This window comes from Coleofasciculus sp., assembly GCF_046565525.1.
Classification (GTDB): Bacteria; Cyanobacteriota; Cyanobacteriia; order Cyanobacteriales; family Coleofasciculaceae; genus Coleofasciculus.
In genome coordinates this window covers 115344-173014 of sequence record NZ_JBKHUP010000001.1, presented here as the reverse complement: position 1 = coordinate 173014, position 57671 = coordinate 115344, and the positions used below count along the sequence as shown (strand labels likewise).

Annotated in this window: 41 protein-coding genes and 2 pseudogenes (2 of these 43 cut by a window edge); 23 read left to right on the top strand and 20 right to left on the bottom strand. The window is 45.1% G+C overall.

Going from position 1 to position 57671, the window contains the following annotated elements; all coding sequences use genetic code 11:
* Positions 1 to 10, bottom strand: partial view of a hypothetical protein gene (locus tag ACLGGO_RS00730; RefSeq protein WP_446417901.1) — the beginning only. 254 nt of this gene lie to the left of the window's left edge; 10 of the gene's 264 nt are visible here — the first part of the coding sequence; its start codon is at positions 8 to 10; its stop codon lies off the left edge, out of view.
* A 119-nt stretch (positions 11 to 129) separates the two neighbouring features.
* Between ACLGGO_RS00730 and ACLGGO_RS00725 the strand changes: the two genes are divergently transcribed.
* The gene (locus ACLGGO_RS00725) at positions 130 to 798 is read left to right on the top strand and encodes a hypothetical protein (protein ID WP_446417900.1); all 669 of its coding nucleotides are present in this window, start codon (positions 130 to 132) and stop codon (positions 796 to 798) included.
* Between the two features lie 101 nt (positions 799 to 899).
* On the opposite strand, the gene ACLGGO_RS00720 is transcribed toward ACLGGO_RS00725, so the two are convergent.
* The 8 genes from ACLGGO_RS00720 to ACLGGO_RS00685 all read right to left on the bottom strand — a co-directional run bounded on the left by ACLGGO_RS00720 (position 900) and on the right by ACLGGO_RS00685 (position 11660).
* The gene (locus tag ACLGGO_RS00720; RefSeq protein ID WP_446417899.1) at positions 900 to 3644 is read right to left on the bottom strand and encodes a bifunctional acetate--CoA ligase family protein/GNAT family N-acetyltransferase; all 2745 of its coding nucleotides are present in this window, start codon (positions 3642 to 3644) and stop codon (positions 900 to 902) included.
* A 225-nt stretch (positions 3645 to 3869) separates the two neighbouring features.
* Positions 3870 to 4421 carry a hydrogenase maturation protease gene (locus tag ACLGGO_RS00715; RefSeq protein ID WP_446417898.1) on the bottom strand — a complete coding sequence of 184 codons (552 nt, stop codon included), beginning with the start codon at positions 4419 to 4421 and terminating at the stop codon, positions 3870 to 3872.
* 20 nt (positions 4422 to 4441) lie between these two features.
* On the bottom strand, positions 4442 to 5608 hold the full coding sequence (locus ACLGGO_RS00710; protein WP_446355058.1) for a SpoIIE family protein phosphatase: 1167 nt from the start codon (positions 5606 to 5608) through the stop codon (positions 4442 to 4444).
* 94 nt (positions 5609 to 5702) lie between these two features.
* A complete protein-coding gene (locus ACLGGO_RS00705) occupies positions 5703 to 6209 on the bottom strand; it encodes a PAS domain S-box protein (RefSeq protein ID WP_446355060.1) in 507 nt (168 codons plus the stop codon).
* 25 nt (positions 6210 to 6234) lie between these two features.
* Positions 6235 to 6492 carry a (2Fe-2S) ferredoxin domain-containing protein gene (locus ACLGGO_RS00700; RefSeq protein ID WP_446337168.1) on the bottom strand — a complete coding sequence of 86 codons (258 nt, stop codon included), beginning with the start codon at positions 6490 to 6492 and terminating at the stop codon, positions 6235 to 6237.
* A gap of 16 nt (positions 6493 to 6508) precedes the next feature.
* Positions 6509 to 7288, bottom strand: a complete 780-nt coding sequence (pflA, locus tag ACLGGO_RS00695) for a pyruvate formate-lyase-activating protein (RefSeq protein ID WP_446337167.1) — start codon at positions 7286 to 7288, stop codon at positions 6509 to 6511.
* Between the two features lie 244 nt (positions 7289 to 7532).
* A complete protein-coding gene (gene pflB / locus ACLGGO_RS00690; RefSeq protein ID WP_446337166.1) occupies positions 7533 to 9824 on the bottom strand; it encodes a formate C-acetyltransferase in 2292 nt (763 codons plus the stop codon).
* Between the two features lie 447 nt (positions 9825 to 10271).
* A complete protein-coding gene (locus ACLGGO_RS00685; RefSeq protein WP_446417897.1) occupies positions 10272 to 11660 on the bottom strand; it encodes a CHAT domain-containing protein in 1389 nt (462 codons plus the stop codon).
* 247 nt (positions 11661 to 11907) lie between these two features.
* Here ACLGGO_RS00685 and ACLGGO_RS00680 point away from each other — a divergent pair, with 247 nt between their 5' ends.
* Together ACLGGO_RS00680 and ACLGGO_RS00675 are read left to right on the top strand one after the other, a co-directional pair.
* A complete protein-coding gene (locus ACLGGO_RS00680) occupies positions 11908 to 13683 on the top strand; it encodes an SUMF1/EgtB/PvdO family nonheme iron enzyme (RefSeq protein ID WP_446417896.1) in 1776 nt (591 codons plus the stop codon).
* 243 nt (positions 13684 to 13926) lie between these two features.
* The gene (locus tag ACLGGO_RS00675; RefSeq protein WP_446395154.1) at positions 13927 to 14091 is read left to right on the top strand and encodes a hypothetical protein; all 165 of its coding nucleotides are present in this window, start codon (positions 13927 to 13929) and stop codon (positions 14089 to 14091) included.
* 332 nt (positions 14092 to 14423) lie between these two features.
* Here ACLGGO_RS00675 and leuS read toward each other — a convergent pair whose 3' ends face one another.
* From leuS to pds, 10 genes and pseudogenes are all read right to left on the bottom strand, one after another.
* Positions 14424 to 16991: a leucine--tRNA ligase gene (gene leuS, locus ACLGGO_RS00670; RefSeq protein WP_446417895.1), complete on the bottom strand. Its 2568-nt coding sequence runs from the start codon at positions 16989 to 16991 to the stop codon at positions 14424 to 14426.
* 722 nt (positions 16992 to 17713) lie between these two features.
* Entirely contained in the window at positions 17714 to 18739 is a 1026-nt protein-coding gene (gene adhP, locus ACLGGO_RS00665) for an alcohol dehydrogenase AdhP (RefSeq protein ID WP_446417894.1), read from the bottom strand.
* Between the two features lie 221 nt (positions 18740 to 18960).
* Positions 18961 to 20382: a DnaJ domain-containing protein gene (locus ACLGGO_RS00660; RefSeq protein ID WP_446417893.1), complete on the bottom strand. Its 1422-nt coding sequence runs from the start codon at positions 20380 to 20382 to the stop codon at positions 18961 to 18963.
* Between the two features lie 73 nt (positions 20383 to 20455).
* A complete protein-coding gene (locus ACLGGO_RS00655; protein WP_446417892.1) occupies positions 20456 to 22324 on the bottom strand; it encodes a protein kinase domain-containing protein in 1869 nt (622 codons plus the stop codon).
* Between the two features lie 149 nt (positions 22325 to 22473).
* Positions 22474 to 23451 (bottom strand): Rpn family recombination-promoting nuclease/putative transposase, encoded by a 978-nt coding sequence (locus tag ACLGGO_RS00650; protein ID WP_446417891.1) that lies wholly within the window; start codon positions 23449 to 23451, stop codon positions 22474 to 22476.
* Between the two features lie 179 nt (positions 23452 to 23630).
* Entirely contained in the window at positions 23631 to 24968 is a 1338-nt protein-coding gene (locus tag ACLGGO_RS00645; protein ID WP_446417890.1) for a WD40 repeat domain-containing protein, read from the bottom strand.
* A gap of 294 nt (positions 24969 to 25262) precedes the next feature.
* The gene (gene crtB / locus ACLGGO_RS00640) at positions 25263 to 26189 is read right to left on the bottom strand and encodes a 15-cis-phytoene synthase CrtB (RefSeq protein WP_446338527.1); all 927 of its coding nucleotides are present in this window, start codon (positions 26187 to 26189) and stop codon (positions 25263 to 25265) included.
* A 57-nt stretch (positions 26190 to 26246) separates the two neighbouring features.
* Positions 26247 to 26525 carry a hypothetical protein gene (locus ACLGGO_RS00635; protein ID WP_446338526.1) on the bottom strand — a complete coding sequence of 93 codons (279 nt, stop codon included), beginning with the start codon at positions 26523 to 26525 and terminating at the stop codon, positions 26247 to 26249.
* Between the two features lie 21 nt (positions 26526 to 26546).
* A pseudogene (locus tag ACLGGO_RS00630) lies at positions 26547 to 26771 on the bottom strand (RRXRR domain-containing protein); the annotation flags it as partial.
* Positions 26772 to 26966: 195 nt separating this feature from the next.
* Positions 26967 to 28409 carry a 15-cis-phytoene desaturase gene (gene pds / locus ACLGGO_RS00625; RefSeq protein ID WP_446338524.1) on the bottom strand — a complete coding sequence of 481 codons (1443 nt, stop codon included), beginning with the start codon at positions 28407 to 28409 and terminating at the stop codon, positions 26967 to 26969.
* Positions 28410 to 28743: 334 nt separating this feature from the next.
* Here pds and ACLGGO_RS00620 point away from each other — a divergent pair, with 334 nt between their 5' ends.
* From ACLGGO_RS00620 to ACLGGO_RS00610, 3 genes are all read left to right on the top strand, one after another.
* Complete coding sequence (locus ACLGGO_RS00620) at positions 28744 to 30138, top strand: DUF308 domain-containing protein (RefSeq protein WP_446338523.1); 1395 nt, start codon at positions 28744 to 28746, stop codon at positions 30136 to 30138.
* 214 nt (positions 30139 to 30352) lie between these two features.
* Positions 30353 to 32500, top strand: coding sequence for a tetratricopeptide repeat protein (locus ACLGGO_RS00615; protein WP_446417889.1), 2148 nt, complete (start codon positions 30353 to 30355; stop codon positions 32498 to 32500).
* Between the two features lie 191 nt (positions 32501 to 32691).
* Positions 32692 to 33600, top strand: a complete 909-nt coding sequence (locus ACLGGO_RS00610) for an Rpn family recombination-promoting nuclease/putative transposase (protein WP_446417888.1) — start codon at positions 32692 to 32694, stop codon at positions 33598 to 33600.
* Between the two features lie 133 nt (positions 33601 to 33733).
* Here ACLGGO_RS00610 and galT read toward each other — a convergent pair whose 3' ends face one another.
* Complete coding sequence (gene galT / locus ACLGGO_RS00605; protein ID WP_446417887.1) at positions 33734 to 34732, bottom strand: galactose-1-phosphate uridylyltransferase; 999 nt, start codon at positions 34730 to 34732, stop codon at positions 33734 to 33736.
* Positions 34733 to 34913: 181 nt separating this feature from the next.
* Here galT and ACLGGO_RS00600 point away from each other — a divergent pair, with 181 nt between their 5' ends.
* The 17 genes and pseudogenes from ACLGGO_RS00600 to ACLGGO_RS00520 form a co-directional block, all read left to right on the top strand.
* Entirely contained in the window at positions 34914 to 36419 is a 1506-nt protein-coding gene (locus ACLGGO_RS00600; protein ID WP_446417886.1) for a glycosyltransferase, read from the top strand.
* 590 nt (positions 36420 to 37009) lie between these two features.
* Complete coding sequence (locus tag ACLGGO_RS00595) at positions 37010 to 38164, top strand: glycosyltransferase (protein ID WP_446417885.1); 1155 nt, start codon at positions 37010 to 37012, stop codon at positions 38162 to 38164.
* A gap of 168 nt (positions 38165 to 38332) precedes the next feature.
* A pseudogene (gene iscB, locus ACLGGO_RS00590) lies at positions 38333 to 38776 on the top strand (RNA-guided endonuclease IscB); the annotation flags it as partial.
* Positions 38777 to 38827: 51 nt separating this feature from the next.
* Positions 38828 to 38962 (top strand): hypothetical protein, encoded by a 135-nt coding sequence (locus tag ACLGGO_RS00585; RefSeq protein WP_446417884.1) that lies wholly within the window; start codon positions 38828 to 38830, stop codon positions 38960 to 38962.
* 43 nt (positions 38963 to 39005) lie between these two features.
* Entirely contained in the window at positions 39006 to 41207 is a 2202-nt protein-coding gene (locus ACLGGO_RS00580) for a GumC family protein (RefSeq protein ID WP_446417883.1), read from the top strand.
* 424 nt (positions 41208 to 41631) lie between these two features.
* Complete coding sequence (gene hepC, locus ACLGGO_RS00575; RefSeq protein WP_446417882.1) at positions 41632 to 42477, top strand: heterocyst development glycosyltransferase HepC; 846 nt, start codon at positions 41632 to 41634, stop codon at positions 42475 to 42477.
* Positions 42478 to 42607: 130 nt separating this feature from the next.
* Complete coding sequence (gene hepA, locus ACLGGO_RS00570) at positions 42608 to 44458, top strand: heterocyst formation ABC transporter subunit HepA (RefSeq protein WP_446339476.1); 1851 nt, start codon at positions 42608 to 42610, stop codon at positions 44456 to 44458.
* 15 nt (positions 44459 to 44473) lie between these two features.
* Positions 44474 to 45367 (top strand): sulfotransferase family protein, encoded by an 894-nt coding sequence (locus ACLGGO_RS00565; protein ID WP_446417881.1) that lies wholly within the window; start codon positions 44474 to 44476, stop codon positions 45365 to 45367.
* A gap of 38 nt (positions 45368 to 45405) precedes the next feature.
* A complete protein-coding gene (locus ACLGGO_RS00560) occupies positions 45406 to 47379 on the top strand; it encodes a CRTAC1 family protein (protein ID WP_446417880.1) in 1974 nt (657 codons plus the stop codon).
* 19 nt (positions 47380 to 47398) lie between these two features.
* Positions 47399 to 48286, top strand: a complete 888-nt coding sequence (locus tag ACLGGO_RS00555; RefSeq protein ID WP_446417879.1) for a sulfotransferase family protein — start codon at positions 47399 to 47401, stop codon at positions 48284 to 48286.
* 91 nt (positions 48287 to 48377) lie between these two features.
* Positions 48378 to 49202, top strand: a complete 825-nt coding sequence (locus ACLGGO_RS00550; protein WP_446417878.1) for a class I SAM-dependent methyltransferase — start codon at positions 48378 to 48380, stop codon at positions 49200 to 49202.
* A 102-nt stretch (positions 49203 to 49304) separates the two neighbouring features.
* A complete protein-coding gene (locus tag ACLGGO_RS00545; RefSeq protein ID WP_446417877.1) occupies positions 49305 to 52673 on the top strand; it encodes an FG-GAP-like repeat-containing protein in 3369 nt (1122 codons plus the stop codon).
* Positions 52674 to 52705: 32 nt separating this feature from the next.
* Positions 52706 to 53584 (top strand): sulfotransferase, encoded by an 879-nt coding sequence (locus ACLGGO_RS00540; protein WP_446417876.1) that lies wholly within the window; start codon positions 52706 to 52708, stop codon positions 53582 to 53584.
* A 50-nt stretch (positions 53585 to 53634) separates the two neighbouring features.
* A complete protein-coding gene (locus ACLGGO_RS00535; RefSeq protein ID WP_446417875.1) occupies positions 53635 to 54519 on the top strand; it encodes a sulfotransferase in 885 nt (294 codons plus the stop codon).
* Between the two features lie 168 nt (positions 54520 to 54687).
* Positions 54688 to 55812, top strand: coding sequence for a glycosyltransferase family 4 protein (locus ACLGGO_RS00530; protein WP_446417874.1), 1125 nt, complete (start codon positions 54688 to 54690; stop codon positions 55810 to 55812).
* Positions 55813 to 55862: 50 nt separating this feature from the next.
* On the top strand, positions 55863 to 56819 hold the full coding sequence (locus tag ACLGGO_RS00525; protein ID WP_446417873.1) for a glycosyltransferase family 2 protein: 957 nt from the start codon (positions 55863 to 55865) through the stop codon (positions 56817 to 56819).
* A gap of 25 nt (positions 56820 to 56844) precedes the next feature.
* Positions 56845 to 57671, top strand: partial view of an O-antigen ligase domain-containing protein gene (locus ACLGGO_RS00520; RefSeq protein WP_446417872.1) — the 5' portion only. It continues 595 nt past the right edge of the window; only the first 827 of its 1422 coding nucleotides appear in the window; it begins with the start codon at positions 56845 to 56847; its stop codon lies beyond the right edge, outside the window.

The following is a 57671-nucleotide window of genomic DNA, read 5'->3' as shown; positions in this document are numbered from 1 at the left end:
ATGCTTCCATTGTAGAAGGCGAGATTCTAGGCTGACTTTATAACACTTCATATTAAGCGTCTGAGGTTGGAATGAATTAAAATCATGAGTACAGGTACTTAGAGGATGTGTATGATGAGGGAAAAGTTCATGTTAAGTGTAAAAAACTTATTAACCGCTACAGCCGGGGTGACACTACTCAGTTTAGGAACAGTTGAGATAGCACAGGCGGCTGAAATCGATACGACAGCCGGATGGCTAGGTGAAGGATATATATTCGAGAACAGTCGCTATGGACAAGTCTTCACCGTACCAAAGGATAATGTGATCAATTCCTTTAGCTTTTTTCTCAGTTCAGTAGAAAGCCCTCCTACAGAGTTCACAGCCCACCTTGCACCCTGGAATCCCATTACCTTCGAGTCAGCGGTAGACATCTACTCTAGCGATTCTCAGTCAGTAGCCGGTTTGCCGAGATATACAGCTAAACCGTCTGGTTATGCTGAAATTACTTTTAACACTGGAGAAATTTCTCTGCTTGCTGGACAGCAGTACGTAGCTTATTTGAACGTGGAAACTCCGGGTTCGGGAGCCATTGGATATAATTTTGATCAGGATTCTTATTCAGAAGGATACGGTCTTTATTACAGTAAAAACAATGCTTTTTGGTACAACAATGGAGATAATCGGGACTATTCATTCAATGCCGCTTTTTCCACAGATTCCAAAACTGTTCCAGAACCCTCATTAACTATAGGGACAGTAATGATTAGTACTTTTTTGATTGGTAAAAGGTTAAAACGGGGCAAAAATAGAGGCTAGGATGTAATTTTTTTCTGTCTAAATCTTTGTTTTTAATATTTAGAATTTCCAGCCTCCACAAGAGCATTCCCAGGCAGAGCCTGGGAACGAGGGAAACAGAGTTACGATAAATTAATCTCTGCTTTGACTAATTCATTCCCCGCACGGGAGAGACGGAATCCAACTTTTTCCGCCACTTTCTGCATGGGGATATTTTCGGCGAGAATTTCTGCCGTAATCCGGCTGAGTTTCTCATCCCGCCCAATTTGCACAATGCGCCGCAGTAATTCTGTGCCTAATCCTCGGCGCTGATAGGGATCACTAATTAACATGGCGAATTCCGCCTCGTTAATTCCGTGCAGTTTACTCAGTCGCGCCACACCTAAAATTTCATGCTTTCCGGTTTCAGGGTTCTTATAATCCCCAAGCAACGCCATTTCCCGGTCATAGTCGATAAAGCAGATGCGGGTTAAGCGTTCGTGGGCAATCCGCCGACTCAGCTTAATGGCATTGAAATACCGCAAATATACGCTTTCATCCGATAGGGTGGTGTGAAACTTGACAATTAGGGGTTCATCTTCCGGACGGATGGGACGAATCTTCACCGGCGTCTCATCAGTAAGCTTCCAGGGAGAGGTGTATTGGTTGGGATAAGAACGAATCGCGGTTTTGGGGAGTTGATCTTCTTGCATATCCGGTTCGTGCAGCACAACCCGTGCATCTACCGCAATTAATTTGTCAGAAGACGCCAGCAGGGGATTAATGTCAATTTCTTTAATCCAGCGTTGTTCGATGACTAACTGGCTAAATTGCACCAGAATTTGCTCCAATGCGGTCAAATCCACAGGTTGACGTCCCCGCACCCCTTTAAGCGCTTTATAGATTTTCGTTTGTTCCATCATCCGCCGCGCTAAGGTGGTATTCAACGGAGGTAGTGCGATCGCGCTGTCTTTAAAGACCTCCACTAACTGCCCACCCGATCCGAAGACTAAAATCGGTCCAAATTGTGGATCAACACTGCTGCCAATAATCAATTCATAAGCACCATCCAAACGCACCATTTCCTGAACCGTGACGCCCAAGAAATGTTGGGCGCCGACTTTCTCTGTCACGGAGGATTTAATCCCCCGAAACGCCCAGCGTACCGCCTCCGCATCGGTGAGATTCAACTGCACCCCACCCACATCAGTTTTATGGGTAATGGTTTCGGAAAAGAGTTTGAGTACCACGGGATACCCCAGGGAATTTGCCCAGTTCACCGCTTCCTCTTCCGTTTTCGCCACCCCTGTATGCACAATTGGGATATTATAGGCAGCCAGAAGCTGTTTCGATTCCAACTCCGTCAGAATCGTCCGCCCCGCCTTGCGTGCGGTTTCAATCATCTGCTGGGCACAAGCGCGATCGGGTGCGGTTTCTTCGGATGAGGGCAGAATCGGCGTTTCGTAGATCCCACTCAGGTTGTAGCTGTACTGCCACATTAAATTAAATAACCGCGCCGCATCATCGGGGTAGGGATAGGTGGGAATACTGGCACGGTTGAGTAAGGTTTCCCCGGTTTTGGTTTCTGATCCCCCCATCCAACTGGCAAACACGGGTTTCCCGGCTTTCTGGGCATAGGGTTTTAACTGTTCGGCAATTTGGGTGGGATCAGTCATGGCTTGGGGTGTCAGGATCACCAGCAAGCCGTCACTGTTGGGATCGTCAACGGCAATATCTAAGGCTTTGGTATAGCGATCGGGATCAGCATCACCGAGAATATCAATGGGGTTGCCATGACTCCAATGGCGCGGCAAGATTTCGTTGAGGGCAGTTATTGTCCCCTCAGATAGTTCTGCCAGTTCACCGCCAGCGCTAATCAGGGCGTCTGTCGCCAAAACTCCGGGTCCGCCGGCATTGGTAATAATCGTTAAGCGGGGTCCTTTGGGACGACGGGGTTGTTTCGCCCATACCTCTGCCATATCAAACAGTTCAGAGATGGTATTCACACGCACCACCCCACAGCGGCGGAATGCGGCATCAAGGACATCATCGCTACCTGCCAAAGAACCGGTATGGGACGCTGATGCCTTAGCAGCGGCTTCAGTTCGCCCAGTTTTAATCACGATAATCGGCTTAGTTAATGCCACTTCCCGCGCCGCAGAGAGGAAGGATCGGGCATCACCAATGGATTCCATATAAATCACGATGCTATGGGTGTGGGGATCATCTCCGAGATAGTAAATCAGATCCCCCCAACTCACATCAATCATCGAACCAATGGAAATAAAGGCACTAAAGCCCACATTTTCCCAGAAACTCCAATCGAGGACAGCGGTACATAATGCCCCACTCTGACTAATAAACGCCAAATTACCCGGACGCGCCATGGTACTGGCAAAGGTAGCATTTAACCCGGTGCGCGGACTCATTAAACCCAGGCAATTGGGACCAATAATTCGCATCTTGCCCCGGGCGGTTTCCAGGATTTGTTGTTCTAACTCAACTCCCTTTGGACCAATTTCTTTAAATCCTGCCGAAATAATAATCGCGCTTTTGACGCCAACATCAACGCACTCTTGGATCACTCCGGGTACCAGGGGGGCGGGTATGGCAATGATCGCCAGATCCACGCGATCGGGTATTTCTTTAATGCTGGGATAGGCGGGAATCCCTAGGACATTATGCCGTTTGGGATTCACGGGAAAAATGGTTCCCCCGAAGGGATTACTCATTAAGTTCCACAGTAGGGTTCGCCCTACACTTCCCTCTTTATCCGTCGCCCCAATAACTGCAACTGTATCGGGGGCGAAGAAGGAGTGCAGGGGTTGACGTTCGGAACGCAGAATATCATAAGCTGGATCGGTGGTTGGTTTAAGTGGCTTAACCATTGTTTTTTCCTTTCCTTATTAATTAATCTGGGAAAAATTGAAACGGAACGGTTAACGCTGAACACCCAAGGACTCAAGTCTAGGGTTCTCCCTGATAATCTGCCATCTGAGTTGGAGAAGGTGGGGAAGACGTGGTGATTGTGTAGGGGCGGGTTTTACTACTGTCGTTTCTTCCCTCACAAAAGATGGGACTCGCGCCCGCCCAGACTGAGTGCGAGATTTAACTCACAACTCCCTCATCTCCCTCATATCGGCGCAACCTGATGATTCTTGAGTCGGCGACTCCCCTTGTGTTGCCAACAAGCGATGAATATAAATGAGGGCATCGGTAACTCCCTGTTGGGCAATGGGTGAGAGGGTTTCGCCAAACTCGAAGTCAACAGCGGGAATGGTAACCAACCAAGCGGGGGGAGAATGATTATAAAGGGCTTGGGCTAAAGCTAAGAGCGATCGCGGATCACAATGATGCCCGAATGGGACAGAATCAGCCTCCCCCGATCGCAGCGGAAAGACTTGCACCAAGGCTTTCTCAGGCGAGACGGGATAAGCATCGACAAAGATAGCCCCATCCACAGTAGCTAAGGTTTGTGCCAGTTCTGGGGTCAGTTGGTGTAGGGGGAGCGATCGCACCCCAAGCCATCCCCACTCTTGCACCTGCATTGCCACAACTTGACCCACACCGTCATCCCGCCGCAGCGTATTCCCATAGCCAATCACCACCCATGACTGAGGATTTGGATTGGCTTGTCCTAAATCGGTCGTAAGGGTGGCATTCATTCTCATTACCCCAATTGGTGTTAGCAGTATTCTAACTGGACTTCTTTTTTATGGTTTTGCAAATATTTCACTACCTCTTCTACTAAATTTCGGCGGATGGAAATGTTTTTGGGTAACAGCGGATTTTGGTAAAATTCGTTAATTTTCTGTCCCACTAAGAAGAGTACCGAATCCGCCATCAAGATTTCCTTGGCGAGAAGCACCGCCCCATTGCTGTCAGTGGGTAAGCGATCGATATCACATTTACATTTTTTTAAGATTTCTAGGCTTTTCGAGATGGTTAATATCCCTTCGGTTACCAAGTCAATTTGACTTAACTTACCAATCGGCGGCAGATCCGGTCGCATGGTGGCAATATCCATTTCCACCTCTTCGCCCAGATATTTGCCCACAATATTCCCCGTGGTTCCGCCACAGATCACTTTTCTGCCCTCAAAGTTTAATAAACGTTCCACATAAACTTTGTCTTGACGTTGATCTAAAGGCGGACCTGTAAAAATCATTAACTCATTACGCTGTCGTACACAGACGCCCACAAACGTGGCATCATCCCCAATTTTCCCTTGATACAGGCTGTGCGTTTCGCTAATCACTTTGCGGACAATATTACGGGCAGTGTAGGTATCCCGAATATATAAGCTTTCGATGTATTTGGCAATATTTTCCCAGCCCCAGCCAAAATTTAAAACCTCACCCAGCCCCGCATACAAGACGCCATCACTAATCGCACCCAGGAAATCTCCCCGTTCTAAATACCCTTCTGAGATAACAATGTCTTTCTCCATAATTTTCTCCGTGCGCGTTTCAACTGGGACAGGTTTTCCTCTTCTAAAATGAAAAATTGGGGGGTTATCAAAGTTTATAACTTTAAACTTATTGGTTTGATGATTGATACGAATAATCGTAAAAGTGGCGTAAGCAATTTTCCGTACCCTACAAATTGGTAAAGTACCAATTACCGTTTTGATCACCTCAGTTAGGGACAGGTCAGCATTCAACATGGTGATCAAGATTTCCGTCGTCAGTGTTGCCAGAATGTTTGCTTTGACACCACTTCCCAACCCATCGGATAAAACAATTGTGCTCTTATCCTTCGTCTTGATAAACTTAACCTTGTCGCCACACAGTTCCTCTCCCTTTTTATTTAAGCTCAAATCATAGATATCCAGAAAGTTATCACTGCTCATAAGCTATTCTCTAGTGAAACTACTGCTCCCAGACGTAGCATGCTACGTCTCTACAACCCCACCGCAAGACTTATTCAGCGACTCTACTTATCTTCTACCCCATCTCCTGTTCCACCATTTGAATAATTTTCAATAGACTCACCTTCGTCGTTGCCGTCGTTTCTCCCAATATTCCAGCAATTTCTTGTACAACTTTCATTTGATTATCCACCACCTCATTAACCTTCTCCACCGTTTCCCGCTTAACTTTTATCAATTCTCGCTTCCGCTGTAACTCATAACTCATATTCACAAAAATAGCTGCAATTATATTTTCCTCTTTAATCGGAAAAATAACTTCTCTGACATAAAGTTGGTGATTTGCGTACTCTTTTTCCTTCCCCTGAATCACCTCATTATTATCCCAGACCCGTTGAAAATCACTGACATCTGTTAAAATTTGGGAGGCGGACTGACCAACAGCCGCCTCCTGCTCCACCTTAAACATTTTGCAAAAGGCGGGATTGACCAGCTTAATTGTCATATTTTTATCCACGACAATTAAGCCATTGGGATCATACTGCCACAGTAGTTCCCACAAACTTTTATCGTTACTTGCCATATTATTTATTGTTCAAGATGCTGTATCATTGAAGACAAGGCAAAATCTCTTGTTTAAACTTTTGCTCGACATTGTTAGCATTGATATTGACAAAAAATTTATCCTTGAATTTCATCACAATACCAGCGCTACAGGTTTCTAGGCAAAAGGAACCCTTTAATTCAACTTTATCCCCCAAATTGTATGTGCTAATCAACTCCTGAATTTTGGGTAATACTTCATAAACACCCAGTTGATGGCACGCCGAACCCATACATAAATAGAGATTTTCTTTCCCGTCCATATTTTACACCTCAATTTTACTGCACGTTCAGCCCCTGTCTTTGGAAGATTTCCATCACCTGCTGCACCTGTTGGGGCGAGGGCGTTGGCGTGTTTTTGAGCTGATAGTCGTACCCCAACTGCTCCCATTTATATTCTCCCATTTTGTGAAAAGGGAGAACTTCTACTTTTTCCACATTGCCTAAGGTCGAGACAAAGCGGGCTAATCCCTCAATACTCTCTAAGTTATCGGATAAGTTGGGGACTAAGACAAAGCGAATCCAGGTTGGCTTTTTAATCTCACTCAAATACTGGGCAAATGCGAGTGTGGGTTCTAGGGAAACGTTGGTAATCTTAAAATAAATTTTGGGATCAAAGGACTTGATGTCCAACAAGACCAAATCTACATGATCCAGCACAGGTTTGACGAGATCCAAATTGACATAACCGGATGTATCCAGGGCAGTATGAATCCCCAAATCTTGGCAGCGTCGGTAAATTTCGCGGACAAACTCCGGTTGCATCAAGGGTTCACCCCCTGAGATGGTAACACCGCCGCCGGAAAAGCGCATATAAGAACGATACTTTTGTATCTGGGTCATTAGTTCATCAACAGTAACCTCCTGACCTTCACGGATACAGCGGCTATCCGGATTGTGACAATAAAGACAGCGCAGCGGACAGCCTTGGGTAAAAATAACAAAGCGGATACCCGGACCATCGACTGTACCGCAGCTTTCTATGGAATGAATGCGTCCTTTTACTGCGGATTGGGGAGTGGTGATTGGGGATTGAGAAATTGATGATTGCGTTACCATAGTTCGATTTTTGAGTTTTGAGGAAAATAGAGGCGGGTTTAGGAACCTTCTTATGGTTATCGATGATATCGTTTGTGCAAAACCCGCCCTGACTGAAAGTTGAATGGATTAAGGTATGGTCAAACAATAGCGAAGCGTTGCGGCGGGGGGGTGGGGGGGGCGCAACGTCCCCACTGGGGGGTCTGGGGGGCTAGCCCCCCAGAAAAACGGACTTGTCTACCTGATCAGGTAAAAACAACTCCGCCTAAATCCGTTCGTGGAACGTGCGGTTAATCACATCCAGTTGCTGTTCGCGGGTTAATTTAATAAAGTTCACCGCATAACCCGATACCCGAATCGTTAACTGCGGGTATTTTTCCGGATGATCCATCGCATCAAGCAGGGTATCGCGATTGAAGACATTGACATTGATATGATGACCCTCATCATGGAAATACCCATCTAGCATTCCCACCAAGTTATTCACCTTCGCATCATCCGTCTTACCCAATGCTTGCGGCACAATGGAGAACGTATAAGAAATCCCATCTTGGGCATGTTCATAGGGAAGTTTCGCCACTGAAGCTAAAGCTGCGATCGCGCCATTGCTATCACGACCATGCATTGGGTTCGCACCCGGGGCAAAGGGTTCCCCAGCTTTGCGACCATCAGGAGTACTGCCGGTTTTCTTCCCGTAGACCACATTTGAGGTAATCGTGAGAATCGATTGGGTAGGAACAGCACCGCGATAGGTCTTGTTCTTGCGGACTTTATCCATAAACGCTTTCACCAGGTTGGCAGTAATTTCATCCACCTGATCATCGTTATTGCCAAATTTAGGATAATCTCCTTCCACTTCATAGTCTACGGCTAGACCCTGGTCATTGCGAATGACTTTCACCTTGGCATATTTAATCGCCGATAACGCATCGCCAACCACCGACAATCCCGCAATCCCACAAGCCATCGTCCGATAAACATCCCGGTCATGCAGCGCCATTTCCAAACGCTCATAACAATATTTATCGTGCATATAGTGGATCACATTCAGGGTATTGACGTAGAGTTTCGCCAACCACTCCATCATTTGGTCAAATTTCCCCGTCACCTCATCATAATCTAGGTAATCCGAGGTAACTGGTGCTAGTTCTGGACCTACTTGATCGCCAGCTTTTTCATCTTTACCACCATTAATGGCATAGAGTAGGGCTTTAGCCAAGTTGACTCGTGCACCAAAGAACTGCATCTGTTTGCCAATGGGCATTCCCGATACACAGCAGGCAATGCCATAATCATCACCATAGTGCGATCGCATCAGGTCATCGTTCTCGTACTGAATCGAACTGGTTTCCACCGATACCTTGGCGCAGAACCGCTTAAAGTTAATCGGTAACCGTTCTGACCACAGGACGGTCAAATTCGGTTCCGGTGCAGGACCTAGGTTATTGAGAGTATGCAAGAAACGGAAACTCGTCTTCGTCACCAACGGACGACCATCTTCACCCATTCCGCCAATGGCTTCGGTTACCCAAACCGGGTCACCGGAGAACAGTTCATTATAAGCCGGTGCCCGCAGGAAGCGCACCATCCGCAGTTTCATCACGAAATGGTCAATTAATTCCTGTGCCTCGGATTCGTTGAGAGTGCCGTTATTTAAATCATGTTCAACGTAAATATCCAGGAACGTAGACACTCGTCCTAAGGACATCGCGGCACCATTTTGTTCCTTCACCGCACCCAGATAGCCAAAGTATGTCCACTGCACCGCTTCGTGGGCATTTGCCGCCGGACGGCTAATATCATAGCCATAGCTAGCTGCCATTTCTTGCAGTTCTTTTAGCGCCCGGATTTGTTCAGCAATTTCTTCCCGTTGCTGGATAACCGACTCGTCTATCGCATCGAATTCCAGGGAATCTTGCTGCTGTTTTTTATCAGCAATTAAACGAGTGATCCCATACAATGCAACCCGGCGATAGTCGCCAATAATCCGACCCCGACCATAGGCATCTGGTAACCCCGTGATAATACCCGATCGCCGCGCCGTCCGCATTTCCCGGGTGTAGGCATCAAACACCCCATCGTTATGGGTTTTGCGATATTTGGTGAAAATCTCTTCCGTTTGGGGATCAAGTTGATAGCCGTAAGCTTCTAAGGATTTCTTGACAACTCGGATACCACCCAAGGGCATAATTGCCCGTTTCAGAGGTTTATCGGTTTGTACGCCGACAATTTGTTCTAGGTCTTGGTCAATATAACCTGGTGCATGGGCGGTGATACTTGTGGGAACTTTGGTATCGACATCTAAAATACCTTTTTCCCGCTCTTGCTGCATCAAATCGCAGACTTTTTGCCAGAGTATTTTAGTCCGTTCAGTTGCTCCTGCCAGGAAGGAGTCGTCTTGTTTATAGGGGGTATAATTCTTTTGGATAAAATCCCGGACATTAATTTCATTCGTCCATTTACCGGGAGTAAAATCCTGCCATTGTTCGCATAAAACACTGGCTGTCTCTTGCTGTTGCGTAGACGTGTTAGGTGCAAATGTCCCAACTGTATGCATTATTTACCTCGTTTCTTGTGTAAACTTTTCGACTTTAGACGTAGCTCTGATCCTTTATTTTTCGTAAATTTTGGTCAAAACTCTAAGGTATTTGTGTTGCTGCTAAAAAAACCGTAGTGTTTTATTTTTACCTCAGGCTCTTGACTAAATTCATGGATATAGAGGAGGAACAGTAAGGTTTATCCTCACTAAATCTATTCCTTGCGGTTTATTTAGCTTGGACGTTTACCGCTCTCTCTAACTGTCTATCTATATCCTAACTCCATCGATATTAAATCAGCAAATTTTCTAGAAGTCAATCCACTTCTTTACAAAGATTTTTAATTGTCAAGGGTTGGGTGATTTTTATATGAAATGTCGGGGGAATACTACCCCTTAAACTCAGTTTGGTGTTAAAATGGGAGGATATTTTCAAAAATATTCTTTCTGCTCACCAAGGGCTATAGCTTAAGTTGACACGGATAAAGGCTTGGCACCCCTAGTGCGGCGGGCATGGAAATACTTGAGCAGCTTCGTAGGATCGAGTTCGGTAAACTCACTCGCCCCCATTGCCAGAACTTTTAGGGTGGTGATATCTTGGTAACGGGTATCCGTGAGGCTGATACTGGGCATTAAGCCAACACTATACCGTTTAATAATAAAGTCATTGCCGTCATGTAACGCCGCTAGGGGAATATGGCGCAACCCGGCGTCGAGAATAAAGCTTAAGTTTTCGATTTGATTTTCCAGGATGGCACTGGATAGGGTAAAGTCTACTGCACCCCCATCACTGGCGAAAATCGTCCCAGCGGGATCACCGACATTGGGAACATTGGGATTAAGTTGGTTATCGTTTGCACCAGTCGCCACAATTGTAATATTAGTGGGATCAAGGAGTAGCGTGCCATTCACGCCATTGGTAGCACCAACATTCACAACTCCCGAAAATGCCAGATTATTCTTCCCAGATACCTCCACAAAGCCGCCATCCCCAGGATTAACACCGCCACGGGCGCTGATATTGCCATAAAATATAGTGGTATCATCCGCCCAGACAATCACCTCACCGCCATCCCCTGCAATACCTGCATCAGCCCGAATTAGGGAATCATGACTAATGAACGTGTGAGTTGCATTGGGTATCATTCCTTGACCCTGAACATCCCCACCAATTCGCACCTGACCCCCGCCATTCATCCCAGAGGCGTTAATGTCTGCACCGAAGAGTCCAATTTGATCGCCGATTATCGTGATTGATTGATGATTCGTGGTTGGCGCATCAGCAGATACATCCAGGGTTCCAGAGACAATCGTTGTCCCCTGAGTGGGAATTGCAGAATCAGAATCACTTAAAGCAACAGTACCATCGGCTTGAACCGCTAACCCGGTTTCCATTCCCTCCCCTGAACCCGTCAGCAATGCGGCTAAATCCAGGGGAGTAATGGGGAGGAGTTGTCCTGAACTATCAGTGAGGGGTTCAAGTTCCAAACTCAGGACATGTCCAGGTTGACTAATTCTAACTCGATTCTGTCCCGGTATTGACGCGATCGCAATCTGTCCACCGGAGGCTATTAGGTTCCCCGTATTAATCACAGGATTCCCCAGTAAGATTAAATTCCCCTCAGTTACAGCTAAATTTCCAGCGTTGACAATTGCCCCCGGTTGTGATAATTCAAACGTAAAAAGATTGGGTGTACCCATCAAACTCTGGTAATAATTGTCACCCCAAGCATTAAACCAAAGCGTTTCTCCAAACCCAATTCCCGTAGCCGTTGTTGCGGTAAAATCAGCCGGAACATTCAGTTGAGCATTCGCACTGATTTCCCGTTTGAATGACTTGGGTTCCGGTTCCATCATTAGCAGGTGTCACCCCTTCAGTATTGGCGGGTGCTGAATAAAAGACACTCAGCCAAAAAACAGAACTACAAAGCCAGTACAGAGAAAATCGACTCGATTTCATGGTTGGTATAGCACTTGTCTTTCAGCATTGTGGCACAATTTTTGACCTGAAACTGCCACATCTGCATCAGACTGAAAAGCTATAATCTGAATGACGCAACCCTTCGACTTCGCTCAGGGTATCAGGAAGAGGAACCAAGGACGTATGGCATGGACACCGGGACACCCGTTAAAAAAGCGCCCCTTTGTGGTGGATTGTGTCCTGGGAGAGGGCGGATTCGGAATCACCTACAAAGTCCATCATCAGTGCCTCGACCAGGATTTTGTGATTAAAACGCCCAACGCCCGTTTGATAAATGACCCCGATTATCCAAAATATCTGAACCGCTTTATTAAAGAAGGACAGATAGTCGCTAAAATTTGTCATGACCCCCATCCCCATATTGTCCGGGTGACGGATTTGTTTGAAGAGGTGGGGATTCACTGTCTGGTGATGGATTATGTCCCTGGGGAGAGTTTATGGAAATATGTGCAGAACCAAGGCGCGTTGTCAGAAGCCCAAGCGGTGCGATATATTCGCCAGATTGGGGATGCGCTGCGTGTGGTGCATCAAGCGGGATTGGTGCATCGGGATGTGACACCCCTGAATATTATGGTGCGGAATCCGGAAAAAGCGGTATTAATTGATTTTGGCATTGCCAAGGGATTAATCCCCACCACGAGTACAACCACGGATAAAGCTGGGAATCGGGGATTTGCCCCCTATGAACAGATGGTGCGGGGAAGTCGTAAGATTACGGTTGATGTGTATACCTTAGCGGCATCCTTATATTATGCGGTGACAGGTCAACGTCCGATGGATTCCTTTTCTCGCAAGTTAGATGATGCCGAATTAATACCACCGCAACAGCTTATTTCTGGGTTAAGTGATGCCACAAACCAGGCTATTTTATCGGGAATGGCATTAGAAGCCAAAAACCGCCCCCAATCAATCGAAGCGTGGTTGGCGTTATTAACGTTTGAACCGCCAATTATCTTGTCGGTGACATCTCCATCCGTTGAGAGTTCAGCTACTGTTCAGCCGGCAAAAACAGCAAAAACCCTACCCGTGTCGGCATTTAACTTTCAAGTGGTGACGGTAGAGGTTAAACCGGGGGTGTTGGGGAAGGAAAGAAAACTAACGCTGAATCGTCGCCCCCAGCAGGCGTACCATTACATTGAAACCCTTGGCGATGTCCCTCTGGAAATGGTGGCGATTCCGGGTGGTACATTCCAAATGGGTTCGCCAGAGACTGAGGACGAACGCGATAATAACGAAAGTCCTCAGCATTGGGTGACGATTAAACCCTTCTTCCTAGGGAAATACCCCATCACTCAGGCGCAATGGCAAGCCGTGGCTCATTTTCCCAAAGTTGAGCGAGAACTTGAGCCTGATCCTTCTGGCTTTAAAGGAAAAAACCACCCTGTAGAGCGGGTATCATGGTACGATTGTGTGGAGTTTTGTGCGCGATTGTCCCAGTACACAGGTTGGAAATACCGACTGCCTAGTGAGGCGGAATGGGAATATGCCTGTCGTGCTGGAATGACAACGCCGTTTCATTTTGGCGAGACGATTACAACCGATTTAGCTAACTATAACGGTAACTATACTTATGCTGCAGGTTCTAAGGGCAAACGTCGTAGGGAAACTACTCCAGTCGGGAGTTTTCAAGTAGCGAATGCCTTTGGCTTGTACGATATGCATGGAAATGTGTGGGAATGGTGTCTTGACCAGTGGCATGATAGCTATGAAGGTGCGCCGTCAAAGGGTCAAGCTTGGATCATTGATGACAATGAGAATCATTATCGGCTGTTGCGCGGTGGTTCGTGGCTCAACAATCCCAGGTTCTGTCGTTGTGCCGATCGCGGCAGGAAGGCCCCAGACAACGGGTACTACAACCTCGGGTTTCGGGTTGTCTGTGGTGCGGCGTGGACTCTTTAGCACTTGACACTTTTGCCCTTTTGTCCTGTTCCCTATTCTCTTTTCCCTATTCCCGCCGCAGGCGAGTCGATTTCTTTCAACAGCTAAGTTCGTAGTTGCGCTGTCTTCGCCATCAACGCTTGTATCGCTTCCTACTAGCGTGGTACATATCAAATCGTGATATAGATATTACCATAAAATCGGGCGCACGTCAAATGTAGGTTGGGTAGAGCGTAAGCGAAACCCAACAGGTTCTATGGGGAGTTGAAGAATGACACCCATGAAGGTAAACAAGCATTTTTTACCAATAAAATGATGCAAGATGCCGTGATTCGTAATTTAGAAATCATTTTTGATAGTTTAGCGGTTGTCGGGGTTGTCGGGGCTGTAGGGGCGAGTCGCTGCATCAATGTTCGGTGCGAGAATTAACCTATATCGACTCGCCCCTGTCTAAATGCGGTGTTTGATGATTACTGATACCGGGTGGGGGCAACCCGATTAAATTAAGGGTTGGGTTGTGTTAATTGGATGGGGAGGGTTGCACCATTTTTACCTTTAATTGACGATACCTTATACAGGGCGACCCGATCAAATTAAGGGTTAGGTGGTGTTAATTGGGTACGGCGGGTCGCCCCTACAATTGTTTCAATTGTTTTTATAACCCACGCTATATTTTGGGGAAAGTTTGGCGCGTAAACCCGCCCCTACACATAGACGCGCCATGACACGTCTCTACATGATTCTATCTCCCTACCTTGATATCAACCTGTCACCACAAAATTAACCAGCTTTCCAGGTACAACAATCACCTTTTTCACCGTCTTACCTGTGATATAACGCTGGGCAACCTCTGACTCCCTGGCGTACTGTTCCAAGGCTGATTTATCGGAATCAGCAGGAACCTGAATTGTGCCACGAGTTTTACCCATGATTTGAATCACCAGGGTAATCTCATCGGCGACTAATGCTTCTGGTTCAAAGGTACTCCAAGGTTGTAGGTGTACTGAATCTGTATGACCAATTCCATGCCATAACTCTTCAGCAATATGGGGGGCAAAAGGGGCTAATAATAGAATCAGTGTCTCGATTCCTTCGGCGTAAACGGGGGAGTCTTTGCACTTAGCATCACCGAGGGCGTTGCTGAGTTTCATTAACTCAGAAACCGCTGTATTAAATTGATACTCCCCGTCTAAATCATCGGTGACTTCTTTAATCGCCGTGTGAACTGCCCGTCGCAGGTCTTTTTCCGGTTTACTTAACTCAGGGGGAGTGGTAGTGGAACGGTTGGTTCCTTTTGCCACAAACTCCTCCACCAAACGCCAAACTCGGTTGAGGAAACGGAATTGTCCTTCCACATCTGCATCATCCCATTCCAGGTCTTTTTCTGGGGGGGCTTTAAACAGGATAAACATGCGGGCGGTATCGGCACCATATTTGTTAATGACTTCTTTAGGTGCGACACCGTTGTATTTGGATTTGGACATGGTTTTGTAGGACACCTCCAGGGTTTCCCCGGTTTCTGGGTCTTTGGGGTCACTGGGGTTGACCTCAACTGAGGGAATCCATTTCCCGGTTCTGGGGTTCATATAGGTTAACCCCTGCACCATCCCCTGAGTCAACAGACGCTGGAACGGTTCATCAAAATTGAGTAAGCCGCGATCGCGCAGAACTTTGGTGAAGAAACGGGAGTACAATAGGTGCAAAATCGCGTGTTCAATGCCACCCACGTACTGGTCTACGGGCATCCAGTCATTGGTTTTGCTCTTGTCAAACACCTGCTGGTCATTATTGGCATCAGGATAACGCAGGAAATACCAAGACGAATCAATAAACGTATCCATCGTATCCGTTTCCCGTTTCGCGGCTGTACCGCAGGTGGGACAAGGCACATCTGTCCATCCCTCCACTTGGGCTAAGGAGGCGACTCGCCCCCCACTCATCGCTATATTTTCCGGTAACTGGACGGGCAAATCCTGCTCCGGAACCGGGACAATACCACAATCAGGACAGTGAATCACCGGAATGGGTGCGCCCCAATAGCGTTGGCGGGAAATTAACCAATCCCGCAGGCGGTACTGTATCCGGGCTTTCCCCCATCCTTGGCGTTCGGCGTAGTTGACAATTTCTGCTTTGGCGACTGTTGATTCCATCCCATTGAACAGGTCAGAATTCACCACCACACCGGGTTCAGTATAGGCCTGTTTCGGTTCAGCTTTCGGGTCAGCCGCATCCGCTTCTACAATCACCGTCTTAATGGGTAAATTCTGTTCCCTGGCAAATTGGAAATCTCGCGCATCATGGGCGGGAACACCCATCACCGCCCCTGTCCCATATTCATAGAGGACGTAATCGGCAATCCAAATCGGGATTTCTTCCCCAGTAAAGGGATTAATCGCCTTACCCCCAGTGGGAATACCGCGTTTCGGCTTATCCTCAGCCGTGCGTTCCAGTTCACTTTCCTGAGTCACCTCTTTAATAAAGGCGTCAACCGCAGCTTTGCGGTCAGGGGTGGTCACTTTTGGGGTTAAGGGATGTTCTGGGGCTAACACCACATAAGTCACGCCATAAACCGTATCTGGGCGAGTGGTAAAGACGCCAATTTTTTCATCCAAGCCGATAATGGGAAACTCTAAATAAGCGCCGATGGACTTGCCAATCCAGTTGGCTTGCATCAACTTCACCCGTTCGGGCCATCCCTCTAGCTTATCTAAATCGTTGAGTAATTGTTCGGCATAATCGGTAATTTTCAGGAACCACTGGCGTAAGAGTTTCCGTTCCACTTTCGCACCAGAACGCCAGGAACGTCCCTCACTATCCACCTGTTCATTTGCCAGTACGGTTTGGTCAATGGGGTCCCAGTTGACAGCGGCTTCTTTCTGATAGGCTAATCCAGCGTGGAAAAACTGCAAGAAAATCCACTGAGTCCACTTGTAATAGTCCGGCGCACAGGTCGCCAATTCACAGTTCCAGTCGTAGGACAATCCCAGACGCTTTAACTCAGACCGCATCTGAGCAATATTTTGGTACGTCCACTTGGCGGGATGAACACCCCGTTGAATCGCGGCATTTTCTGCGGGTAGCCCAAAGGCATCCCAACCCATAGGATGGAGGACTCGATAGCCCTGCATCCGGCTTTTGCGGGCAATGACATCGGTAATCGTATAGTTACGGACGTGACCCATGTGCAGGTTGCCCGATGGATAGGGGAACATCGACAGGGCATAGAATTTGGGCTTATCTGCCTTGTCTTGGGTTTGGTCTAGGTTTTGTTGTGACCAACTCGTTTGCCACTTTTCCTCTATCTCGACGGGATTATAACGCGACTCCACAAAAGAATCTCCTACAGGGTTGAACTGATCCGTTCTAACAATTTTGGCACATCATCAGGGGAGATGAGGAGTTTGTATGTAGTAAGGGATGGGAGCCCGTTAAAATCCTGGGTTGACTACTGGCGTGACGCGATAGTTCAGAAATCGACCAAAAGCGACGCGAAACCCCGTCATTTCTGATCCTTGTTTTGGTATTAGATGCACAAAAGGTTTTTTTTGTCAAATCTGCCCCTGATGAGTTGATGAAAATTGGGTGTTGAAATATGTTTGTATTTTCTCAGTTTTTCCCAAGTTAGGAAAAAAAATTGACGTTATTTTAGGGCTTTGATGGGTTTTGCTCTTAAAAGTAAACAAAAAGAAACCAATATACAGGATTTAATTTTCTCATACTACAACCAAAACCAACGGTAAGTCAAGCTTTGCCAGGAGTTGCTGACTTAAGCCTTCAGTCCGATTATCTTGAGCAATTTAAAACTCAACAGAGAAATCGAAAAGTTATAGTTATAGGATAGGTTCACCGGTGAGGATGCAACCGGACATGATACTATCCGAGTTGTATCGCCGGGATGATGTCTTTGAGTTAGGGTGAAACTTGCCAGGATTTTCGCGATCGCATCCCATTAATCAGACACCACCCCACGCGATCGCAAAGAGAATAGTGCCATGATTAATCAGCGTATTTTGGGCATTGACCACCCCCCAGGATGCAATTGTCATAATAATTAGCTAACTTGCAGCACGATGCGACCATTCACTTCACCGTTTCTGAGACGTTCAAATATATGATTAATCTCCTCTAACGGCTGCTTCTCTAAAGTGGGCTTCACCTTGCCTTCTGCCGCAAATTGTAAGCATTCTTGCATATCTTTGCGCGTACCGACAATGGAACCGCGAATAGTAATCCGTTTTAATACCACCTCAAAGATAGGTGTAGGAAAATCTCCTGGGGGTAGCCCAACTAAAGCACAAGTGCCACCTCGTCGTAGCGTTCCCAGGGCTTGACGAAAAGCAGCAGTAGAAACAGCGGTGACTAAAGCACCATGCGCCCCCCCAATTTTCTCTTGTACCACCGTGGCGGGGTCTTCTTTGGTCACATTCACCGTAAGTTCTGCCCCCAATTGCTTGGCTAACTCCAGCTTCTGATCACTGGTGTCTAAGGCGACAACATGGAGTGCCAAAGCTTTGGCATATTGGACAGCAATGTGACCTAAGCCACCAATACCAGAAATCACCACCCATTCTCCAGGTTTAGTATTAGTTTCTTTCAAACCTTTGTAGGTGGTTACCCCAGCGCAGAGAATGGGACTAGCATCAGCAAAATCAACGCCATCGGGGATAGGACTTATATAGTCAGCCGGCGCCACCATATACTCCGCATAACCTCCATTGACAGAGTACCCTGTGTTTTCTTGATCAGGACATAGGGTTTCCCAACCCGTGAAGCAATATTCGCAATGTCCACAGGCACTATGCAGCCAAGGAACCCCGACGCGATCGCCTTCTTTGTGTAAGGTTACGCCAGAACCCACAGCGGCGATATAACCCGCCCCCTCATGTCCAGGGATAAAAGGCAAATTAGGCTTTATGGGCCAATCCCCATCAGCCGCATGTAAGTCAGTATGGCAGACACCACAGGTAACGGTACGGATTAAGACTTGTCCGGCTTTGGGTTCTGGAATAGGAACCTCTTCAATCGATAGGGGTTCGCCAAATTTATGCACCACGGCGGCTTTCATCGTATTTACCATAACCTTTATCCTTTCTGAATCGTTGGATTTTCTTGGCTTGATTCTATGTTCCCCTCCCCTGGGATTGCACCCTCGAAAGGAGGATATATATCCAAGGTGCAGGGGGGATGCAGGTAACTTATCAATATCAATTTATTTTACAAAATTGGGACGAAACATAATAAAAGTGTGAACTCCTTTAACATAAACCTGTCCAATGTTATCAAGTTTGTCATTGATCATTAATCGCATCGCCAAATCTTAATTGTTTTATCCGCACTCCCACTGACAATAATTTGCCCATCTAAACTGATTGCAATTGTATGTACAGCAGCCGTATGTCCTTTCAGCGTGCGAAGTTTCTGCCCTTTTCTAATCTGCCACAGTTTAATCGTTTTGTCGGTGCTACCACTGACAAGAATCTGTCCATCAGGACTAAATGCTACTGCATTGACCATATCATGATGCCCTTTCAAAGTTCGCAGTATCCGCCCACTACTGAGTTGCCAGACTTTAATCGTTCCATCGGCACTCCCACTGGCAAGAATCTGCCCATCGGAACTAAATGCTACCCCATTTACAGCATCATGATGACCGATAAGCGTATGAAGTTCCCGCGCCTTTCCCACCTGCCATAACTTAATCGTTTTATCAGTGCTACAACTGGCGAGAATCTTGCCATTTGGACTAATAGCAACTCCATTGACTCCAGCATTATGACCCTTAAAGGTGCGTAATTCTCGTCCTTTCGGCAGAGACCAAAGTTTAATGGTTTTATCATCGCTACCACTGGCAAGTAGCTTACCATCTGGACTAATTGTTACCGACTTAACCCCAGCAAATAGACCCGAATGTCCGATTAATGTTTGCTGTTCATTCCCAGTACTGAGTTGCCAAATCTTAATCGTTTTATCATTTCCCCCACTCACCAATGTTTGCCCATCGGCACTAACTGCAATAGATTGAACATAGCCAAACCTACCGACATGTCCTTTGAGAGTGCGTTGTTCCTTTCCTGTTTGCACATCCCATAGTTTAATCGTTCCATCTGTGCTACCACTCACGATAGTTTGCCTGTCTGGACTAATCGCAACGGCGTAGACAAAGTAAGTATGACCTTTGAGGGTATGAACACAACGCCAGTTCTGTTGGAGTGGCTGCAAAACTACATTTTGCAACTTGCTAATGCAGAAAAGCACATCTTGATACTCTCGTAGATCTTGCTGTTGCCAATACAGACTAGCCGCTTGATTAAGATCCGCGATCGCTTGTCGGTGTTCGCCCAGTTGAGAATAAGCCAGTCCGCGATATTTATAGGCTTTAACTAAATCAAAATCCAGCCAGATAGCTTTGCTAAAATAGTCAATTGCTTGCTGATATTGACAGCCCTTTGCCAGTTCCATCCCCCACTGGTAATAGGTTGTTCCATCCACATCTTGGCTAACCTCTGGCTGAGGTAATACCGAGGCATAATACTTAAGCTGTTGGTAAGCGTCATTTATTTTTTTAAGTTCTTCTTGTCCTTGGGCTTGTCGTTGCGGATCATCAGGAAAACGATCCGGATGCCAACATCTAGCTAATTCCCGATAGGCTTGTTTAATCTCTGCTAAAGACGCACCCGGTTGCAGTCCAAAAATTACATAATACTGATTAAGCTGATCCATGAAAATTATGAATTATATGAATTATAAATTATGAATTTATTCCCCGTTTCCTAACGAATGACGAATGACGATCTTATTGATACCGCCAAATCTTAATTGTGCCATCGCGACTCCCACTAATAATCATCTGCCCATCTTGACTCAACGCAATAGAATTCACATCCTTGGTATGTTCCGCTAACGTCGCCGCCACCTTACCACCGTGCAAATCCCACAACTTAATTGTGGCATCAGCGCTACCACTGACGAGAATTCGTCCATTATGACTAAATCTTACACTTCGTACCCAATCCCCATGTCCTCTGAGGGTAGCGAGGAGTTTACCGTTCCCTAAATGCCATAATTTAATCGTCGTATCACTGCTACCACTGGCGAGTATTTTCCCCTGGGGGTCAATCGCCACCGAATTGACATCCCGTTCGTGACCTGTAAACCTGTTTACCAGTTCACTATTATCCAGACGCCATAACTTCACCGTATTATCACTACTCCCACTAGCCAGGAATTGCCCATCGGGGCTAAAGGTGACTGAATTAATCCCCCGTGAATCACTGAGGGTGTAGAGTAAATTGCCAGTATCAATCTGCCATACTTTAATCACTTGGCGATCGCTACCACTAGCCAAAAATTTCCCATCGGGACTCATCGCTAGACATATCGATACTCTCGCATCGGAATAATCCGCGATCGTGCAGCTTAAAGACGCTGATCGCCACTGCCATAATTCAATCGTGTCATCCACACTAGCACTAGCAAGAATTTTACCGTCAGGACTAAACGCCACCGACAACACAGGTTTGGTATGTTTTGTCAGGGTATGCAACAATTCCCCCGTCTGAAGATTCCACAATTTAACCGTTTTATCGAAACTCCCACTCGCCAGACATTGTTCATCAGGACTAATTGCCACAGAACAAACTGAACTTGAATGACCGATGAGAGTATGAATACATTTCCAGGTATTTTTAGGAGGAATGAGTTGAGTAATAGCAGGTATCGCTAAGGTTTTTAGTGCGGCAAAATAGCGGTGAGATGTCGTCGTTGAATCATGGTTTAAATCTTGTAAAACATCTTGTGCCTTTTGATAACGTCGTCGGATGGGACGTTGCAACAATTTATCGATAACTTGACTTAATTCAGGACTAATGGACGTGGTTAAATAATCTCGCCACACCCAATCCCCCTCATTCACACAATAGAGTTCTAGGGGATGGCGTCGAGTCAACAGATGAATACAAGTTACACCCAAACTATACAAATCACTAGCAAAAAACGCTTGACCCAACGCCTGTTCCGGTGCAGCATAGCCAGCGGAACCAATAATTGTTCCTTTGCGAGTGAGGGCAGTAATCGTGGCAAATTTAGCCGCGCCAAAATCTACAATTACCAGTTGTCCTTTCCTGGCGCCCATAAAATTTGAGCAAGAACGACAAATTACATTTTCCGGCTTAATATCCCGATGAATAACATTATGACTGTGAATAAAATCTAGCAATGGTAGCAAACTATTCAGTAAATCTAGAATCTGCTGTTCAGTAAATGCACCGTGAGCCACTAAAATTTGAGCTAAATTGTACCCCGGAATATATTCTTGTACCAAATATTGACGATTATCCTGGTTAAAATGGGCAAACAGTTCTGGAATTTGGGAATGATAGCCCAAATCGTCAAGACGCACCGCTTCTTGCTCAAAAAGACTTGCCGCTTTCTGGACACTATCTGTTCCTTGAGCTTGGGGATAAAATTGTTTGATGACACAATGGGGTTTAGACGGTTTATCCTCATCCACGGCTAAAAACGTTCTACCAAATCCGCCCTGTCCAATTAGTTGAATTCCCCGATAACGCTCTCTCAAGAGTAAATTCGACCCACAACTTTGACAAAATCGACTATTATTAGGGTTCTGGCATTGTAGGCAGTTAGGATTGAGGCAGTAGCTCATAATTTGTCATTGGTCATTGGTTATTGGTTATTGGTTATTTGAATCCCAGGCGGTATTATCTCTAGGAATGCATGAGTGTACCGCATCTATAGTAAACCTTCCCCACTCTGGCGACAGAGACAGCGATCACATCCCCTATCACTCTTGGTTTAACTCTGGGTGTTATCTTGTAACCAAGTGGTTAAATCGGTAAAATCAGTAAATGTCAGGACAGCATCGGCTAATGCTTCTAATTGCCCAGAGGGTAATTGACGGAGGCGGGTTTGCAGTTCCGGCGCGATCGCTCCGATACGACGTTCTAATAAACGCAAGATTAATCCAATTTCTCCTTCTTGTTTACCTTGCTGTCTACCTTGTTCTAAACCTTGCTGTCTACCTTGTTCTAAACCTTGTTCTAAACCTTGTTCTAAACCTTGTTCAATGCCTTTTAAAATAGCGCCACGTTGGTCTTCTAGAAACATTTGCTGTTTCTCTAGCGTTTCCAAGTCTTCCAGACTTAAGTTCGCTTGATTAGCAATTCTAAACGCTTTCTGAATAGCAGCAACTTCATCCATTGTTTCCGGCACACTGTCTAAGTTGCTCGTTTGTTTCATGAAATAAATCCATTTATCGGTTAATGTTTCCAATTCATTTAAATCTTTTTGAAAATTCGGCAATTCTACAAAAACCAATTCTAGAGGATGTTCAGGATATATGAATAAATCCTCCATGTCGGCAAAAGTAAATCGGGAAATGACTTTATTTCGATGGGGAAACATCTGAAAGTCTGTAATTGTTAAAGCAATGACAGAATTCAGTCTAGAGTATCCTTCCCCAGATTTAAGTTGAGTTGCAAAGGTTTTAGCAGCATTGAATACAACTCGTTTATCAAAGGCGACGACATTTAATACTTGCATTTCAATGATCACGATTTTATTTCCAGTAATTTTTGCCTTAACGTCCAGAAAGGTATCTTTTAGACCAGGAATACTCGGCGGTAAATACGGATCAATAATTTCTAAGTCCTCAATGGTGGAATTGCCCTCGTATAGAAGCGCATTTAAAAAACTAATGAGGATGTCTTTACTATCCGTAGAGCCGAATATTTTTTTGAAGGCAAAGTCTGTTTTTGGGTTGATGAAAGTCATATATAGCACCTAATTTATTTCTTAAGATACAGATTACCATGGGGAACAGCGAATAAAATAGTTTACCAATTATGGAGGTTGGCTATAGACTAAGAGGGGACGATAAAATATTGTATTATGTTCTCAACTTATTGACAGATAGAATCTGAATCGCAGTGCAAGGATGACTGGACTGGAGTTCAGGCGCGATCGCACTCCTGTTGCCTACGCCATATCTTGATTGTCTTGTCGCTACTCCCACTAATCAATTGCTGTCCATCGGGACTGAAAACCACTGATGTCACTGCACCCGCATGTTCAGATAAAGTGCTAATTAACCCCCCATCCTCCAGATTCCATAGTTTCAGGGTTTGGTCACAACTTCCACTGATTAAGGTGTTCCCATCCCGACTAAAGGCAAGACAGCGAACCTCATCAGTATGTCCTTTTAAGGTATACCTTTCCTGTCCAGTTCTCATGTCCCATAATTTAATTGTACAGTCTGCACTTCCACTAGCCAGCCATTGTCCATCGGGGCTAAATATGACCGCATAAATCCCACATTGATGTCCGTTGAGTGTGATCGTATCGTTGCGAACAGAGGAACGGATATCCCAGAGTTTAATCATGCCATCCCGACTCCCACTGGCAAGAATTTGCCCATCGGGACTAAAGGCTACGGTATGAACTTTTTCCCCATGTCCTTTAAAAATGCGTTTTTGGGCTAAAGTATTGGCATCCCAAAGCTTAACAGTACAGTCAGCACCCCCACTCGCCAAGGTTAAGCCATCGGGACTAAAGGCTACGGCGAGAAAATAGTAAAAATAGCCCTTTAGACTGCGTTTTTGCTGTCCCGTGCGAGTATCCCACAGCTTAATCGTATGATCCGCACTACCACTGGCTAAGGTTTGTTCGTGAGGATTAAAAGCGATGGATAAAACCGGGTGGGAATGTCCTTTGAGGATCAGGTGTTTTTGTCCCGTGTGAATATCCCACAATTGGATTGTATTATTAATCGTGTTAGTGGCGATAATTTGCCCATCTGGATGAAGAGTCAGAGTGGTAATGGGCGCTAAATTTCCGGTGAGGGTGTTGACACATTGCCATCGGGAAATGTTGTCTGGTAAAAGCAGTTGAACTTCTACAGTAGACTGAATCCTGGGAGAATTGGGGTTAATCGGTTCTGGGATTGGGAATTGTGCGATCGCATCGTGTAATTTTGCAATCTGGGATCTGAGGGAGTCTGAGTTTGTAGCTTGTTGTTGGAGTTGTGCGATCGCATCGTGTAATTTTGCAATCTGGGATCTGAGGGAGTCTGAGTTTTTAACTTGTTGTTGGAGTTGTGCGATCGCGGTTTGTGTCTGTTGATGAGTCTTCTGATAGAATCGCCCTCGATTAGCTAGATTCAATCCCAGAGTAATCGTAATCGGTGCGGCGGCGTAAACCGCCTGTTGAGTTGCGGCGGTGATAACCGTTCCCAAGGCTGAACCAGCGAGGAAAAGGTATTCAGTAATCTTTAGCCAGTGGCGGTTACTCATAGCGGGTGCAACGGGAATATAGGTTGCGGGATTAGGTAAAAGGGTAGCTTAATTTTCACCGTATCTGGCGCAATCAAGGCGGGAATATTTTGTTTTTTGTGTAGGGGCGGGTTTGACTACTATCGTTCCTTACCTCATGATCGCGAATCGCTTGTTTGAGAAACGCCGACTGATTGTGGAATTATCAATTTAGTCAGGGATAAACAAAGCAACAAATTTAAGAATTTGGGCGCAAAGCTTTGCGCCCCTACCAGGAACTCACGAAAAAGCCAAATGACCAATGACCAATGCTTCTTAAAGCGCCTGCGCTCTTAACCAAGCGACTGGTAAATAAAGCAACTTCCGCCCCTTAGACACATAAGCCCGTTGCGTAAACACATCATAATTATTACGCTCAATTACATCTAAAATCCCCTGATACAGCATCGTAGCCGCCCAGACGGGCCAACGCGCATCCCGACTCAGCGCCCCAATACCCTTTTCTGCGTAAGTATAAAACTTACGCGCCCGTTGAATTTGGAAGCGCATCAGTTCCTGCCAGCGCTCGTCAACAACTCCCTTAAATAAATCCTCTTCGGTATAATTAAATAGCGCCAATTCATCTAATGGCAGATAAATTCGACCTCTTTGTGCATCTTCGCCAACATCGCGCAGGATATTTGTCAACTGTTTAGCAATCCCTAACGCGATCGCTTCCTCTACTGGATTCGTCTCAAATTGACCATTCCAGGGCGTTTGACTCCAAGCCAAGTCAAATCCTAGCACTGGACTCGTCATTAACCCCACCGTACCCGCCACACGATAGCAGTACAGCTTAAGTTCTTCAAAGGTTTCATAACGGCTGCGGAATAAGTCCATCCGTTGACCCGCGATCATATCCCGAAATGGTTGAATATCCATCGGGAATCGTTGCAACGTATCCACTAACGCCACATCCGCGTCCTCGATTGGCTGTCCCGCAAAAACCGATTCTAACTGCTGTTCCCAGCGTTCCAAGGTTTCCGGCGTCGTTAAACGGGCTTGGGGACCATCCACCAGTTCATCGGTTCGCCGACACCAGAAATATATTGCCCATATCGCACGACGCTTTTCTTCTGGCATAAGTAAGGTAGCCAGATAAAACGTTTTGGCGTATTTGGCTGTAATCTGACGGCAGATTTCATAAGCCTCAGATTCAGGAACCAGCTTTCTCATGGGCGGAGATTTAGGCAATTGAAGCATTCGTTGCAGGCAATCGGTTGGGGGTTAAGGAGTCGATCCTGGATTGAGTCATAAAAGTCAAACGTCATGTTCCAGATGTGCCATGGCACGTCTGTACATAAATCCTCGGCTATTTAAGGACTGCTCGGTTTCATCCCTCGGATGAATCACGAGGGCTTTCACCTTCGCTTTTGTGTAAAGACAGATCGTGGAGTTAGGATGAGCAAGTTTCCTCTCAACCCGCCCCGACAACGAAATCGTGGGTATCCCCGTCCTCCACGAAGTAGGGCGGGGAGGGATAGCGGGTGGAGTGAGGGGTTCGATGCCCCGAACACTACCAATTTTTAAGCCACGCATAAACCATTAGATCTCCGAATTAACTCCATCTTGAACGCCAACTCCGGAATAGGATTTACCGGGGTCTACCCCAACAGCAATCGGTTGCACTGCCTCTGCCGATGGTGCGGTGAGCTGAACGTAGTAGACACCGAGGTCTGACCATTTCCCGACAGCTTTGCCTTCTTTTACCCACCGTCTAGCCCTAGACGCTTTGGTAGGCATCAGTGGTTTTCCTTCTTTGCTAACTACTGGAACACGATTCATAGGAGATAATCCACTCGTGCAATGTTTACGTCCCTTAAGGCATTAGTAGGGGTGTGTCCTGGCATCACCCAGCGTAAGCGAGATTCCTAGACCTACATTTAAACCCGAACTAGGGAAGTGTTCGGAAGTGTTGCCCCTACTAACTCATGCCCTATTCATGACTTCCTCCCAGGTTCCCTCTGGCAATCCCCGTCCTCACGAAGTAGGGCAGGGTTCATGAACCTCTTTACTGTCCACCTGCTTAAACACCCTTTGACTTAACTCTCCTGACTCATGACGCCTGACAATCACCTGCGATGTCAGCTTACCAGAAAGTACGGCACCCTCCATACTGGCAAGGTAACGTTGCATGGTGTAATCGCCAGTCAGATAAAAATTGGCGATGGGCGTTTCTTGGGAGGGGCGATGGGCTTGTCGTCCCGGAATAGCTTTGTAAACTGAACGTGGGGTTTTGACGATGTGATACTTGAGCAACTGGGCAGGGGTATCATTGTCAAAATGCTTGGGGAAGAGTTTCTTAAGTTCTGCCAACGTCGCCTCAACAATATCCTGATCGGATTTACCAATCCAATCTTTAGCAGGGGCGAGGACTAATTCCAGCATAGAACGGTCAGGGTTGGCATATTCCCGACAGGTATTGCTCATGTCAGCATAAACTGACAAAAGCGGCGATCGCGAAAACAGGAGATGGTCAATATCTGTTAATTTCCGGTCAAACCACAGATGTAGGTTAATCACCGGAACCCCTTCTAACCCCTCTAGCTTATTGAAAAATTCCATCTTTCGCCAGGATTGAGGCATGATTAACTTTAAGGGATCTACAGGCATTGCCGAGACATAGGCATCCGCCGTCAGCACTTCGTCCCCATTTTCACCCCGAATTAAAAATCCCTGTACCGTCTGATCCGGATTGAGTAAAAATTCCTTCACCGGAGCCTTTAATCGCACGTCTCCACCCCTTGCCGTAATATAGTCTACCAGGGGTTTACAGAGGCGCTCCGTTGGGGAACCATCCAGGAATGCCATTTTTGACCCATTCTTTTCCTGGAGAAAGCGATTCAGTGCCGTCAATACCACGGTTGCCGAAATTTCATCAGGGTTGATAAAATTAAGGGCTTTCGCCATGGCGATAAAGACTTCCTTTTCTACCCGTGGCGGTACGTTTTGGCGCTCTAACCACTCGGAGAAGGAATAGTTGTCCATCTGTTCAACATACTTCTGACCATTGATAATGGCTGGAATCAAACCCAAGCCAAACCGGATCTTCTCCGACCAGGTCAGCATATCGTTATTCCGTAGAATCGCAATAATTCCGTTAATCGGCGCCGGTAAATCCGGGAAATCAAACCTAGAGTAGGTGCCCGGTTTCTCTGGCTGATTGAAAATCATGGTATGGTCTTTCCACTGTAGCCGCTCCTCAATATCTAGCTCCTTAAACAGCCGTAGCATATTGGGATAGGCACCGAAGAATATATGTAATCCGGTTTCGTACCAGTCCCCATCTTCGTCTTGCCAAGCGGCAACTTTTCCGCCGAGAACGTCCCGACGTTCTAGAACAATAGGGGTGTGACCTGCATCCGTGAGATATTTGGCACAGGAAAGTCCAGCTAAACCCGCTCCAGCGATCGCAACTCGCATCTGATAGTAATACTCTTTAGTTAGGTGCTTGTCGGTGTAATCTGGATTTCATTATACTTTGCAATCCGTTACATTTGGTAAAAACTGTTGCCGACTTCATAGAATTAGCTCCAGGGGCGGGGGAACTGTGGGGCTAAAGGGGCTGTGGGGCTGTGGGGCTAAAGGGGCTGTGGAGAAAAATCTGCTATCTTTAGACCGCAACCTCTGGGGATGGGGAAACCCAACCCTAGGCTCAAGGAAACCTGGCGCGTGAATTTTGAGTTAACTTCCTACCCCATCTCCCCCATCTCCCCCATCTCCCCCATCTCCCCCACCCCTGTTCCCCGTGTCATCAATGATGAACAAACCGACTCAGCTAATCTACCCTACCGTCGATCTATTCTTGTATGATCTGCGCGATAGTTTCGGTCAATCTCTACCTGAATTCAATCAACACCGCCAACAGTTTTGGCAAAAAATCGATCCCAGCTTAGACAATGACCAACTCAGCAAATTAGCCGCCCTAGAAAATCCAGAAGCTGATTATGTTCAACTCTTGGTTAAGGCATTTGAATCTCCCTTAGATGGATACTATCGGGTGCTACAACTTGGGGATATTTACGCCCTGCAAGTCAATTGTTCAGGGGACTATAAAGATGCTGAAACCAAACAACCTAATGATGCAACCCAACGAATTGAAACCTTAAGCAAACTCAAGAAAATTATTGCTTCTCACATTAATCATCAGTTTAATACTTGGGAACTGCTCCCTACTAAGCAAGGCACAATTGGTCAAACTTGGCTAGTGTCTGTACAAATTGCTGATAGTAATCAAGATCCCAAGCAATTGGCTAAAGACTGTTATGAACAACTCACCCCCAATCCTAAATGGATTCCTGAATTTAGAGAACAAGGACGATTGTTGGGAGCAAGGGTATTTGAATATTGGCATTCTCCCGATAATTGGCAGCAAGACTGGACGTCTTTTAGTCAAGAAAACTATCATTTGATAATCTGTATGTTTCCGGCTGGGAAAAAAGTTACAGAAATTCGGCAAAATATGTATGATATTCACTTAGATTTAATCCGCTTATTTAGCTATCGCCATAAAATTATTTGGGCATACTGGCAAAGTCGCTGCCGTACCCAAGAGTTAAAACTTCAGTCATATAGGATTAGAAGTTTAGTTGCCAGTGTCCGTACCTTGCCAAATCCGATTCCTGCCCAAGGCTTGAATTTAAAAGAACTTCAATCAACCTTAATTCAGACCTTACCCACATTATCGGATTATGCCATGAATTTAAATGACCTAGAGTATTATATGACAACGATTCAGAGGAATTTAGAAAATTATCAAAAGCGGATTCAAAAGCTAGAACGAGAAACAAGCAGCTATTTAAAATTTTTGAACCACTTTAGTGAAGTAGCCAATGAAAAATATCTGCAACAAGTTGCCACAGATGGCGCGACATTCCGTCCAGGATTGCCATTGATGGAAAATTTGATTCGGACGATTGGTAGCGTAAGTGGTATTGAACAAACAAAGAGTAATCGCACGTTAAATACGACAGTCGCTTTAATTGGCATCGGATTGATTGTCAGCAGTATTGCCGCGACGGTTTTGGTCGAACAACTGCCCCCAGCTAAAGATACACCCTTCTTTTTTACGACTGTATTTTGGGGAAGTATTAGCACAGGGGTGATAGCTGTGGTGATTGCTTTTATCTTTCTGTTTCGCGATCGCCGTTAGAAGTTGGCGTGTCTGGAAAATGAGATGATGGGAAGTAGGGGAAGCAGAAGAAGTAGGGGAAGTAGGGGAAGCAGAAGAAGCAGGGGAAGCAGGGGAAGCAGGGGAAGCAGGGGCGAGTTTTACCGCTAACGGCAAGGTTTTCACCCTGATATCCCTAAACCCGCCCCGACAGAGTACAAGCAGTTTTCGACAAATGACAAATGACAAATGACAAATGACAAATGACTATTTAGCTAATCAGTGGTTGCAGCAGGGAATTGAATACTTTAAAATTGGGCGCTACGGGGAATCGATCGCGAGTTTTGATCAGGCTGCCCAATTACACTCCCAGATACCGGAGGTGTGGTTCCATTGGGGAAATACTTTGTTTCATTTGGGATGGTTTGACGCGGCGTTGACGCACTATGAGAAGGCGATTACGTTGAAACCAAATTACTCAGAAGCCTGGTTTAATAAAGGAAATATCCTGTTTAAATTAGGACGTCTAGAGGACGCTTTAGTGAGCTATAATCAAGCGACGCAATTTAATCCTGATTTGGCAGTGGCTTGGGGAAATCGGGCAAGTACGCTGTATAACTTGGGACAGTATGAGGAGGCTTTAGCTAGTTGTAAACAAGCGACTAGCTGTCAACCGGATTACGTGCAAGCTTGGTATATGCAAGGGTTGGTGTTGATGAATGAGGGACGGAAAGAGGAGGCTTTGGCTAGCTTTAACCGATCCACCACTTTAAATCCTCATCATCTGGACGCTTGGAAAAATAAAGGTTGGGTACTGTTTAATTTAAACCGTTATACTGAGGCGTTAGACAGTTGGCAACAAGCGGTTTCGCTACAGCCCAATGATTACGAGGTGTGGTTTCAGCAAGGGAATACGTTTTATCGACTAGAACGTTTAGAAGACGCTTTAGCGAGTTATGCGAAAGCGGTTACATTACAACCAAATGCCCCAGAAGCCTGGAACAATCGGGGATTGGTTCTGTTTCATTTAACTCGCTATGCCGAAGCCTTGACAAACTGCGAAAAGGCAACTGAATTACGACCCAATTACCCAGAAGCCTGGTTTCATCGCGGTAATGCCCTGTTTAGCTTAGGACGTTTAGAGGATGCGATCGCGTCTTATGATCAAGCTTTGCAGCTTAAACCCGATGATTACGCCGCCTGGGGCAATCGGGGCAGTGCGTTATATAATTTGGGACGGTATCGGGAAGCGGTTTCGAGTTGCCAGAATGCTACCTATTTCAATCCTGATTATGCTGAGGCGTGGTACATGCAGGGAATGGCGCTGATGCAGGGAGAACAACCCAACGCTGCGATCGCCTGTTTGGATAAAGCGACAACCTTGAAACCCGACTATGCCCAAGCCTGGTTTTATCGGGGTTCTATGTTATTTCAATTAGGGCATTTAGCAGACGCGATCGCCAGTTGTCAGCAAGCGACGACAATTCAACCCGACTATGTAGATGCTTGGTATATTCAAGGTACTGCCTTAATGCAGTTAGAACGTCCCCAAGAGGCGATCGCCTGTTTGGATCGCGTGGTTGAATCGTACCCTGATCGCCCGGAGGCTTGGAAACATCGGGGAACGGTTTTGTGTCAGTTGGAACGCTTAGAGGAAGCGATTAACAGTTTTGATCGGGCAATTACCCTCAAGCCGAACTATTTCCAGGCGTGGTATAATAAAGGATTAATCCTAATGCATTTAGACCGCCCAGAGGCTGCCATTACCACCTTTGATAACGCCCTAGAACTCCAACCGAAACTGTACCCCGCCTGGGTAAATCGAGGCAATCTATTATTAAATGAAGGGCGCTGGGAAGCTGCGATCGTGAGTTATGATCAAGCCTTAGCCATTCAACCAAATTTTGCTGAAGCCTGGGCAAATCGAGGGATTGCCCTAGAAAGCGTCGGACGCTACCAAGACGCCTTAGACAGTTATGATAAAGCCTTAGCCCTACAATCTGATGATCCCCAAACCTGGAATCATCACGGAGTTACCCTAATCCAGTTAGGACGTTACGAAGAGGCATTAATCAGTTTCAGCTACGCCTTAGACAATCAGCCAGATAACCCAGAAACCTGGAATAATCGCGGCTTAGCCTTGGATAATTTAAGGCGGTATGAAGAAGCCATGGTTTGTTTTGAACAAGCGATTGAATTAAAATCTGATTATGCCCAAGCCTGGAACAATCGCGGGTTAGCCTTACGGAATTTAGGACGAGAAGACGAAGCCATTCTTTCCTTTGATCAGGCATTAGAATTAAAACCAGACTATCCAGAAGCCTGGAATAATCGGGGTTTAGCGTTAAGAAATTTAGGACGAGAAGACGAAGCCCTAGCCAGCTTTGAACAAGCCAATAAGTAGGTGGGGACATATTACAGTTAACGGTGAGTAAATCGCTGCCCTTGAGAATCTAGCTGCGTTTATGTAAGGGTTTGAGATCTATTTACAAAACTTAATATAGGTAAACTTATTGCTACCGACCTACTTGTGAAGGATTAGATAAGTTTTTAGTGTATAATCAATAGTTCAAACCTCATGTTTTGAGCAAAACGATGAGATTTATCAATCCCAAAACTGATTACGCCTTCAAGAAAATATTTGGTTCCGCTGAAAGCAAAGACATTTTAATTAGTTTTCTCAATGCCTTGATTTATAACGGCAACTCTACCATTGAAGATTTAGAAATCATCAATCCCAACTTACTACCGAAAGTTGAGGGATTAAAAGATACTTACCTTGATGTCAAAGCTCAACTGAAAAACGGCACACTGGTGATCATTGAAATGCAAGTGCTGAATGTGCAATCCTTTGGGAAGAGAGTCTTGTTCAACGCCGCCAAAACCTATGGCTTTCAACTGCAAAAAGGAGAAGGCTACCGAATGCTTAAACCAGTCATTGCTCTAACCTTGACTGATTTTGAGATGTTCCCTGGTCGCCATCAGTTTACCTCCCGCTTCGTTTATCGAGAAGTATCCGATGGCTATGTTTATCCCGAAAACGATATTGAACTGATTTTTGTTGAATTACCCAAATTTACCAAAGAAATTGAAGAACTAGAAACGATTACTGATAAATGGATTTACTTTATCAAATCAGCGCGATCGCTCGATGAAGTTCCCACAAATATGGACAATATTCCGGAACTCCACCGAGCCTTTGAAATTGCCAATCAAGCCAACCTAACCCTCGAAGAACTAGAAGATTTGGAGCGTCGAGAAATGTTTATTTATGATCAGCAAGGAGCGGTTGCTCTGGGTCGTCAAGAAGGTCGTCAAGAAGGTCGTCAAGAAGGTCGTCAAGAAGGTCGTCAAGAAGGTCGTCAAGAAGGCAAAAAAGAAGAACAACGAGCTATTGCTAAAAAGCTACTCACCCTACTGGATGACGAAGCGATCGCGGTAACAACGGGATTAAGTCTGGAAGCCGTTCGAGAACTGCGCGAGAAAGAGTCTGAGAATTTGTAAAACTAAGTACCTGGACATAATGTTGTACTGTGTACTGTCCCTGAAATGCTCCCTAGTGCGATCGCGGATGACGAATGACGTAGCTTGCTTCTTTTCGGGAGCGAGTATGACATAAGACATAAGACAAATAAACTTAAGAATTTAGAAAATCGGCATCAATTTCGGGTAAAGAAGGATTGATACTAATTCCAGAACCGAGTTCAAATCCGGCTGGGGTAGTTAGCCGAGGGCTAATTTGGCAATACCAGTGAACCTGGGGTTCTTCGGCTTTATAACGGGCAGCGGTATTAATAACATAATTATAATCAGGGTCATTTAGTTTTTTGTATAAGCGAGTCAGGACATTTTGGAGAATTAAAGCAAAATGTGCTTTTTCTATAGCGGAGATACTACCAAAATCTGCCTCATGTTCTTTTGGCATAATCCAAATTTCAAAAGGTACATCGGCGGCAAAAGGCACAAAAGCCAGAAACGATTCATTTTCGGCAATCACTCGTCTGCCGTGATACCGTTCAAACTCTAAAATATCGCAGTAAACACACCGTTGCCATTGATCATAGTATCGCTGGGCTTCTTGTTCTCGCCAACGGATGTTTTGAGGAACCATACCTGTGACAATCATTTGAGAATGAGGATGACTCAACGATGCACCCGCTTTCATCCCATGATTGCGAAAAATAATTGCCATCATGTTTTTATGGACTTGCATGAGTGAGACGTAGCGCTTGTGATAGGTCTCAATCACAGTTTCTACGTCCTCAATTGACATTGTGGCAATATCTTGATAGTGATCAGGACTTTCAATAATCACTTCATGTTGACCATAACCAGGTATCATTAAATAAATCCCTTTCTGAGATCGAGCTCTATCTTCACTGGGAGTTAATGCCGGAAACTTATTCAGTACGACCCGTGTTTGCCAGCCTTTGTGGTGTCGGCTTGGCATCTCCAGAACAATCGACTCAGATTTATGTTCATTGCCGGGACAAAAGGGACAATCTTGGGGTTTAATACCTAAAGATGGTTTTTGGCGACTCTTTTGCTGAAAATCCTGGGGACGCTTACGCCGAGTAGGTGCATAAATCACCCATTCTTGCGTTACCTTGTTGAGTCGGATTTGTCCGGATTGCATACTATCTAGACCTTATAATGTACTTTAATAATCGTTGTCCTATAGTTATCGATAGTCGTTCTGAGCGGAATTTTGTCTGATGTCAACTCATCCATTTCGTCTATCTTTCATCATTCAGACCTCATTTGTCTGATGTCAACTCATCCGTTGCGTCCATCATTCACTATTCATCATTCAGACAATGTACATCGGCTTTCTTAACCCCCAGGGCAACTTTGACCCAGATGATAGGTATATTACAGAACATCCCGATTTTGGTGGTCAACTGGTTTACGTCAAGCAAGTCGCCCTCGCGATCGCGGCGCAGGGACACAGGGTTGATATTCTCACCCGTCAAATCATCGATCCAGAGTGGGAGGGGTTTGCAGAACCCTTTGATGCTTATTCCGGTGTAGAAAATGTCCGGATTGTCCGCTTACCCGCCGGACCCAAGGAATTTTTACGCAAAGAGTTACTCTGGACTCATCTGGTTCGAGATTGGGTACCCAATATTCTGAAATTTTATCAAGAACAGGGGGAAATTCCGGACATCATGACCGCCCACTATGCGGATGGGGGACTCGCGGGTTTATTAATTGAAGACCAAACAGGCGTACCCTTCACATTTACCGCCCATTCCCTTGGCGCCCAGAAGATGGACAAATTAAACGTGACGCCAGAAAATTTGGCACAAATGAACGAGTATTACTTCTTTGGACGCCGCCTAGTGGTCGAACGCCTCAGCATGAATCACTCGGCACTCAACATTACCAACACTCGCCAGGAACGCTTCAACCAATATAGTCATCCGGCTTATCGGGACGCCGTTGATGTCCATAATGATGCTCGCTTTGCGGTGATTCCACCGGGAGTAGACCCCGCTATGTTTAGTGCTGAGGTTCGCTCCCCCAAGGAAGATGCTACATACCAGTTAGTTAAAGATAAATTAGCGCGGGATCTTGCTGAGTCGCGGCGCGATTTCCCTGTGATTTTGGCATCAAGTCGATTAGATCCCAAAAAGAACCTCTTGGGACTTGTCCAAGCTTTTGCTTACAGTCCAACCTTGCAAGAACGAGCCAATGTGGTGCTAATTACGGCTGGGTTAGATAATCCCCTACACGAGAAGGTGAAGGATGAACAAACAGAACAAAAAGTAATATCACCAATCCGCCAAGTTGTCAATGACCATAACTTATGGGGCAAAATTAGCGCCTTTTGCGTCCCCGATCAACCCGCCCTAGCCGCAACCTATCGCTTTTTAGCCCAGCGCCGCTCGGTATTTGCCCTACCCTCTCTGTTTGAACCCTTTGGTTTAGCCCCCTTAGAAGCCGCCGCTGCTGGATTACCGGTCGTCGTTACCCAGAATGGGGGAATTACGGAAAGCTTGCATACAGACAATCAAGACTATGGCGTTTTTATTGACCCCGATGATCCGGCGGATATGGCGCGAGGATTGGAGCGGTTAATCTGTAATCAACCCGAATGGCAGAGTTTTTCTCAACGTACTCAGCAACTGGTATTAAATCACTATACTTGGGAGAGTACGGCTCAAGGCTATTTAAACCAAATTGAGCAGATTTTATCGTCACCCAAAACCAATCGTCGAGTACCGCGACTCCCGATTCATCCGTTCTTACGTAATCCCCAACCGGAAAACGATGTTTCTTTGGCTCAATTGAGTCAACTCTACTTTGGCATGATCACATAGTCAATTTAAATGTTCGTGAACACCAATGGGACTGAAAAGCTTGACTAACCGTTTCCATTAACCCCTTCTTTTCCCAAAAGGGGACTATAAGTTTATTTAATGGTTTGTATTGACAAATTTATTTTTTAGGAGGATAATATTAATAAGGTGTCTAGTCTCAACGTCCTTTAGGTATCTTCATTCAATTGTAAACAGAGATAGTTGAATGCAGGGTGCGAAGAATTATAAGACGTAAGCAACCCCGGTCTAAAGACACGGAGCTTCAGCTAATTAGCTGAGGTTATGCTTACCAGCCTAAGTGTCACGCGCACTACGTTATCGGCAAGAGTTAAAGACCTACCAGTAGATGCGATAGCCCGTCTACTGCTCTAGAACCGAAAAGTTAAACAGTTTTAAGGTCACTGAAACAGTGCTTTTTGGATAGTTACCGACCGATAACATTGGCGAGGCTAACCTTACCCCAGAAATGGGAGACAATAGGAGGGGCAACCATACCCCTCCACCCCGAAAGGGGGTATGCTTCTTAAACCGCTACCGCGCGTTCCTCTCCGGTCTGAAGACACGGAGTTTCCCGCAACGGAAGAGTTTTTATGAAAATTGCATTAGTGCATGATTATCTGACCCAACGAGGAGGGGCAGAGCGGGTATTTGAACTGCTTTGTAACTACTTCCCAGAAGCAGACATATTTACATCACTATACGATCCGCAGCAAACCATTGAGTTAGGCGATCGCTTGGTAAACACCACGCAACTGCAAAACATTCCCGGCGCAACCAAGTACTTCCGACTCTTGGCTCCCTTCTACTATCCAGCGTTTCGGGCATTAGACCTGCAAGATTATGATTTAATCATTAGCAGCACCAGCAGCTTTGCCAAGGGCGTGCGGAAACATCCTGACGCTACCCATATTTGTTTTTGTCATAACGTTACCCGATTTCTCTGGGACACCCAAACCTACCTGCGGGAATACAAAGATTATCGACTCTATTACCCTATGATTAAAAAAATCTTTAATCGGCTCAGAACGTTAGATATAACCTACGCTCAGGAACCTGATCTATATGTTGCCAATTCAACAACGGTGGCTGAGCGCATTCAAACCATCTATGGGAAACCCGCACAAGTAATTCACTATCCAATTAACACCAGCAAGTTTATCTTTGACGATCGCAAGGAGGATTATTTCTATGTTTCGTCCCGCATGATCAGCTACAAACGCATCGATATTATCGTGGAAGCCTTTAATTGGCTAGGGTGGACTTTACTGATTGCAGGGGAAGGACCCGAAAGAGAACGTCTTGAAGCAAAAGCTTTGGGAAACATTAAATTTCTTGGCTATGTGAGTGACAAAGAGCGTAAGCAATATCTGTCGAAAGCGCGGGGGGTGATTATTGCCGCCTTAGAAGACTATGGATTAGTCCCCATTGAAGCCAACACCAGTGGCACCCCGGTGATTGCTTATGGTGCAGGAGGAGTACTCGATACCCAAATCCCCGGCAAAACGGGCGTATTTTTCAACAAACAAACCCCAGAAGCCATCCATGCCGCCTTAATTGAATTCAATCAACTAACATGGGATTATGCCCAGATTCGTCATTATGCTCTGAGTAAGTTCTCAGAAGCTGTATTTTTTGGCAAAGTGACACAACTGATGGAGCAGGTGTGTCAACTACCGCACACCAACCCTAGGGGGTATGGTGTGGGCTTTAAGGAGCCTGTTGACCAGACGGCTAGCTCTTGCTAGCAGCCGTTAAGACTAAGAGTTAACGTTCGTACCAAAGAATGCGTGCCAGTTCTTTGCTCTACAACTAGCAAGTTAAACAGCTCATTCGGAAAAGGCAGTGCTTGCTAGAAAGTACCGAGTCTTAACACCGTCGAGGCAAACTTTACCAGTAATGAGTGACTCAAAGTAATGCGAGTATTTGTTCTAGATAAAAATCTCAATCCTCTTGACCCCTGCCACCCAGCACGGGCAAGAGAACTTCTGAACAAAGGGAGAGCTAAAGTCTTCAGGCGCTATCCATTTACTATTATTGTGCAAGACACAACGGTTGAGGAATCCACAGTACATCCGCACCGAATCAAAATTGACCCAGGAAGCAAAACTACTGGAATTGCCGTTGTTCAATCCTGTACAGGGCGTGTAACAAGCACTTTAGAAATCTCACACCGAGGTCTACAAATTAAAGATTCCCTCTTAGCTCGTAGGTCTTTAAGAAGAGGTCGTCGCAACCGGAAAACCCGTTACCGCCAACCTCGCTTCTTGAACAGAACCCGTAAATCCGGATGGCTACCACCGTCTCTTGAGAGTCGAATTGCCAACATTGAAACTTGGGTTCGACGTGCATCCCAAATACCTGAAAACCATTCATAAGGCTGACGGTTATGAATATCAATCCTGAAAACAATGATTCGAGAAGAGCTCAATTTTAATATTGGCGGCAATTCTCCAGACGCTAAACCCTTGGCGGTACTCGCTGCGCTGGATATAACCGAGGCGGTTATAGCGTCCGCCCCCTTGCCGCATTTTAGGTGGATTTAGACCGGATCATTCTCTCTCATTTATCCATTCCAGTTGAGCAATCGTGACAGTGACATCAAATAGTACCCAGGGAGCAGATACCGATTTTGGTTACGGGCAACTGTTTGCCATCCTACTACGTCGGCGTTTTTGGTTTTTCGGTGTATTTTGTGGGGTTTTGGCGATCGCGATTCCTCTGTCGCTGACCAAAACGCTTACCTACCGGAGTTCCATGCAGCTATTGGTTGAGCCTTATTTTAAAGAAAATAATCAAAATAGACAACCGGCTTTTGAAGATCAGGTTAAGGACTCGAATCTAGAAGTAGACTATGCCACCCAGTTAAACCTGATGCGGAGTACTCAACTTTTGCAACAAGCCGTGGATTTACTCCACTCCCGATACCCAAACCTTGAGGTGGAAGCGCTTAAGGAATCGTTGACGGTTACCCGGAAGCAGGAGGGGAAAACAGAGACCAAGATTGTGCAAGTGGATTATACCAGCAATGATCCAGTTAAAACCCAAAACGTCTTAGAAGCGATTCAAAAGGTTTATCAGGAGTTCAGCCTCCAGCAGCAGCAACAACGCATCGCCGAAGGTTTAGCGTTTATCAATAACCAGTTACCCACCGCACGACAGAGCGTCAGCCAAGCCGAGCAAGCCCTAGAACAATTTCGCCAAACCCAGAACCTGATTGACCCGCAGCAGCAAGCCACAACGGTAACACAAAGGCTGAACATGATTAAGCAAGAGCGAGAGGCAATTAACGCTCAGTCACAAGAAACAAGGGCGCGTTATCAGGAACTACAACAACAACTGGCACGTTCTCCCCAAAAGGCACTCACCGCTTCCCGCTTAAGTGAGTCATCCCGTTACCAAACCCTGCTGGATGAACTGCAAAAGACAGAACTCGCCTTAGCAGAGCAACGGGTGAGATTTACCGATGCCGAACCCAGTGTACAGAACCTGCTGCAACAGCGTCAGCGCCAGCAGGAACTGTTGCAAGCAGAAGCCAATCGGGTATTAGGAGAAGTGCGAGTAGAAACAACAGAAAGCTTAGAGAAAGCTGGACAGTTGGGAGATACAGACTTGAATCTTTCGCGCCAGCTTGTGGAAGCCAAAACATCTCTGGAAGCCCTAGAAGCAAGGGATCAGAGTTTGGCACAAACTCAGCAGCAACTCCAAGGGCAACTCAGTCGCTTTCCCCAACTGATAGCGGAGTACGAACGCCTGCAACCCGAAGTGCAAGTTGAACGCAATACCCTGCAAAAACTCGTCGAAGCCCGACAGGAGTTAAGCATTGAAATCGCTAGGGGGGGATTTAAATGGCAAGTGGTGGAAGCTCCCCAGTTGGGCAAGAAAATGGGACCTAACACGAAGCAGGATTTGATGCTGGCTGTGGTGGTTGGGTTTTTCTTGGGTGGAATGGCTGCTTTTGGACGGGAAGCGCTAGATGATGCCGTGCATACCTCAGATCAGTTGAAGCAAAAGGTGGCACTGCCTTTATTGGGTATCTTACCCCAATTGCCGCGCTTGAGTACCAATGGACGGCTGATACACTTTCCCTTCAGTAAGTCACCCACTCCTGAACCGGAAACGCTCCCCATGCTGCAATCTTTGCCCTTGCGGGAATCGTTAGATCTGATCTATAAACATATCCAATTTCTAAATGCTGATGCCATACTCAAGTCTTTGGTTGTCACCTCCGCCCTACCTGGTGAGGGGAAGTCCACGTTTGTATTGGGTTTAGCATTTAGTGCCGCTCGCTTACACCAGCGGGTACTCTTAGTTGATGCGGATTTGCGCCGTCCAACACTGCACCAACAGCTTCACTTGTCTAATGATCAAGGACTGGCAACCCTACTTGCTGATCAAACCCTAGAGTTCGAGCCGCAACAGCTTTCCCTATTCGGTGTCGAGATTGAGGTGTTAACGGCTGGACCAACGCCACCCGATCCGGTTAAGTTACTCGGTTCTCGACGAATGAAGCAATTAATGGCAACCTTTGAACAGCGTTATGACTTGGTTTTACTTGATACTCCGCCAGTTCTGGGCATTGTCGATGCCATGCAAGCGGCTTCCTTTTGTCGGGGTGTGGTATTAGTTGCCCGCTTAGATCGGGTGACACAATCAGAATTGATGGAGGCAACCAATCTGCTCAGTCCCTTAAACGCGATCGGTGTGGTGGCAAATGGTGCTAGTAGTTATACCAATCGTTATGTTGCTTATGCTCAGCAGAGTAAAAGTCAATTACTAGAGCTTAACTAGGTATTATTGCTTATTGGGTAGTGGCTGGACTATCGGACATAGGACACCGATTCCTTTTATTAATTCGCCCGCATCTAAGGGTTACTATAGTGCGTTTCAATGAGTTAAATAGTTTTGAAATAGCAAGTCTTGCTGGGCAAGGTTTTCCGTATCATCTGTTTTCATGAATCATTGAGACGGGCTATAATTCCAGATGTTCTTCATTGAATTTTCATCGAGGCTTCATCGAATCTTTACAATACACTGAAGCAAAAATGTTTTTATTCAATTAAGATTATTATACGAGCGAAATAAAAACATTTTTCTGTCGGCAAGTGCCAAGAGGGTCATCTACTCATAAATACTCATGATCAACTCCCAAGTTGTATTTAAGACTTCAACTTTTACTCACCAGCAAAAGACAGAACGTTGTCCACACTCGTGTATGCTGAAGTGGCGACAGGATAAATTGCTGGTCAGGCGCACAGATGTAGCCAACCAACCTTGTCTGAGTACACTTGAGAATGAGCAACGGTTAACTGAATGTTTAAAACGTTCCCCAGTCAAACTCGTTTCCTTAGATTACGAACTAGGAGAGACTCAACTCAAGCGTTGGGCGGATGCTTGTGAGCAAGCGGGGAAGCCCGTCTTTCTGCGAATTCCTTCGCTTCGGGAATTACCGAGAAAGCGCCGTCCCCTAAATTGGTTTCTCAAGCGTATCCTTGATGTACTTGCTGCTTCTTTTTTATTACTTGTGTTGAGTCCCATCCTGCTGCTATTAGCATTTTTGGTTCGCATGTCCTCGCCAGGACCGATTTTCTTCAAGCAATGGCGGATTGGGAAACGAGGCAGGTTTTTCCGGATTCTCAAGTTTCGCACCATGGTGGTGGATGCGGAGAAGCAGCACCATCAAGTGATGGGTGATATGCCAGGATTACACAAGCGCGAAGATGACCCCCGTGTGACCCCTCTAGGGCGTTGGATGCGAAAGTATAGCTTGGATGAATTAACCCAATTAGTTAATGTGGTACGGGGTGAACTCAGCTTAGTTGGACCCCGCCCCTGGGCTTTGTATGATGCTGTACGGCTGAGCCCTGAAGGAAGGCGACGGTTGAATGCACGACCTGGAATCACGGGAAGTTGGCAGGTAGAAGCTAGGTCAACTCTGCTGGATTTAGAAACAGTTAATCATTGGGATCTCGACTATCTCCGTCGTTGGTCAGTGCGGCAGGATCTGATGCTGCTGTTGAAAACAGTTCCCAAGGTACTCTCAGGTTTTGGCGCTTACTAGATGAGGCGGGCTGCAACTATTCACCCGTAAAAAACTTGACCCTGCGTCTGTTGTCGTCTTGAATGTTTTTGCTAGCATCGAGCGGCTCCCAACCTAACTCTAGTCTAACCCTGCTGTTCATCAAATACCCATGCCCCTAAAGGTTCCTAACCCAATCCGCAATTTCCTGAAAACCACAAAATTTTGGCAGGATAATGCTTTTATATTTCGGGAGTTTAAAAACTTTCGCCGAATTGCTGTTCTGGCTGTGGTGTTTACATTACTGGCGGCAATTTTTGAAGGATTCGGAGTTGGGTTTATCCTTTCCTTCTTGCAAAGTTTTACCAGCCCAGAGGCTGAGCCAGTTAAAACGGGAATTGAGTGGCTTGATGTTTGGGTATTAGCTGTCAATGCACCCGCTAGGGAACGACTCTATCGGGTCTCTGCTCTGATTTTACTGGTTACTTGGCTGCGATGTGGGTTGACCTACTTAGGACTGGTTTATAGTAAGATTGCTCAGATTAATCTCATTGATGGGCTGCGAAAGCAAATGTTTGAACAGCTTCAAGGATTGAGTCTGAGATATTTTTCTAAGACTCGTTCGGGTGAACTGCTCAATAGTTTAACGACTGAGATTGAGCAAATTAAACAGTCTTTTGAGGTGATGGCTTTTCTGTTTACTCGGGGTTCAACCCTAGTCGCTTATATCATCTCAATGGTGTTGATATCCTGGCAACTGACGATCATTTCCTTGATGTTGTTTACGCTGCTTTCCGTTGGAGTATCAACATTGATTGCTCGGGTACGAGAAGCCAGCTTTGAACGGTCAAAAGCCAATGGAATGTTTGTCGCCACAGCCGTTGAATTTATCAGCGGAATTCGCACGGTTCACGCCTTTGCTACCCAGGATTTTGAACGCAGGCGTTTTTATGGTGCTAGCTCAGAAATTGTCAATACGATGACTAAAATCGTGAAAGCGAGTAATTTGGTCGGGCCGCTTTCCGAGGGGATGTCCATTACAATTATTATTGGGATGTTGCTGTTTGCTGTTACGACGTTTATTCCCAATAATCAGCTACAACCCGCTTCATTTTTGACGTTCTTATTTGTCTTGTTTCGCCTAATGCCCATTGTGCGTCAGTTCAATGGAACTCGAGCAAAACTTGGTGATTTTCAAGGGTCACTGAATAATATCAAAGAGTTACTCAGGAGTGACAATAAACCCTATTTTAAAGATGGAACCGTTCAGTTTCAAGGCTTACAACGAGGGATTGAGTTTGTCGGTGTCGATTTTGGGTATGAGGCGGATAATCTTGTATTACATAACGTTACGCTAACCATTGAACGAGGAAAGACTACTGCTTTGGTGGGGGCGTCTGGTGCGGGTAAAACCACCTTAGCGGATCTAATTCCCCGATTCTATGATCCAACACAGGGAAAGGTTTTGTTGGATGGCATCGATTTGCGGGAATTTGACATTAATTCTTTACGTCGTCGGCTAGCGATTGTTAGCCAAGACACGTTTATTTTTAATACATCAGTTCGCAATAATATTGCTTACGGCACAGAAGCAGCCGATGAGACTGCCATTCGGGAAGCGGCTCGTTTAGCCAATGCCTTGGAGTTTATCGACGAAATGCCCGAAGGGTTGGACACCCGTTTAGGCGATCGCGGAGTAAGGTTATCAGGGGGACAACGACAACGGATTGCGATCGCGCGAGCTCTGCTGCGTAACCCAGATATTCTGATTCTGGATGAAGCCACGAGTGCCTTAGACTCGGTGTCAGAGCGGCTGATTCAGGAGTCATTAGAGCAACTTTCAGTGGGACGAACCGTGATTGCGATCGCTCATCGGTTATCGACGATTATGCGGGCGGATAAAGTCGTGGTGCTTGAGCAAGGGCAGATTGTGGAACAGGGAGGATATCAGGAGTTGTTGGAGAAGCGGGGTAAGCTTTGGAATTATCACCAAATACAACACGAATTGGGGCAAGTCAGATAGGAGATCAGGTGTTTTATGGTACTTCCTAATTTTTTGATTATCGGTGCGGCTAAAGCGGGAACTAGCTCTCTCTATTACTATCTCCAACAACACCCGCAAATTTATATGAGTCCGGTTAAAGAACCCAAATTCTTTGCCTTAGAGGGGGAAACTCTTGATTTTCAAGGTCCGGATCAAGGAATAAATCGAACCTCTAGAACCAGTTTTGCTGCCTACAGCGAACTGTTTCAGGATGTGTCCGATGAGATTGCGATCGGTGAAGCGTCCCCGATCTATCTTTACAGCCCTAAAGCAGCAACAAAGATAAAGCACTACCTCCCCAATGTAAAGCTCATCGCCATCCTGCGTCATCCCGTTGATCGGGCTTTCTCAAGTTTTGCCCACTTAGTTCGAGAAGGCTATGAAACCCTTTCCTTTGCCGAGGCTTTAAGAGAGGAGCCAATCCGGATACAGCAGAAATGGGCACCCCTTTTTTACTATAAGCAAAAAGGATTCTATTATGATCAGCTCAAGCGCTACTATGATATATTTGAGCGATCGCAGATCAAACTCTACCTTTATGAAGATCTGGCGGCAAACTCAACGGCTGTTGTCCAAGATATTTTTAGATTTCTGGGTGTAGATGATACATTTACCCCTGACTTAAGTCGAAAAAATATATCGGGCGTTCCTAAAAGTAGGCTGTTGTATTCTCTGTTTAATCGAGACAACCCGATCAAGTCGGCGTTAAAACCGCTTTTTCCGGAACAGCTCCGTCGAGATATTTCTGAAAGTTTTGACAAACAAAACTTGGGAGCTAAACCTATTTTATCGCCAGAGGAGCGCCAAGACTTGATGAAACTATACAAAGAAGATATTTTAAAGCTTCAAGACCTGATTAAACGAGACATTTCTGACTGGATAACATGAATAACTTTTTGTGCTGAATCTAAAAAATGCATCTAATAATGATTAAGCGTTTAAAGACTAAATATCCACTATTGACTATTCGTACATTAGCTTTAGTGATTTGTACGGCTATATTAGTGATTGGCATTAACTATATCGTTGGGCAACCTGCCAATGAAGAATTAAATCTTTCTACAGAAAATAAAACCTGGTTTACTTCCCGTCCTTTACGAACCCATGAGTTTAGATTATTTGACTTAGGCGTTGTTGATGTTAATTCTGACCAAAATTTAGATATCTTCACGTCTAATCATAATCATGGTCAGTTAATCTTGCTGGGTGAAGGCAATGGAGAATTTACCAAAAATAGGATATCGTCGTTGCGACTGGATCAAGACTACGATTTTCCTGGTCTGGAATATTCGGGAACTGAGCCTAAAATTAGTAAACCAGGTATATATATTTACTGGAAAGACAGAAGCTTAATTATAAAAAACAATAAAAATACTAATTCAATTCAAGGAATTATTAAATTATCTTCTCCCCTAAACATCAAAGAAAACAAGCAATTTGATGTCAATGTCACCGAAGAGAAAATTGCTTCCGGAGCCATTGTGTCAACCTTGGAATTTGAAAGTGAAAACAAGGACAGTAAACTCGTCTTTACACCTCATAACGTTAGCCTGCCGATCACGTTCCAGCTAGATAATGAACTTCCTCTAGATAGCGTGTTTGTCGGCAATCAATTTGTAAATCCCAAGTCCCACGAATTCTCCCTATATCTAAGAGACCGTCACGGTATGGCTTGGGCAGACTATGATGCAGAAGGCATGGTTGATGTTTTTATTGTGCGCGGGGGTCTCAAGGGGAGAATGGATAAAATTCCGGAGAGGTTCAGCGACGAATTATTAGTTGATCCGGGTAACCAAACTTTTCAAGATATTACTGCTCAATCAGGAATTGTCAAGGATGGCTGTCCAGCTTTACAGACGGCTTGGGTGGATTTTAATGCAGATAATCGTCTCGATATTTACACGGTATGCTATCAAGCGGCTGGTCGAACGGCTACGTTTCCCAATCAGCTTTACCGTCAGGATTCTGATGGTAAGTTTGTGAACGTGGCTAGCCAAACTAATCTGGATTTTCCTAACATGGGAATCTTTGCCTGGTTAGATGCGGATAGAGATAGAGATATTGATTTATTTTGGGTCGATGAAAAAGCGTTTTGGTTATATGTCAATGATTCTGGACAATTTAAACCTCAGTTAATTGGTTCAAATCCCGGAAGTGTGATTGAGAGATTTGAGGATAGCAATAAATTGACAGTTGCTGACTATGATGCAGATGGCGATTTAGATGTATTTTTTGCCTCACCCAACGCCAATGCCTTATTAATCAATAATCGCGGGACTTATGAAGTGGTTGAACCCCAGCAAGTCGGACTCCCAACTCAAGCTTTGACGGCTAACTGGGTAGATTACGATAACGACGGTTTAACCGATTTACATCTAATACCTGGTGGGTTATATCGCCAAGGTCAAGACCACAAATTTACAGCCACTCAGATGCTAGAAGTGAAATCCCCTGAATTACTGGAGTCCCGCGCCACTTGGCTTGATGCCGATAACGATGGCGATCGCGATTTACTTTTAGCCACACGGTATCACGATTCTATCCTGAATCGGTTTGTCAAAAAAGTATTTTCCCAATCCGCTTTACCCTCATTCTGGCAAGTAAAGCTGTATTCCAATATCGGTGCGACAAATCATTGGCTGCAAGTTCAACTCATTGGACCACCTAAAAATCGCCAAGCCATTGGTTCTCATGTTGAAGTGGTTACGTCTGACGGGGTTCAAATTCAAGCCGTTGGTCAAGCGGAAGGGTCGCACTTTTCTCAGGGACATTATCGGTTGTACTTTGGGTTAAGAGAAAGTCCTCAAGTAGATTCTATAAAGATAGTTTGGTCGGAGGGTGAGTTGCAGGAAATTAAAAATCCGCCCATTGATCAGTTGTTAATCATTGAAAAAGCTTAAGGAGAAAATAAAAATGGTCATGCCTAATTTTCTAATTATCGGTGCGGCTAAAGCTGGAACCAGTTCGCTTTATTCCTACTTAAAGCAGCATCCTCAAATTTACATGAGTCCGATTAAGGAACCGAGATTTTTTGCCTTAGAAGGTGAGACCCTTGATTTTCAAGGTCCAGCACAGGGAATAAATAGTCGTTCAGTGACTCAGATTGAGGACTATTGCCGCCTTTTTCAGGGTGTTACCAATGAGATAGCGATTGGTGAGGCGTCTACATTGTACCTGCACAGTCAGAAGGCGATCGCACGGATCAAGCACTACATTCCTAAGGTTAAATTAATCGCTATTCTTCGCGATCCAGCCGAGCGAGCTTTTTCTAGTTATCTGCATTTAGTTCGGGATGGTTACGAGACGCTTTCTTTTGCCGAGGGACTGGAAGCAGAAGAAAGCAGAATCAGAGAGAAATGGCAGCCGCTTTGGTATTATAAGCAGCGAGGATTTTATGCCGATTGGATTAAGCAATATTTTGCAGCGTTTGAACGAGATCAGATCAAGATTTACCTTTATGATGATTTGGTAGCTGACACAAGTGCTGTGGTAAGGGATATTTATCAGTTTCTGGGTGTCGATGATGACTTTACACCAGAATTAATCAAAGAGAATGTATCTGGTGTTCCTAAAAGTAGACTGCTGCAGGCTGTATTCACTAAAAACAACGTTCTTAAGTCTGCATTTAAACCGTTTTTTAATAAACAGATACGTCAGAGGATTAACCGTATTATAAAAAAACAGAATATTAGTGTTAAACCACTTCTAAATCCAGAGATAAGAAAAAACTTAATCAACATCTATTATCAAGATATTTTAATGCTTCAAAAATTGCTTCATATAGATTTGAATAAATGGTTGAAATAAATTCAAAAAAAAGTCAAGCAATAATCATTGCAGGTTGTCAACATTTAAATTAAGCTGGCTAATCAATCATCAAGAAAAAGGACAATTACAAATGAATGGATCATCAATCAGCCTCAGTGCATTAGAAAATGAACTCTATGATTTATGTTATATTTCACCACGAAAAATAGCAGGTAGAGACGAAAAAACATCTCGAAATTATGCAAAAGTAGCAGCAAAGAGGCATGCTCATACAGCTAAGCAAATTCTTGACTATGCGACTGCTCGTGGAATATCTAAATTAAAAATACTTAATGCATCGGGTCTTCAGAGTGGTCATCAAAATTTTTCAATTTGTAGCTTTTTACGGCAGCGTTTAGAGGTAGAATGGGTTGTGTTTGAAAATCCTGATAATCCTTTTCTTCAGTCCCCCGTCATGAAAGAGATGCTTAATGAATTAAATATTAATTGTCAACTTTCTGATTTTGCCAAGGAAGAACATCTGTATGGTGACGGTTTCTATGATGTTGTCATATTTACTGAGATAGCGGAGCATCTGGAACATAACACATTTTTGCGTTCTCTATCTGCGATACATGACCGACTCAAGGAAGATGGCATAGTAATTTTAACAACACCGAATCTGGCATCTATTGTTAACCGCATCAAACTGTTACTTGGCGATGATGACCTGAACTACTGGGGTGATGATAGCGAATACTTTGCCCACAAGCATTACTGGGGACACATTAGTTATTATGGTGTTAATAGACTTCGTCGGCTTTTAGTCACTGTTGGTCTTGACGTGGTAAAAAGTTACACTTTTGATTACAGAGTAAACAACCCAGGATTAACTAGAATTACTTTACCAATTTTATCGACCTTTTTTCCAAAAGGTAAAGGAACAATATTTCTGGTAGCTCAAAGAAAGCAGTAATACATACTTGTGATTCTGTAATATTGCACTGAAAAATTACTAAGACAATTAACTGAAGTTATCGAAAAATAGGAAAGTGTTATGTGCGAAATATGTTACTTAATGAACCAATCATATGATTGGAACTATGAAACGCAGTCGCGTCAAAGCCAAGCGATAGATGATGGGGAGCAGTTACTAAATCAGTCACTCATAGATAGAATTAGTAGTAATACTGAGTCCAAAAAAAATAGTATTACTGCACCAATAAATACTTTTACAGAAAGCAGTCATAGTGATAATGACATTAGGTTTAAAGAAGTTACGGACACAGCAGGATTTTCTTATAAGGGTTTAACGCTCGGTGCTGCTTGGGGAGATTTCAATGGTGATAAATTTCCCGATATCTGGGTTAATAATCACTTTAATCATCCTGGGATTTTATATCTAAACCAGAAAGATGGCACTTTTACTGATGCTACCTCTACCGTCTTCTTGCTAGAAGAATTAACAGCAGGTTCAGGACTAAGCTCTGATCATCATGGAGCAACATGGGTAGATTTTGATAATGATGGAGACCAGGATTTATTACAGCTTGTTGGTTCACCGACAACTGAACCGAATTTATTATTTGTTAATGAGGGAGGTGTACTCAGAGATCGGGCGCCAGAATTAGGTCTAGCTTACGCCAGCGCCAAGGCACAAGGTCCTATTTGGTTTGATTTCGATAACGATGGTTTGCTTGACCTTTTCCATGGCTCCACCAAAAGATCGGATGGTCTTGACCCCACGACAGTTTTTCGCCAAACCAGTAATGGTTTTGAGAATGTTGGTTCGATTGTTGTCCCCGGACTTGAATCAGAGACTGTAAAATTTGGTATTTTATCCGATCTTTCAGGAGATGGGAATTTAGATCTCGTATTGCCCCAAAACAAAACAATTTTCGATACGACTTCCACACCGTTTACAGACATAACGTCAAGTCTCTTATCAAGTACACATTTACTCTCAGGTAGTGATGTCGTTTCGGCTGACTTAAATGGTGATCTGCTGCCAGATCTATATTTGACAGGTAGAGGGGCGCAAGCAGAGTTGGGTCAAGTGACACCTAACGATATTAGCGTATTTTTTCGATCAAATGGCGACGAGAAAGGTGTCCAATTCAACACCACTGGAGAGGTTACTTTTAAATTTGCCTTAGCGTCCGCTGATAAAATTTTCATCGGCTCTAATGGCTTTAATCCTACTCCCGTTGACAACTTTAGTGAATTTACTTTATCTCCAGATGATCCAAATGTAGTCGGTATTTATCCTCATACTCCTGGTGTTGCTCAAGGAGTTTACATTGGCTATGATGCCAGCTTACAGCGTTGGCAAATATTTAACTCAATCAATCGAGAAGCTATTCTTGTTGAAGCGACTCAGCCGATTTCGGAATTGACAGCTATTGGTTTTAATCCCAATCCTTCTTTCCCATCGGATCGACTTTTGATCAATACAGATCAAGGATTAGTGGATGTCAGTAGCGAAGCTGGTATCAATAACATTAATAGTGCTGGCAACAGCGTAACGGCTGGCGATTTTGACAACGATATGGATGTAGACCTCTATATTGTTGCCACCGGGTCAGCTTTAAACCGGGAAAATATCCTGCTTGAGAATCAAGGGGATGGCACATTTATTCCGGTGTCAAATGCCGGGGGAGCCGCTGGTTCGGCGTTGGGGTTGGGTGACTCAGTAACGGCGGCTGACTATGATCTCGATGGTTTTCTTGACTTATTCGTCACTAATGGTTTTGTGGAAGGCACACCATTGTTCAGTGATAAAGGTCCCCACCAGCTTTTCCGCAACCAAGGTAATGGCAATAACTGGCTTCAAATTGACCTGGAAGGCACAGTCTCAAACCGAGACGGAATAGGGGCACGAATATTCGTGACCAGTGGAGGCGTGACCCAACTGCGTGAACAATCTGGAGGAATTCATAAGTGGGCGCAAAATCACCAGCGTATCCATTTTGGACTCGCTGAGAATACCCAAGTGGATTTATTAGAAATTCACTGGCCCAGTGGGATTGTTCAACAACTGGAAAATATTGCGGCGAATCAATTAATTACAGTTTTAGAAGCAGATAACAGCGGGGCAAATACGGCTCCAATCGCCATAGATGACGATGTAACCACTAATGAAAATACACCTGTCAATATCGATGTGTTGAGTAACGATAGCGATGCTGAGGCAGATGTACTGTCGCTGAGTATCGTTACCCCTCCAAGCAACGGTACTGCCGTAGTTGATGACAACGATACCCCTGATGATTTGAGCGACGATTTTATCACCTATACTCCGGCTGTAGATTTCACAGGTACTGATCAATTTGTGTATCAGGTTGATGATCTCCAGAGTACAGATACCGCCACGGTCAACCTGACAATTAACCCGCTCAGCAACACTTCTATCCGTATCGAAGCTGAAGACTACGCATCTGGTGGTCAGGGTATCAGTTATTATGACACCACGAAAAAGAATTTTGGCGGTGCTTATCGCAATGATCAAGTGGATATTGAAACCACATCTGATGTAGGTGGAGGTTACAACATTGGCTGGACTGACGCTGGAGAATGGCTAACCTACAACTTCACTGTACCAAAGTCCGGTCTATACAATTTAGTGGCTCGTGTCGCCAGTGGCAAGCATGGCATTCACCGTTTCAATGTCACAGTTGATGGGCAAACCACGACCCTTGAGTTTGACAAAACAGGCGACTGGCAGTCCTGGCAAAATGTAGTTGCCGAAGGTCTGAATCTTTCGGCTGGTTCTCAACAGTTACAACTGGATATCATCAATGGAGATTTTAATCTTAATTATCTGGAATTCATACCGACTCTAGAAGATAACACAATAAACGGTACGGCTGGTGATGATAATCTTAACGGTACGGCTGGTGATGATATCATCAACGGCTTTAATGGCAGGGACATCCTCAAGGGAGCAGATGGTAAAGACATCCTAAATGGGGGCGATAAGCGGGACGTGCTTCATGGCGCTGGTGGTGAGGACATCCTCAACGGCGATGCTGGCAATGATAACCTGAATGGGGGGTTTAGTGATGATATTCTCAATGGTGGTTTAGGAAATGACTTACTTATTGGTGGGTTCGGCAATGACACGCTTACCGGAGGTGAAGGTTCTGATAGATTCCGTTTTTTCCGAACAACGGATGGAGTAGACACGATTACTGACTTCTCTGTGGCGGATGACGAAATTCAGGTCAAGGGGGAAAAGCTGGGTGGTGATCTAGTAAAAGGTGTTCTTAGCGCAGAACAGTTTGTCCTCGGAACCACAGCGTTAGATAGCGAGGATCGCTTTATCTATGACCAAAGTACAGGTAATCTCTTCTTTGATATCGATGGCGCTGGCGGTAGTGACCAAAGATTGCTAGCAACTTTGTCCAACCAAGCCAATATCAGTTTTGCCGATATTGTGGTTTTTTAAGTAATACCTTAATAGAGGGAATATTGTCAGCTATGGACATGGACTATAATGTCATTTTAGGTTGTCCCCGATCGGGAACAACTTTTTTACTCGATTCTCTAAAACCTTTACCTCATTCAGAATGTATTTCTGGGCATTTACTGCCGATTGTCATTCCCCACCTGATCAATCGTGACCTCTGTCCCGAAATTTATCAATCACTTTTGACGGGATTTGAGTTCTCTTTGATCGATTTTATCGAATCGATCTCCGAAGAACGAGTCTCGGCAATCCACAGATGGCTAACTCAGTCAATGGGGACAACAGAACTGATTCAGGCGTTGCAACGAAAACGAGTCATCGAACGGATCATTTATAAAGAGCCTTTTCTCAGTTTTGCCCCAGAATTTACCTACAACGCTTTACCCAATTGTCGCATTGTCCATATCTACCGCGATGGTCGGGATTGTGCCGATTCTCTCATCCGAAAATACGATGTGTTGACGGATGAAAAGCTAACCAACTTGCGGACAGCCGAAGCCCCCCTCGGTCGTAAATATGATCACCGTTATGTTCCCTGGTGGGTTGACCAAGGTTTAGAAGCAGAATTTCTGGCGGCGACACCTTATGTAAGAGCTATCTGGATGTGGAAAGAAATGGTGCGTCGCTGTCATGAGTTCTTTTGTAGTCCCGATATCATTGCCAGTAACCGGGTCTTGTTATTGAAATATGAAGACTTAGCTCGTGATCCAATTCACTATGGAGAAGCCGTTGTTGCTCATTTTGGCTGTAACCTAAATAATCAGTTGCGCCAGAAATTTAAGCAAGCCAGAACCAGCTCAATCAGCATCTATAAACGACGCGATCGCGTCGAAATTGCCGCAGCCGAACAAATTGCTAAGTCCGAACTGGCGCTTTATGGTTATTTATAGGGCTAAGTCAAAACATCAGTGTTCACTGTACCCGGTTATGAACGATGATAATGCCTAATTTTCTGATTATTGGTGCAGCCAAAGCGGGAACTACTTCTCTCTATTCCTACTTAAATCAGCATCCCCAAGTTTATATGAGTCCAGTGAAAGAACCCCGATTTTTTACCCCAGAGCTTTATAGCATTTACAATAACGGGGTGAGAGATAATGGGCGAAGAACGGCTTTGACGTTAGAACAATATTGTCAACTCTTTCAAGGGGTTTCGACTGAAATCGCTATTGGGGAAGCGTCTACTGAGTATCTCTATATTCCTAAAGCGCCGGAACGGATTAAAAGCCATATCCCCAAGGCTAAACTCATTGCCATCCTTCGCAATCCGGTAGAGCGAGCGTTTTCGGCGTTTCTCTATCAGTTTCGAGATGGCGTTGAAACTCTGACGTTTCAGCAAGCCCTTCAAGAAGAAGAAAAGCGGATTAAAGCTGGGTTTCGACCCGGATGGCACTACAAACAAGTGGGATTTTATTACAGTCAGATCAAAGGATATTTGGATTGCTTTGATCCAGAACAGATTAGAATATATTTGTATGCTGATCTAGCATCAGATAGCTTGAATGTTGTTCAAGATATCTATAATTTTTTAGCCATAGACGATACGTTTATTCCAGATTTCAAGAGAGAAAACGTATCAGGGATTCCTAAACGAAGATGGTTACAGAACCTGTTTACTAAAGATAATCCGCTCAAATCAGCGTTTAAACCTTTATTTTCCGAGAAATTACGTCTCGCGATTCGCGAGAGTGTCAAAAAGCAAAATTTAGGAGCTAAACCTATTCTCTTACCTGAGATTCGTCAGGAGTTGCTCGAAGTTTATCGAGAGGATATTGAGAAGCTGCAAACGCTTATACAGCGAGACCTGTCGGCTTGGCTGAAATAGACTAATAGTTCTTTAATCGCTGAGGGGGAGCAGAGGGAGCTATGTAGAGACGTTGCCGGCAACGTCTGGGAGCAGGGGGAGCAGGGGGAGCAGGGGGAGCAGGGGAAGAGGATTATCAATGAACAATCAACAATGAACTATGAACAATCAACAAATGACAAATCTATTATGAAACTTGGTATTGTTACCCATAGTGTGGATAAAGGCGATGGTCAAGGCAGAGTTAATTATGAAGTGGTCAAAGAAGCGATCCGTCTCGGTGATCATGTCACCCTCATCGCCAGTCAGGTTGCACTCGACTTACAGCAAAATAGTCAGGTTCAGTGGATTGATATCTCTGTCAAGAAATTCCCCACAGCATTGCTACGAAATCTAGTTTTTTCTTGGCGAAGTGCTGAGTGGTTAAGCAAACACCGGGATGAACTGGATGTGGTCAAAGTTAATGGCGCGATCACGAGTAGTCCCGGAGATGTTAACGCCGTGCATTTCGTCCACAGTTCCTGGCTGCGATCGCCTGTGCATACTTGGCGCATCCGTCGTGATCTCTATGGGTTCTATCAGTGGCTTTACACGAAGCTAAATGCTGGGTGGGAAAAACAGGCATTTGTCCAAGCTAAAGTGGTTGTGGCGGTTTCACAAAAGGTTAAGCAGGAACTGGTAGAGATGGGAATCCCACCCCAGTCTATTCAGGTGATCTTAAATGGGGTTGATTTGCAAGAGTTTTGTCCGACACGGCGCGATCGCACTCCACTTGGTCTTCCCAAGGGCGTTACCCTGGCGTTTTTTGCTGGAGACATTCGCACCCCTCGAAAAAACTTAGATACGGTGCTGCACGCCTTAGTCGAGGTTCCTGAGTTACACCTAGCCGTTGCTGGAAGTACAGCCGGAAGTCCCTATCCTCAGCTCACCCAAAAACTGAATCTAAGTCAACGAGTTCATTTTCTCGGCTATCGTACAGATATTGCCGAAATCATGAACGCTGTGGATTTATTTGTGTTTCCCTCGCGATATGAAGCTTGCACACTTGTGTTGCTCGAAGCTATGGCGTCTGGACTCCCCGTGATTACCGCTGCCACAGCAGGTGGTGCAGAAATTGTTACCCCAGATTGTGGCATCGTTTTATCTGATCCGGATGATACACAAGCGTTGATCCAAGCCCTAAAAATCCTCACAAGAACACCAGAAAAGAGAAAAAAAATGGGTCAATTTGCCCGCACTAAAGCGGAGCAACATAGTTGGGCGAATATGGCACACCGTTATATTAAATTATTTAAATCATTGGGTTATGATTAATCTATAGTTTATGATTATTTATCCTAATAAAACTATTTAAAAATATATTAATGATTATCACCGTTACTATACCAACATATCGCCGTCTGCCAGACCTAAAACGCTGTCTGGAGGCGCTGCAAAAGCAAACTCGACCTGCAAATCAAGTCTTGGTGATTATCCGTAACACTGATACGGAAACTTGGCAATTCTTTGAAACCTTTGACCCTAACTTTCTGCCGCTGCGTACCGTGCAGGTAAAGGTGCCAGGAGTCGTAGCTGCAATGAATGCAGGTCTTGAGGTTGCCCAGGGAGATATCATTGCCTTTACCGATGACGATGCGGCTCCCCATACCGATTGGTTGGCACGGATTGAAAATCATTTTTTGTCTGATCAGCGCATTGGCGGTGTCGGGGGGCGCGACATGATTTATTACCACGGTGAACTATGGACAACTGAGACAAAGCAGGTTGTTGGTCGCCTCCAGTGGTTCGGACGCTTAATTGGCAATCATCATCTTGGTGTCGGTGCAGCCCGAGACGTTGATATTTTTAAAGGAGTTAATATGAGTTTTCGCCGGAATGCAATTAAAGCGTTACGCTTTGACGAAAGAATGCGTGGGACAGGAGCGCAGGTAGACTTTGAAGTTCCCTTTTGCTTGGCATTGAAACGCAACGGCTGGAAGCTGATCTACGATCCCAATGTTGTCGTTAATCACTATCCAGCACCGCGTTTTGATGAAGACCAACGCTATCAATTTAATGCCGTTGCATTAACCAATGCTGTCCATAATGAAACCTTAGCGTTGTTAGAACATTTGCCACATTTACAACAGATTATTTTTATAATATGGGCAACTTTAGTAGGAACTAGAAAGTCTCCCGGTCTTGTGCAATGGTTGCGATTTTTACCCAGTCAAGGTTCTTTAGCCGGACAAAAATGGTTAGCGTCTATGCAAGGACGGTGGCAAGGGTGGTTAACATGGCAAGGGTCAAGGATTGGAAGCGTAGTTAAATCAAAACCTTGAGATACTTTGACGTGGGAGATATTCAGTGAGCGATAGACCACTACCTTCAAGCTTTCGACTGGAGTTGCAACCCGCGCCCGCTTGGATAGCTATCTTAGCACTCGTCTTTTTCTGTGCGTTGTGCATTTTAGCCGGTGCTGGCAAAATACTCAACCTTGCTTTTCCAGTAGGGGCTTTAGCCGTCGGCTTGTTCCTATATTTTCGCTATCCAGTCCTTTACATTGGTTTTAGTTGGTGGATGTGGTTTTTGACACCCTTTGTCCGTCGCTTAGCTGATTATCGGAGTGGCTTTAGCAATCCCAGCCCGATTCTGTTAGCCCCTTTCCTGGTTACGTTAATTACTCTAACAACCCTTTGGCAAAATCTTCCCAAAACTCATCGCCAAGGTAGCTTACCTTTTGTTCTATCGAGTGTCGGTGTATTCTATAGCTTTTGCGTGGGATTTATTTCAAAGACTCCCGTTGCAGCTTGCCTCGCCTTGTTGGAGTGGCTAGCACCTATTTTGTTAGGATATCACTTATTTTTGAATTGGCGAAATTACCCCGATTACCGCCAAAATATTCAGCGCGTTTTTGTCTGGGGTGTATTGGTGATGGGAGTGTATGGAATCATACAGTATGTGATCGTACCGGAGTGGGATCGATTTTGGTTAATTAATACAGGATTCACAACTGCTGGTAGTCCAGAACCTTATGGATTCCGGGTGTGGAGTACGCTCAACTCTACCGAACCTTTTGCTGCAACGATGGCAGCAGGTTTGCTACTGTTATTAAGTAATCATCAACAAAAAGTTTTAAAGGTGCTGGCTTCAGTCGCTGGTTATTCAGGCTTATTGCTCACCTTTGCCCGTTC

Coding starts and splice junctions, on each gene's coding strand:
- ACLGGO_RS00555 (WP_446417879.1), top strand. CDS start 47,399: ATGCCTAATTTTCTAATTATCGGTGCGGCTAAAGCTGGAACCAGTTCG.
- ACLGGO_RS00565 (WP_446417881.1), top strand. CDS start 44,474: ATGGTACTTCCTAATTTTTTGATTATCGGTGCGGCTAAAGCGGGAACT.
- ACLGGO_RS00540 (WP_446417876.1), top strand. CDS start 52,706: ATGGACATGGACTATAATGTCATTTTAGGTTGTCCCCGATCGGGAACA.
- ACLGGO_RS00635 (WP_446338526.1), bottom strand. CDS start 26,525: ATGCGTGGCTTAAAAATTGGTAGTGTTCGGGGCATCGAACCCCTCACT.
- ACLGGO_RS00705 (WP_446355060.1), bottom strand. CDS start 6,209: ATGGCAAGTAACGATAAAAGTTTGTGGGAACTACTGTGGCAGTATGAT.
- ACLGGO_RS00545 (WP_446417877.1), top strand. CDS start 49,305: ATGAACCAATCATATGATTGGAACTATGAAACGCAGTCGCGTCAAAGC.
- galT (WP_446417887.1), bottom strand. CDS start 34,732: ATGCAATCCGGACAAATCCGACTCAACAAGGTAACGCAAGAATGGGTG.
- ACLGGO_RS00720 (WP_446417899.1), bottom strand. CDS start 3,644: ATGGTTAAGCCACTTAAACCAACCACCGATCCAGCTTATGATATTCTG.
- ACLGGO_RS00710 (WP_446355058.1), bottom strand. CDS start 5,608: ATGAGCAGTGATAACTTTCTGGATATCTATGATTTGAGCTTAAATAAA.
- hepC (WP_446417882.1), top strand. CDS start 41,632: ATGCTGAAGTGGCGACAGGATAAATTGCTGGTCAGGCGCACAGATGTA.
- ACLGGO_RS00725 (WP_446417900.1), top strand. CDS start 130: ATGTTAAGTGTAAAAAACTTATTAACCGCTACAGCCGGGGTGACACTA.
- ACLGGO_RS00530 (WP_446417874.1), top strand. CDS start 54,688: ATGAAACTTGGTATTGTTACCCATAGTGTGGATAAAGGCGATGGTCAA.
- ACLGGO_RS00685 (WP_446417897.1), bottom strand. CDS start 11,660: ATGATGGAACCGGAACCCAAGTCATTCAAACGGGAAATCAGTGCGAAT.
- ACLGGO_RS00560 (WP_446417880.1), top strand. CDS start 45,406: ATGATTAAGCGTTTAAAGACTAAATATCCACTATTGACTATTCGTACA.
- ACLGGO_RS00535 (WP_446417875.1), top strand. CDS start 53,635: ATGCCTAATTTTCTGATTATTGGTGCAGCCAAAGCGGGAACTACTTCT.
- ACLGGO_RS00550 (WP_446417878.1), top strand. CDS start 48,378: ATGAATGGATCATCAATCAGCCTCAGTGCATTAGAAAATGAACTCTAT.
- ACLGGO_RS00595 (WP_446417885.1), top strand. CDS start 37,010: ATGAAAATTGCATTAGTGCATGATTATCTGACCCAACGAGGAGGGGCA.
- ACLGGO_RS00645 (WP_446417890.1), bottom strand. CDS start 24,968: ATGAGTAACCGCCACTGGCTAAAGATTACTGAATACCTTTTCCTCGCT.
- ACLGGO_RS00700 (WP_446337168.1), bottom strand. CDS start 6,492: ATGGACGGGAAAGAAAATCTCTATTTATGTATGGGTTCGGCGTGCCAT.
- ACLGGO_RS00585 (WP_446417884.1), top strand. CDS start 38,828: ATGATTCGAGAAGAGCTCAATTTTAATATTGGCGGCAATTCTCCAGAC.
- ACLGGO_RS00680 (WP_446417896.1), top strand. CDS start 11,908: ATGGCATGGACACCGGGACACCCGTTAAAAAAGCGCCCCTTTGTGGTG.
- pflB (WP_446337166.1), bottom strand. CDS start 9,824: ATGCATACAGTTGGGACATTTGCACCTAACACGTCTACGCAACAGCAA.
- ACLGGO_RS00660 (WP_446417893.1), bottom strand. CDS start 20,382: ATGGATCAGCTTAATCAGTATTATGTAATTTTTGGACTGCAACCGGGT.
- ACLGGO_RS00655 (WP_446417892.1), bottom strand. CDS start 22,324: ATGAGCTACTGCCTCAATCCTAACTGCCTACAATGCCAGAACCCTAAT.
- ACLGGO_RS00610 (WP_446417888.1), top strand. CDS start 32,692: ATGAGATTTATCAATCCCAAAACTGATTACGCCTTCAAGAAAATATTT.
- pflA (WP_446337167.1), bottom strand. CDS start 7,288: ATGGTAACGCAATCATCAATTTCTCAATCCCCAATCACCACTCCCCAA.
- adhP (WP_446417894.1), bottom strand. CDS start 18,739: ATGGTAAATACGATGAAAGCCGCCGTGGTGCATAAATTTGGCGAACCC.
- ACLGGO_RS00615 (WP_446417889.1), top strand. CDS start 30,353: ATGACAAATGACTATTTAGCTAATCAGTGGTTGCAGCAGGGAATTGAA.
- hepA (WP_446339476.1), top strand. CDS start 42,608: ATGCCCCTAAAGGTTCCTAACCCAATCCGCAATTTCCTGAAAACCACA.
- ACLGGO_RS00600 (WP_446417886.1), top strand. CDS start 34,914: ATGTACATCGGCTTTCTTAACCCCCAGGGCAACTTTGACCCAGATGAT.
- ACLGGO_RS00620 (WP_446338523.1), top strand. CDS start 28,744: ATGATGAACAAACCGACTCAGCTAATCTACCCTACCGTCGATCTATTC.
- crtB (WP_446338527.1), bottom strand. CDS start 26,189: ATGCTTCAATTGCCTAAATCTCCGCCCATGAGAAAGCTGGTTCCTGAA.
- ACLGGO_RS00715 (WP_446417898.1), bottom strand. CDS start 4,421: ATGAATGCCACCCTTACGACCGATTTAGGACAAGCCAATCCAAATCCT.
- ACLGGO_RS00650 (WP_446417891.1), bottom strand. CDS start 23,451: ATGACTTTCATCAACCCAAAAACAGACTTTGCCTTCAAAAAAATATTC.
- ACLGGO_RS00525 (WP_446417873.1), top strand. CDS start 55,863: ATGATTATCACCGTTACTATACCAACATATCGCCGTCTGCCAGACCTA.
- pds (WP_446338524.1), bottom strand. CDS start 28,409: ATGCGAGTTGCGATCGCTGGAGCGGGTTTAGCTGGACTTTCCTGTGCC.